The organism is Victivallis sp. Marseille-Q1083, assembly GCF_903645315.1.
GTDB lineage: Bacteria > Verrucomicrobiota > Lentisphaeria > Victivallales > Victivallaceae > UMGS1518.
Genome location: NZ_CAHJXL010000002.1, coordinates 749,729 through 807,399 on the forward strand (window position 1 = coordinate 749,729; position 57,671 = coordinate 807,399).

Below are 57,671 nucleotides of genomic sequence, written 5' to 3' on the forward strand. Positions count from 1 at the left end.
GTTGCACCGGGAGCGCAGTTATAACGAGTTGCCGCTGCCGGTCCGTTATGCGTTGGATCTGGCGGCGGAGGAGATGATTTCAAATATCATCAAATATGGCTACGACGATCGAAACCGGCATGAAATTGCCGTAGAGACCGTCTATGGCGGCGGGGAGGTCACGTTGACCTTGCGGGATGACGGGCACCCGTTCGATCCGCTGCACGATGCGGCGGAAGCGGATTTGACGCAGGACATCGCCGCGCGGCCGGTCGGCGGGGTTGGGATCCTCCTGACCCGGCAACTGACCCGGCAGATGCGTTACCGTCGCGAAGGCCGGTACAATGTGTTGACGATGGTCATCGGTGGGAAATAAAAGGAAATTCTTAATATTGACGGACAAAAAGTTATGGATATTTCACTGAAACAGGCGGACGGATATGACCTGTTGTGCATCACAGGTCGGTTGGATGCGGCGACGGCCGGGGAGGGCGAGCGGCAGATTACCGAATTGACGGCGAATACCTCCCGGTTGCTGGTGGACATGGCCGGGCTGGAATATATCAGCAGTGCCGGATTGCGGGTGTTGCTGATCGTCGCCAAGAAGATGGGCCAGCGCGGCGGACGGCTGGCTTTGTGTGCTTTGACTCCCGGAGTGAAAGAAGTTTTCGACATCAGCGGATTTTCTTCGATTTTCAAAATTTTTCCGACCCGGCCGGAAGGCGGCGCTTTTCTGAAGTAATCGTCCTCCGGCAGCTTTTCGCTGGAGGACTTGGGAGATCGTATGTGCGGTATTGCCGGTATCTTCAATGAACCGTCTCCGGCTGCCGCTGCGGCGGCGATCGGGCAAATGAACGAGGCGCAGCGTCACCGCGGCCCGGATGAACAGGGTGTCTGGCAGGAGGCGCGCGGCGTGCTGGGGCATTGCCGGCTGGCGGTGGTCGATTTGATCGGCGGACATCAGCCGATGAGCAACGCCGATGAGTCGGTGGTTCTGGTTTTCAATGGTGAAATCTATAATTTCCCGGCGCTGCGCCGGGAACTGGCGGCCGATGGCGTAATCTTCCGCAACGCCGGCGATACCGAAGTGATTCTTCATCTGTATGAGAAATACGGTCGGGAGGCGATCGGCAGACTGCATGGCATGTTCGCCCTGGCGATTTACGACCGCCGCCGGGAAAAAGTATTGCTGGCGCGTGACCGGCTGGGACAGAAACCGCTGCTTTATCGGCTGGATGGCAAAAGGCTCTGTTTCGCCAGTGAATTTGCCGCTTTGAAAAAAATTTCCGGTTGCCGCTGGCGGCTCAATTACCCGGCGGTTGACCAGTTCCTGGCTTTGCAATATATCCCCGCCCCGGCAACCGTCTATCTGGAAGTTCATAAACTGTTGCCGGGCTGCTGGCTGGAGTTCGATCTGAACAGCGGACGAACCGTTTTGAACCGCTACTGGCAGCCGGATTACCGGCATAAACTGGACATTTCGTTCGAAGATGCGGCAGTCGAAGTGCGGCGGCGGCTGACCGAAGCGGTGCGCAAGCGATTGATGGCGGACGTGCCGTTCGGCGCTTTTTTGTCCGGCGGCCTGGATTCCGCTATTGTCTGCAGCCTGATGGCCGAACTTTGCGACCGGCCGGTCTCGGTGTTCACCGTCGGCTTTGAAAATACGCGCTATGACGAAAGGATGCTGGCCGCCCGGACGGCGCGGGCGCTGGAAGCGAAAACCAACCGCCGGCTGAGCTGCCGAACCCGGGTGGTTCAGCCGGAAGATTTTGAATTGCTGCGCCGTCTGGTCCGGCATTATGGCGAACCGTTTGCCGATGCGTCGATGCTGCCGACCGGTTTGTTGTGCCGGTTTGCCGCCGAAGAACTGACGGTGGCGCTGTCCGGTGACGGTGCCGATGAGATTTTCGCCGGTTACGAACGTTATCTGGCGATGAAGTATCTGGCGGCGGCGGACCGTTGGCCGGGCGGCCGGGCGCTTTGCCGTTTGGCCGCCGGATGGACGCCGGGCGAGGTGCGATCATTCCGGGAGCGGCTGCGGCGTCTGCTTGCCGCCGGCGCTTTGCCGGAATTGCGGCGTTATCCGGCGTTGTTGATTCACGGCGGAGAAGCGGTCCGCCGGGCGCTGTACCAAGGGCGGTTGGCGGCGGTGGAAGCGGGCGGCGCGGAGGAGTATCTTGCCGGCCTGCTGCGGCAGGCGACCGCCGTTGATCCGGTGGAACAATGTCTGGAGTGCGATTTACACGGTTACTTGCCGAATGATATCCTGGTCAAGGTGGACATTGCCTCAATGGCCGCTTCTCTGGAAGTACGCAGCCCGTTTCTCGACCATGAACTGGTGGAATTCGCGGCGGCGTTGCCGTTGCGCTTCAAGCAGTGCGGCCGTTCGCGCAAGCATATTTTAAAAGCGGCTTTTGCCGACCTGCTGCCGGCCGATTTGCGCAACCGGCGAAAACGCGGCTTCGGAGTGCCGGTCGGTGAATGGTTTCGCGGAAACTGGCGGATGAAATTACAGGAAGCGTTGCTGGAAGGCCGTTTGGTTTCCGGCGGCATGATGTGTCGGGAAGGCATTGCGGCGTTGCTGGAAACGCATTGCAGCGGCCGTGGCGATTGGAGTTATCTGCTGTGGAGCTTGCTTTGTCTGGAACTGTTTCTCGAAGAGGAGGTTTGAGCTTGAGCAAGGAGTTTCCCTGGGGATTGCTGATCGCGGCGGCGGCGCTGTATTGGAGTTGTTTCGGCGCTTTGCTGGCGGCGCTGGCGCTGCTGAAAATCCGCTCGGTGGTGTGGTGGCAGGCGGCGTTGATGGTCGCCGGCGGCTTTTTGCTGCTGTTGATTCCGGTCATCGGAATGCCGCTGGTGGTGCCGGTGACCGCCGGGTTGTTGAGCTGGCGGGGCGGAATTTCGCTGGGACGGGCGTTGGCGGCGGTTCTGGTTCAGTTTGGCATTTTATTGTTTTGTCTGCTGGCGGTCGTGATGCCGTGGTATTGGCTGTTTGATTGATGCCGCGCGCTTTCAGGCAAAAGCGGCGGCCAGCGTCCGGGCGAACGGCGGGCGGAGAATGCCGCGTTCAGTGATAAAACCGGCGATCAGTTCGTGCGGCGTGACATCGAACGCCGGATTGTAGAACCGAACTTGCTCCGGTGCAGTGATTTTACCGAAGCCGCGGCTGATCTCCGTCGCCGGCCGCTGCTCGATGACGATGCCGTCGCCGTCCGGCGTGGCCGGATCGAAGGTGGAGTAGGGGGCGGCGACATAAAAGGGAATCCGGTGGTGGTGCGCCAGTACCGCTGCCATATAAGTGCCGATTTTATTGGCGGTATCGCCGTTGGCGCTGATCCGGTCGGCCCCGACGATCACCAGATCGATCCGTTTTTCTTTCATCACCTGGGCGGCCATATTGTCGCAGATGACGGTGACGTCGATGCCGGCCTGATGCAATTCCCAAGCGGTCAGCCGGGACCCCTGCAGCAGCGGGCGGGTTTCATCGGAAAATACCCGGAGTTTCAAACCGCGTTCGGCGGCGACATAGAGCGGAGCCAGGGCCGTCCCGTAATCGCCGGTCGCCAGGGCGCCGGCGTTGCAATGGGTCAATATGCCCATGCCGTCTTGCAGCAGAGTCGCGCCGTGATTGCCGATGGCGCGGCAGAGTTCGATGTCCTCCTGCAGAATATCCAACGCCGTCTGCAGCAGGATATCCTGCAATTGCTCCACCGGGGCGGCAGTTTTCGCTTCCAGGCTGTCGAGGCAACGGCGCAGCGCCCAGCTTAAGTTGACCGCCGTCGGTCTGGCGCCGGCCAGATAGTCGGCGGTCCGGCGGACCTGCGCCAGGAATGCTGCCGGCGTCGCGACGCTTTGATTCCTACAGACGGCGGCCAGGCCGAGGGCGGCGGCACAGCCGATCGCCGGCGCGCCGCGCACGACCAACCGGACAATCGCATCGTGAATTGCCGCGGCGTCAGCCAGTTCGACATAACATAATTGCTCCGGCAGCAACGTCTGGTCGATCAAGCGCAATTTGCCGGGCAGGCCGGCAAGATCCGGCTGGAACGCCCGGACGATTCGACCGTCGGCGCACTTCCAACTGACGCTGTTCAGCATGATCAACGACCCGATTTGGCGTCTTCGACCAATTCGCCGCCGAGCACTTGAACCGATCCGTTCTCCGGATTGCGGAATAAGCTCGGCACGCTGTTGCTCGAGCGGTAAACCGCCGTCGCCGTCAGGCGGCCGTCGATGTTGTAGATGAAATAACGGAAGATCTTCGGCGTCAACGGCAGCAGGATGTGCAGGTTGCTGAACATGTCGACATTGGCCTGGAATCGCTCTTCGGCCAGCGCCTGCCCCAGACAGTGGATGGCGTAAATCATTTTGGCGTCTTCCACAATCAGATAGTAATATTTGTCGCTCGATTCCATCAGCGAAACGATGCGGAATGTCCTGTTCTTGACTTTGGAGCGTTCGGCGGCCGGCTTGTTTTCCTCATCCAGATCCGGCACCCCGACGGTGATTTCCCAGACCGGTACTCCGGGAGTGACTTCAAAGATAACGTCCTTCGATTGAAATGCCGCCGTCAGCGAGGGGTGCGTGATATAGACATGGCCGCGATAGATGCCCGACTTGTCCAGCTTGTAATATTTGTCGAGCTGCAGTTTGATTTCCTTGGTTTCACCGGCCCGAAGAATCAAGCCGGCCAGCGAGTAATCGGTCAGAGTCGAAGCGATCGGCTGGCGTTCCCGGTCGAGAATCTCGAATTTCAATTCCCCTTTCAGCCGGGGATCATCGCCGAAAACCAGCGGCTGCGCACTGTCGTTGCGCATCAGAACGGTGGCGATAATCGGCTCATAGCGCAGAAAATTCCGGCGGTTGAGTTTCAATTCCAGAGCGACCTGAGCCTGTGACAGCATCGGCATCAGCAGTGCGGCCAGACAGAACAGTGAAAGAATCAGACGTTTCATTAGAGCGACTCCCAAGCTGGTTTTATATTGAATCGTGTGGCGGAATTTCGGCCAGCACGGTGAGCATGTCGGCAGCGATCCGGGGGGCGTCCAACTGATGACAGGCCGGTAACATTTGATGCGGACAGCGGCGGCGCATGCACTTGACGCAATCCAGCGGCGCCTGATAGACGTGGTGAATGTCGCCGTAGGGACCGGTTTTCACCGGGTCGGTCGAACCGAACAGGGCGAACACCGGTATTTCCATCGCGGCGGCCAAATGAATCGGCCCGGTATCGCCGCTGAGCAGCAGATCGCAGCAGCGAACCGCTTCGATCATTTCGCCGATGTGAGTGCATCCGACGAGGGAACACAGCAACGGGTCGTCGCAGTGCTCCCGAATCGCCTGGACTGCCGGCATATCGTCGTTGGAACCGAGCATCAGGAATTTGACTTCACCGTCTTTGGCCCGGATTGCCTTGAGGATTTGGGCAAACAACTCGGCCGGAAACTGTTTGCTCGACCAGCGGGCTCCCGGCACCACGCCGATCAGGCGATCGGCCGGTTCGATCTGGAGGCGTTTCAGCTTTTCGAGCATTTTGCGCCGGTGATCCGGCTGCACCGGCACCGGGCAGGCGGCTGCCGCTCCGGGATCCAGCTGACAGAAGGTTCGAACCAAATCAAGATTTTTTTCCAGCGCGTGACCGGCATGACTTGCGGCGATGCGATGACGGTAAAAGCGGCTGGCAGCCGGTTCCCGCGGAGCGGCCCAGCCGACAGTCTGCCGGCCGCGGGCGGCAAAACCGCAGAGCGCACTGCGTAGAAGCCCCTGGAAGTCGAAGATTAAATCATACTTGTAACGGCGCAGCTCGCCCAGCAGACGCCAGGCGGTCGGCACGAAAGAGGACAGGCGGCCCAGATGCCGGCGATGGAAGAAAATCTTGCGGTCGACGCCGCCCGGACAATAATCCAGCGCATCGGCAAACGACGGATGCACCAGCCAGTCGATGATGGCGTCCGGATACTGCCGGCGCAACAACGCAATCGCCGGAAAAACATGAAAAATATCGCCGAGACTGCTCGGCTTGATGATCAGTATGCGCATATGAAACCTTCGCCGAAAGGCTCAGCTGCCGATTTCCAGCCGGGTGGCCAGCCGTTCAGGCAACCCGGCATCCAGCACTTTGCGCTGGGCTCCGGCGATGTCATAAGGCAGCCGATAACGCGAAACGGTCTTTTCCTGGTCATCGAAAATGGCAAAGGAGGCGCGCGGATCGTGATTGCGCGGCTGGCCGACGCTGCCGATGTTGAACAGGTACTTGTGGCCCGGTTCGATCGGCACGGTCAGCACATCCGCCTCATAAGGGCGGATGCTTGCCGCGGTTTCGCCGAGTTTTCTGGCCCAGTTGTCCATTTCGATGACGCTCTTTTCCATATCCTCGGTCATCGGCTTTTTGTCGAAAGCCACCGGGACGTGGGAGTGACCGCAGAAGCACAACTGAGTGAATTGGTAAGAAAAATTATCTTTGGCATGGTGGGTATCGAAGACATAACCCCATTGTTCCGGCGAATCAAGCGTCGCGTGAACCAGCGTAATCGGCGTGCCGGGAACGGTCATCCGCATCGGCGGCGTAGCCAGCCAGGCGCGTTCTTCCGGCGAAATTTGAGTGCGGGTCCACAGCACCGCGGCGCGGGCATTGGGATTGAAGCCGGTCATCTCCTCGTCGCCGGATGCGACATATTCGTCATGGTTGCCGCGGACGATGGCCATCAGATTCAAGTCCCACACTTTATACAGGCATTCGCGCGGATTGGCATTGTAACCGACGATGTCGCCAAGACAGAGATATTGGTCGACGCCGGCCTCCCGGCAACATGCCAAAACCGTATCCAATGCTTCCAGGTTGCTGTGAATATCACTTAAAATCGCATATTTTGCCATGGTGAATTCCTGCTGATATATTGAATAATTGTCAAGAAATGCGGATTAAGGAATTGACCGGAACAGGCTGCAATTGTTCCCGGCCGTTGAGAAAACCCAGCTCCATCAGGAATTCGGTGCCGACGATTTCGGCATCCAGCTTTTTCAACAGCCGGATCGCCGCCGCGGCCGTACCGCCGGTGGCCAGGATGTCGTCGAAAACCACCACCGTCTCCCGCGGTTTCAGCGCATCAATGTGAATCTGCATCGAAGCGCTGCCGTATTCCAGTTCATAGGATTCCGTATGGGTATGGAAGGGAAGTTTGCCGCTCTTGCGGATCGGGATAAAGCCGCAGTGCAACCGGTAGGCCAGCGCACCGCCGAATATGAATCCGCGGGCGTCGATTGCGGCGATGTAATCCGGCGGGCAGGATTGGTAGCGGTCGGCCAGAAGGTCGACGACGGCCGCGAACAGCACCGGATCCTGCAACAACGGGGTTATATCCTTGTAAATGACTCCGGGCTGCGGAAAATCGATGATATCGCGAATGCCCGCTTCCAATTTTTCAATATTCAAGCCGCTCAATTGCACCAGCTTCCTTTCTTCTGTATGTTGCGTTAAAAAATGTAACGACAGCATAAGCCGAATTCTGTTTCCCCGCCGGCCGGCGGAGACGGCAATCATCTGTCTAAGCGACCAGAACCCGGGATTGCTGGCGCTGCGAGCAGCAGCATCATCCCCTATTTGGTCTTGCTACGGGAGGGGTTTACCTTGCAGCGGCGCTCTCGCAACCGCCCGGTGGGCTCTTACCCCGCCATTTCACCCTTACCGCGACTTGCGCCGCGGCGGTATTTTTTCTGTGGCACTGGCCTTCCTGCGGCATATGGTCCGCAGTATCCTTCTTTTCAAAAGGACTCCCCGCTCTGTGTAGTCCGGACTTTCCTCTCCGTCCCGGTTTGCACCGTGCCGGAGCGACTGCCTGCTGTCGTTACAAAGTCGTTACTATAAGCTGTCGTACCGAATTAATCAAGACAACGAAGAAAATTTTTGCGCTATTTTGGTCCGGTCGATCGAACCTGAAAGCGTTTCCCCTCAATTGCCATTGGACGGCGACACGCGACAGCGACATTTTTCCGGCGCAGCGAAGGCGAAACAATGCGATCCCCCCGCTCGAAAATGGCGGCAGACGGGGGATCTGACTGCCCCGGCGCGACAAGACGGCGCATCAGGGAATCAGCTTGAACGCCTCGACGATTTCAGCGACCTGGGCGGTATTGATCGGACGCACCGAGCCGACGAAGCGGGCGGCCAGCACGGCACGGGCGCTGTAGTCGGCGACTTCCAGCCGGTCAAACGCCTCCAGCGGCGTCTTGCCGGTGGTGATGAGGCAGTCGTTCTCAATCAGGATGACCGGATCGCGCGGCGAAAGGGTCCGGCAGACCGTTTCGGCGTCCTGGTAACGGGCGTCGAATTTGAGCATCGGCATGTCGCGCAACAGGATATAGCTTTCCGGAATGGTCTTGGCATCGAATGGGATGCCGGTGACGCCGTAAGCCATGATGCTGGGCGGCTGGGCAAAGATGACGGCGTTGAGTTCCGGCTGGAGGCGGAAGAGTTCCCGGCAGAACCAGGCATTGCGGCTCAGCAATTTGCCGGCTTCGTAACAGTCGCCGTCGACCAGTACGAAGTCTTCCGGTTCGACGGCAGCCCGGTCGCAGTGGTGCGGCGTGATCAGAAAACGTTTGTCATCCAGCCGGGCCGCAAAGGTGCCGGTCGTGCTGTTGAACAGTGTCTGATCGTAGGCGCGGCGGACCAGCATGGCCAACTGGCGGCGCAGTTCGAGTTCCCGGCTGCAGTGAGAAACCGGCGTAAATTCCCGGAAATTACAGTTGCGGTCGAGCATCGCTACCTCGACCTGTGCTTTGCTCAATTGCCGCGGCGTGCCGATCTGGCTGCCGTTGTTGAGGATTCTGGCGCCGAAGTCCAGTGTTTCAAAACGCTGGAAGGCCTCCAGCAGCGTCAGGCCGGCGGTGCAGGCACCATGATTTTCCAGCAGAATGGTATCGCAGCCGCGCTGAAATTCCGCCGCGAGCTTTTTACCGAGTTCTTCGCTGCCCGGCACCGCATAGCCGGCGAAACCGACCTCGCCGCAGGTTGTCCGGAGGTTCGGCAGGATTGCCGTGTCCGGAATGACGCCGGCCAGGCTGTAGGCGACCAGCATCGGCGGATGAGCGTGCAGAATCGCTTTGACATCCGGACGGATGCGGTAGATGGCCCGGTGAAACGGATATTCGACGGAAGGGCGGTGCATGCCTTCGATGCTGCCGTCCGCTTTGACGCACATGATGTCTTCGCGCCGCAGCGCCCCCTTGTCGACACTGCTCGGGCTGATCCACATATCGCCGTTGTCATCGAGAATGGAAAGATTGCCGCCGGAGGTCGTCGTCAAGCCGTAATCGTAAAGCCTTTGCATAAATGTGACAATCTGGTCGCGCGGATGGGAGAATTTTGAGAGTTTCATTGCTGCCTTTCCCGAGAGTTGAACTCCGTTTCGCTTATATTGGTCACCAGTTTTTTGATTCTGGAATGAAATCTTGTCACTTTTAATAAGTATAGGATGAAAAATGGAAAAGTCAACTCGGGATGGAAGAATGTCGCAGGAGGGTGGGAGATTTGCAATTTGTAATCCATCGATAAGTGAGTTATCGTAAATCAATCAAAAAATGACATGGTTCTTGAATGAACGTCGCCGGGCGGTTGCCGGAAGTTGCGCCTTCGAGATGGGAATGGCCGGCGGCGGGCCAAACCGGAAAGGACGGAAGTAGTATGAAATGGCGTCGGATGTTTTGGATGGTGTGGTGCTGTGGATGGATGCCGGCGGCGGTTGCCGGAACTGACGGCGACCCGGTGGCGGCGGCGCAGACGCTGATGGACAAGCCGGTGGCGGCGGTGGTCGAAAAAATGGACCGGGCCATGTTCCCGGAGGGGAAAAAAGAAACTTATTTCTCCACCGAAGTCAAGATGAAAGTGACGGTCCCGCTGCAGCAGATGGCGATGGAGGTGACGACGTTGTACAAAGCGCCGGACAAGATGCTTTCCACTCTCCGGGTCGCCAACCTGATGGATATCAAGCAGGGGTACGACGGCCGGATCGGCTGGATGTCGACGGCCGGCCTGGGCGTTCAGCAGTTGAGCGGGAAAATGCTCGATGAAATGAAGTTTCAGGTGAAATTCGGCAATCCGGCTCTGTCGTTGAACGATATTTTCACCCGGATTGCAATGGCGCCGGACAAGGAGAAAATCAACGGTCACAACTGTTACAGGCTGATTTGCGAAATGCCGCCGGACAGCGGCATCGCGCCTTATACGCTGTGGGTGGATGACCAGAGCTATCGGGTGGTGCGGATGAAACTGACGGCGCAGTCTCCCAACGGCCCGGTGGAGGCGGTGAACGACATGGAGGAATACGGCACGTTCGACGGTGTGGTCATGCCGGTGAAGTTTACTTCCCGGATGCTGAATATCGAAACGCAGACGACGGTGGTCAGTTGCAAATTCAATGTGCCGATGGACGATGCGCTGTTCGCCATGCCGTCGGAAGATGAAACCCTGGAGTTCGATTTCTCAAGTGAAGATTAAAGGTATTTTCCGCGTCGCCTGGCTGGTTTGCTGGCTGGCTCTGCCGGGGATGGCGGCCGGGGCTGCCAGCGTGCGGCAGGAGCGGGCGCAGCGGGTGCTCGACGAAGTGTGGTCGCAGCTTGCCGCCCAAAATTTCGAGCCGGATTTCAACGAAAAATTCCGGGAGCCGGTTTACGAAAAATTTCAGCCGGAAGTATTGAGTGCCGCCGATGACGCCGAATTGGCCGGGGTGCTCGACCGGATGGTTCACCAACTGGGCGTCAGCCATCTCAAGGTGCTGCCGCCGTTGGGGATTCAGGCGTTTTCGGCCCTGGAGGCGGCGCGTCGGCCGCCGCGGAACGACGGAACGGAAAATTGGGACTTGTCGGTGCCCGGCGATCCCGGATTGAAATTGATCGAGGCGGAAAACGCGGTGGCGGTCTGGCGGGTGTGGCCGGAATCGGCGGCGGCGGAAGCGAAGATCGAAACCGGCGAACTGGTGTTGGCGATCGACGGGATTCCGCTGCTGGCCGACAAGGATACGCCGCTGGGCTGGGCGATGATCGGACAAGCGCTGTTGACCGGGCCGCCGGGCAGTTCGGTCGCCGTCAGGCTGCGCAACGCGGCCGGAGCTGAGCGTGAAGTGACGCTGACGCGGCAGCGGATGGGGACGAAATTTCTGGAGTTCGGCATCATGCCGCGGGCGTTTCTCGACTATTGGAGCGAATGGTTGCCGGGAGATATCCTTTATATTCATTTTTCCGCCTTTTATCCGGAAGCGGTCAAACGGCTGCGCTACGATGTCAGCAAGCGTTATCCCGGCGCCAGGGGACTGATTGTCGACGTGCGCAACAATGCCGGCGGTATTCTGACGATGGGGCAGTGGGTGGTTTCCTGGTGTGCGCCGAAGGTGCTTCCCTTGGGCGAAATGACGATCGCCCAGACTTCGTTGAAACTGGAATCCTGGCCGCAGCAGCAGACGTTCCGGGGACCGGTGGCGGTGCTGCTGAATCGGGATTCTTACAGTACGGCGGAAATTTTTGCCGGTTGCCTGCAGGATGCCGCCGGCGCCGTGCTGTTCGGGGAAACCAGTGCCGGCATGTGCCTGCCGTCCAACTTCGTCCTGTTGGAAAGCGGCTTCCGGCTGCAGACGGTGGTCGGCAGTTATGTGCGGCCGGCCGGCGGGGAAATCGAGGGGCTGGGCGTGGAGCCCGACCGCGTGGTGCCGGTTCGGCTGGATTCGCTGCGCAGCGGGAAAGACGACGTGGTGGACGCGGCGGCGGAATACCTGCGGTCCGAGCTGGGGACGCAGCCCTGAAGTAAACCGCTGTTTTTGTGGGAAGCCGCCGCTCCGACGCAGAACAAGTTGAGCGGTATGGCTGTCTATTTACGGAGTAAAAAAGTGTAGTGTTCGATTGGGCTTTGATTCGAAAGATAAAAAAGAGGTGATTATGCTCAAGGTGATTTTAGCTGGTTTATGGGTGGGGTTTGGAATCGGCAGCGTGACGGCGGCGACCCCGGGAAGCGGCAGTTCTCTGAATTCTTTTGAAAAAGCGCGCGTCAATACCGATGCTTACGGGCGGATTTCGGACAAAGCCTACCGGGCGCCGGACAGCATTGAGCGGATGCGCGACAATATGCAGAAAAAGGTCGACCAGTTGGACGATGCAAAATCGCCCCCGACGAGCCGTTACCGGGATTTGTCGGACGGTCCGGCCTACAGCAGCGACGATGCGGCCCAGCGGGTGACGGCCATCCAGGATTCGATCGACCGGCTGGATCGGGAAGTGAAGGCGGCGGAACCGTCGCCGGGCGCGACGCCGGTGACCTTGAATTCCCGGCCGGAAACGCCGGTTGTTCAGCCGGCCGAAGCAACGGCTAAAACGGCTGCCGAGACGGTGAAGGCGACGGCTCCCGATTCGGCGGTGGACTCGGTTACGGCGCTGCAGACGGAGAGCGCGGATAACAAAACGGTGAAACTGCAGGTGCCGCAGGTGAATGCCGCGGCCGTCGACGATGTGGCAAGCCCGTTGAACATGCAGGTGCAGAACAAGAAAAATGGCGATTTCCAGATCGTCTTCAAGCGGACGACCTACTACTACGATTATCTGGGCAACTATCAGGGCAAAGCCTGCCTCCGGGACAATAAAACCGTTTATTTCGATGCCAGCGGACGGGAAATCGATCATGAACCGGACGCCGCGGTGAAATAATTTCAGCTATGTTGTCGTTTTCATGGTAAATGGGACTTTCAAAAAGAGTGATGACGGCTATATTAGACCTGATATAGCGAATGAAATGTACGGCTGGCCGGCCGTATGACAACATGGAGCGGTGAATGTCCGGAAAGTGTCTGGCGATAATCTGGGATAATCGACAGCGCGTTTACGGTGTCCGATTGGAAAAATCGGCAGCGGGCGCGCTGGTGCTGACTCAGTTTGCCGAAGCGCCGGAGAGCCGGAAAAGTTTCGCCGAACGGCTGCGCAGCGTCTATGACGCGTTGACCGAATCCGGCGATGAACTGACCGTGCTGGGTGGCGCCATTGCCGACTTGGTTTGCGTGGAATTGCGGCTGCCCGATTTGAAACCGCAGGAATTGCACGAAGCGTTGAACTATCAATTGCGCTGCCTGCTGCCGGTTGAAATCGGCGATATCGCTTACGCGTTCCGCCGGTTGCCTCCGGATGAGCCTTCCCGCTGCCGCCTCAGGGTGGAAGTGGTGCCGAAGGCGCGGCTGGAAACATTGTTCGAGGATATCCGGCAATCCGGGGTGCGGGCCGATCTGTTGACGCACCCGTTCATGGCGGTCGATCCGCTGCTGGCGGACCGGGAGGTTTTTTTCCCGGACATCGACCCCGACTTTTCGTTATCGCGGAGCGGCGACGACGGTCTGCGTCATATCAACGTGCTGGAATTGCTGGGAGAACGCCCCGAGGAAATCCATCTGCCGGAATTGGTGAAGCGCAACCGCCGGAAAGCGCCGGACCGGCCGGTCTATGCGGCGGCGGCGCTGTTGGGCGCCTATCTGCTGAGTGGCGACTTGCGCCGGAACCGCCAGACGCTTCACCTGCTGCCGGATACGTTGCGGATTCGGCGCTATGTCGGTTTGCAGCGGGCGATTATTGTTTTTCTGGTCTGTAATTTCCTGCTGCTGGGGGGGATGTTCTGGAAGGAATTCGAACAGAGCAAAGAGCAGTTGGCCGCGCTTGACCAGGAGATCATGACCACCGAAGCGCTGATTCGGAAGCTGGAAAAAGATGAGGCGATGCTGAAGAGCCGCCACCGGATTCTCGACCGCTTCTGCAGCGGGGTGGTCGGCGAAAAACAATTGTTGACCTTTCTGGCCAAATTGACCGAATGCCTGCCCAATTCGATGTGGATGAGTTCCTTCAGCAACGCGGGCGGACAATACACGTTGACGATCAATCTGGGCAAAGGAGCGCCGGATATCATGAAAATCATCCAGGAAAGTTTGCCGGAATATGTCGTGAAGAGCTTTCTTTATACGCCGGGAGCCGAAGGGACTGCGGTGGTCAATTTGACGTTGGCGCCGCAGGAGGTGACGAAAAACGGTCAGGCGGAAGCTGTTCCGGAGGAGAATGCCAACGTGGAGGCGCAGCCATGAGTTCCGGACGAAAATGGTTCAATTCGGAGCGCCGGTTGCCGCTTTTGATCGGGATCATCGTCATTCTGGCGGCGGTGGTTGTCGTGGTCAATTTCGATATTCCGCTGCCGTGGGGAGAAAATGCCGGCACTCTTTCCGGCAAGAGCGCTCAGTTGGAAGAAGCGCTGCGCCGGCTCCGGAATTTGCAGCGGACGCTGGAGACGCCGGACCGCGATTTCCTCAAACGGGAGGATGTGCTGGTCTCGGAAACCGGGGAATCCCGGTTGATTCTCTGGCAGCAGGTGCAGGAGAAGGCGGCGCAGCACGGCGTCAGCATGAAGACGCTGGGGCGCATGCAGGATACCAAAATTACCGACGGCGTCATGGGATACGAATTGATGGTCGACGCGGAAGCGTCGGTCGGCAACATCTGTAATTTTCTCATCGAGTTGTCGCAGAGCAAACCGCATTTCATGTGGGATTCGCTGTCGTTGAAGCCGAGCGGCGGCAATGTCCTGCTGTCCGGGACCTTGAAGGTGGTGGTGGTCACTTCTCCGGCGGTAGTCAAACGTTTGTGGGGGGATGACGGTGCGTAATTTTTTGCTCTTTGTCAATATCGTATTGATTGCCTGCATGGCGGGATTGGGAATACAGATCCTGTTCGGTTCCGGGGTTGAAACGCTGGAACTGCCTTCGGAAGTGCCGGCGGCGGAGACCGGTCCGGTGATGCTGCCGGATGTCAAGGCGGAGCTGGACGCCGCGGCCGCGAAGATTGCCGAGCGCACTTTGTTTTTGAGTTCGCGCGGCGTGGCGGCGGCGCCGCAGGTTTATTCGACCCAGAAGCCGGGCATCCAGTTGATCGGCATCCTGACGTTCGGCGAAGAACGGCAGGCGATCATCATCCCGAACGGTTTCAACGTCAAGGAGCAGAAAGCCAGGCAGCTTTACAGCGTCGGCAATCAGGTGCCCGTTCCCGGTTGGGGGGACAATAATAAAGTATTTTTGAAGGAAATCAAGGACAATTCCATTGTCCTGCAGCTCACGGATGGTCTGTTGGAAATGTCGATCGTGCGCGATCAGATCACCAAGGATCGGGGGATCAATGTCAATCTGGTGCAATAATTACGGAATGGAGAGTCGCTGATGTCGAGACGGAAGCTGTCTAATATCCTGTTGTCCGGCGGTTTGGTGCTGATGCTGGCCGGGTGCAGTTATCTGAACAAAGATGAAGATGAGCGGGTGGAGCGGCTGACCAATCCGACGCCGTCCCCGCATGGCATGCTCAGTGATATTCAAATGAAGCCGGCGGCGCCTTATTCGATGGATTCCGGATCGGCGGGAACCCCCGGCATGGAAACGTCTTCCGGCATCAAAGACGATTTTGTGCTGGAGCCGAATTTATATGAAAAGGTCAGTCAATGGGGCAGCCTGGGCAGCAAGGATCTGGGCACCGATGCGATCAAAACGCCGGAAAAGCGGTTCAATGCTCTGGCCTTTGAAGCGGTGTTCAAGGACAAGGATCCCAGCCAGAAGGTTAAAATCGATATCAAATTCGACAATACCAATCTGGTGGATGTGCTGCCGGCCTTCAGCAAGGTGCTCGGCTTCGATTATGTGATGGACCCGGCGTTGCAGAGCACGGTGACGATGACGATGAACACCGAGTTGACGCTGGCGGATACCTGGTCGCTGGTCCAGCAGCTGGTGTGGATGGGCAGCGGTTTCTGCGATTACCGGGATGGGATGATGTACATCCGGCCGTTGAACAAAATCAGCAATGAATACGACCGCCCCGATTCCAATATTCAGGTGCAGGTCGTCACGATCCTGAATCAGGATGCCGGCCAGTTGAACGAACAACTCAAGCCGTTTTTGTCCGATCAGGCCAATTCGATGGTGATGGCGGCGCGCAACGCCTTGCTGCTGGTGGATACGCCGACGAATATGGAGCGGTTGGTCGGCATCATCAGTGAACTGGACAAGCGTTACAAAGAAGGCTGGTATACGATCGTCATCCAGTGCGACAAGGTTTCCGCCTCCAAGATCAAAACGGAGTTGATGCAGATTTTTCCGGTCCTGGGCTTCAATGTGACCGAAGGCGGCGCGGCGAACAGCACGCCGGGGGCGATTCACCTGACCAGTGTCGACCGGCTGCAGATTTTGGTGGCCAGTGCGGCGTCGCCGGAGCCGTTGACGGAAATGCGCAGTTGGGTGTCGCAGCTCAACACCGCCGACCAGGACGAACAGGAGCGGTTGTATATTTACAAAGTAATCAACAGCAAGGCGGACCGCCTGCTGCGCACCATTGCGGTAATGTTCAACATCGATGGGCGGGTGTTGAAAACCAACGATACGATGGAAACCGTGGCCGGTTCCGCCCTGGCGGAAAACCAGAAACCGAACAATGTTTTCGAACAGCCGGTGAAAGTGTTCGCCGATGTGGTCGACAACCGGCTGCTGTTCCGGACGACTGAGCGGACGTACGGCATTATCCGGGCGCTGCTGAACCGGCTGGATACGATTCCGCCGCAGGTGTTGCTGCAGGTGATGGTCGTCGAGATCGAACTGACCGATACCACCGAGTTCGGGATGGAATTTTCGATGGAGCCCCGGGTCGGCGGGCAGGATGTCAACATGGGGACCAATTATCCGGAATTGACGCCCGGACCGGTGCAGGACGTCGGATCCTATGGCGGCAAGCTGTTTATTACTGATCCGAACAACGAAAACCAGTTTCTGTTTTTGAAAGCTCTGGCCGGCCGGTCGAAGATGAAGGTGCTTTCCAGTCCGCAGATTCTGGTGGTCAGCAATACCGAGGCGATGGTGGATGTCGGTTCGCGCGTGCCGATCATCACCGGTGAAATTACCGACACGCAGTCGTCGGGCGGCGACAATACCGCCGTCAAGCGTTCGATCGACTACACCAATACCGGGGTGATTCTGAAAGCGACTCCTTCGATTACCGGCGGCGGGTTGATTTCATTGAGCTTGAGCCAGGAAATTTCCGAAGCGATGACGAATACCACTTCCGGTATCGCTTCGCCGATCATCAAACAGGACCAACTGAAAACGACGCTGATGATCCGCAGCGGCCGGACGATCATCATGGGCGGGCTGATCAAGGAAAAGCATGATGAAAATGTCAATTCCATTCCGGGAATCGCCGACATTCCGTGGCTGAACTGGTTGACCGGCAATTCGACGAGCGAATTGACCAGGACGGAAATTCTGGTGCTGGTGACCGCTTCGCTGATCAATGAATATTCGACGCTGGAAGATATGATCCGGCGTTACAATGAAGCGGTCTGGGAGGTGCATAACTTTGAAAACAATGTCTACAAGGATTTGATGCACCAGCAGGCGCATCCCGACAGCATGTTCGACATTACCCAATCGCCGATTTCACCGGCTTCGCCGGAGGAGAGCGCAACCGGACAGCCCGGCAGCAATGCGGCGGCAGGGGAGGCGGCGGTTTCGTCCGAACCGACCGCGCCGGAAGCGAATGCGGCGGAGACGCCGAAGGATGCCGCGGAAAAAACGCCGGAGGCGAATACCCAGAGTTACTGGGACATCGGTGAGGATCTGGGCAACTGATGGAAGTCAATCTGCATACGATCAACCGGAACCTGAGCAAAATCTATCCGGAATATCTTGCCCGGCTGGAGGCCGGCGGCGAACGGCGCAAGATCGATTGGGAACTGTGCTCCAGCGGTATTTTTTCCGAGCTGGAGTTGTTGCAGGCCTATTCCGAAGCATCCGGATTGCCGATCCTGGAGGAGGGCGACATCAAGCCCTTTCAGGTTTCGGATGCGGTGCCGCAGGAGTATTTCAATACCTGGAACGTGCTGGCCTGCGAGACGGAAGATCACCGGTTGCTGCTTTTGATGAGTGATCCCTATTCGATCGACCAGCATCGTTATATGTTCCGCAAACTGCTGGAAACCAGATTGCAACTGGCATTGATGCGGCACAGTACGCTGGAACGGCTGATCGTCGACTTGAATGCGCCGGAAGGGCGCTCGGAGGAGGACGACGAAAAAATCGTCGAAGACGAAGAGTCGCTGCGTTCGCTGGCCAGCGAAGCCAAAGTGGTGCGGCTGGTCAACGAAATGCTGTTGAGCGCGGTCGAGATCAATGCCAGCGACATCCACGTCGAGCCGGAAGAAGAACGCACCGTCATCCGCTTCCGGGTGGATGGTTTGTTGCGCGAATATGCCAGTCTGCCCCTGTCGCGGCAGCCGGCGATCGCTTCGCGGATCAAGCTGATCGGCGGCTTGAACATTGCCGAAAGCCGCCTGCCGCAGGATGGCCGGACCAACATTCAGCTGGCGCGCAGCAGCATCGACATCCGGATCAGCACGATGCCGACCATCAACGGCGAGAGTATCGTACTGCGGCTGTTGCAGAAAGGCGCGGTTTCCTTTGACCTCGGCGCCATCGGCATGCTGCCGGAAATGCAGCAGCAGTTCGAAAGTTTGATTCAGATTCCTTACGGCATCATTCTGGTGGTGGGGCCGACCGGGTCGGGTAAAACCACGACCCTGTACAGCGTCATTTCCCGGCTGAACAACAGTTCGCGCAAAATCATCACCATCGAAGACCCGGTGGAATACCGGATGGAGCAGTTGTCGCAGATCCAGGTCAATCCGAAAATCGGCTTGACCTTTGCCAACGGTCTGCGCCATATCGTCCGGCAGGACCCCGATATCATTCTGGTCGGCGAAATCCGCGACCGGGAGACGGCCGATATCGCCATCAACGCGGCGCTGACCGGCCATTTGGTGTTGAGTACGCTGCATACCAACGATGCCTCCGGGGCGATCAGCCGCCTGTTGGACATGGGCATGGAAAGCTTTCTGGTTTCCTCGGTGCTTTATGGGGTATTGTCGCAGCGTCTGGTCCGCTGCATCTGCAAAGAGTGCAATGGCCGCGGTACGCTGCCGGACGGCGGCAAATGTCCGCGTTGCGCCGGCTGGGGATATGCCGGCCGGACCGGCATTTTCGAATTGCTGCTGGTCCACAACGAGATTCGTGAGGCGATCAACCGACATGCCAGCAGCAACGAAATTGCCGCGCTGGCGAAACAGGGCGGGATGAAATTTTTGCTGGAAGACGGCATGGAAAAAGTCCGGATGGGCATTACCACCGAATCGGAAGTCAAGCGGTCGGCGATGGATTTTTAACGGAGTGGGAAGATGCCGCAATTCAAATTCAAAGTTTCGGAGGAGGACGGCAGGTTGCACGAGGTGTTGATCGAGGGGGAAAACCTCGACGATGTGCTCGTCAAGTTGCGTCATCGCAACATGGTGCCGCTGAAGTGCTTTGGAGAGGTGACGAAAAAAGCGTCGTCCAGAGTGTTCGGCGGCCGTAAGAACCGGTTTGATGTCTGCGACTTCACTTCCCGGCTGACTCCGCTGTTGAATGCGCATATTCCGCTGGAAAAAGCGCTGCAGATGCTCAGCGAAGGCAACCGGAATGCCGGCGAGCAGGAAATTCTCAACAATTTGCGGCTCGGGCTGCGGGAAGGCAAGAAATTTTCCGCCGTCATCCGGGAGCAGGGGAGTCTGTTTCCGTCGCTGTATGCCAATTTGCTGGAGGCCGGCGAGGAGACCGGCGGCTTGGCCGGGGTGATCCGGGAATTGCGAACCTTCCTGATTTCGCGGCGCGATTTGAAGGATTTTCTGGTGACCAGTGCCATCTATCCGGTGATGGTGTTGTCGGTAACCCTGGTGGTGTTGATTTTGATGTTCGTCTTTTTCATCCCGTATTTCGCCAAAATGCTGTTGGATATGGGAAGGGAATTGCCGTTGCCGATGCAGATTCTGCAGCAGATCAGCAATGTCTTGATCGGCGGCTGGTGGGTCTGGCTGCTGATCGGCACCGGACTGTGGCTGTTGTGGCGGCAGACCAAACGGGATATTCGCTTCGGGTTGTGGCGCGATCGGCTGCTGTTGAAATTACCGCTGGTCGGCGGCCTGTTCGAAGAAGCGGAAATCAGCCGCTTTTTCCGAACGCTGGCGATTTTGATGCAGAACCATGTGCATCTGCTGACGACGGTGCGAATTGCGGTCAATGTGTTGAACAACCGGGTGATCGGGGACAGTTTTGCCAAAGTGCCGACTGATCTGCGCAGCGGTGCGCGGTTGTCGGAGGCGATTGCCAAGAGTCCCTATGTTTCGAATATGGCGATGCAGATGCTGCAGGTGGGCGAGGAGTCCGGTGATGTCGGTCCGATGCTCAACGAAGTGGCGACCCTGCAGGAGGATCGGTTGAAAATCAAAATCAAGCGGTTGCTGTCGCTGTTCGAACCGGCGGTGATCATCTTTCTGGCTTTGACCATTCTGGTGGTGGTGCTGGCGATTTTCATGGCGATCATGGAGATGAATGAGATTTGAGTCGGATGGTAATAACGCGAACCCAAATATTGATGAGGAACGGAAGTATGAACAGAAAAAAATTCACTTTGATGGAAATGGTAATCGTCATTACCATTATCGCCCTGCTGGCAGCGGTAGTCGGTCCGATGTATATGAACCATTTGAAGAAAGCCAGGGTCAGCACCGCCAAAAGTCAGATCAGCATGTTGGAGCAGGCCGTCCTCGATTATCAGTTGGACATGGGCAATCCGCCGACGGAATCGGAAGGGCTGGAAGTGTTGATCCGCAATGTCAATAACTCGAAAAAATGGCGCGGCAAATATCTGCGGGCGACGGTGATTCCGCTGGACCCGTGGGGCAACCCGTATGTATACCGCTGTCCCGGCGAAGAGAATGATTTTGCGATCATCTCCCTGGGGGCCGACGGCAAGGAAGGCGGCGAAGGGGACAATGCCGATATTTCCAGCGAAAATTTGGGCAACGACACCGCCGAAACCGGCAATTGAGCCGATGCGCCGCCGGAAATTTACGTTGATCGAAATTGTGGCGGTGCTGGCGATCATGCTGCTGGTCGGCGTGCTGGTCATCGGCCGGTTCGGCAAGACGCCGGCCCTGGCTGCCGCCGCCAATGCCGCTTCGCGTTTGGAGCGGATTTTCAATTCCGCCGTGCTGTTGTCGACCCGGCACGGCAAAATGGTGGAAATTGCTTTTTACCAGGATGACAACCGTTTTCAGATTCTTCCCTGGGAGGGAACCGATCCGGCCAATGAAAGCGCGGACCAAACCTGGCGCGACGGTTTGATTCTGCGCCGCCAATACGAGTATCGGGCGTCCGGCGGTATTCGTTTTCAACTGGTGCCGGACCCCGGCGAGACAACCGGTGAAGACAACTGGCGGCATGACGGCTGGGTGGTGGCGCAGTTTTATCCGGACGGTTCCGCTTCGGCGTCGGAAATCCGGGTGGTCTCCGGCGGTCATCAGATCAAGTTGACGTTGTCGGCGTTGACCGGCGAATTGCGGCGCGAGGAGGTGCCGGAAGATGAGATGTTGTCGGAAGCGCAATAATTTTACGCTGCTGGAAGTCCTGATTGCCGTCGCAATTCTGGGTATGACGATCATGGCGATTATCGCGATGGTCGGCACGGCGAAGATCCGCAGTTTGACCGCGGCGCGGGATTTGAGGGAAAATCATATGCTGGTACAGGCGGTGGAATATTGGCTGCTCGACGTCGAGAGCAAAGAATTGCCGCCGGAATTTTTTCCATATCCGGAATATACCGCTGAACGCATTCTGGAAAATGTCGATGATTTGCCGAAGGGGATATCGGCGTCGCGCGGCAACTGGCGGCTGGTGAAAATGACGGTTAATCTGTTACGAAACGGTGAAATATGCCAAACAATTTCGGTCGAACGGCTGGCGCGTCAGCTCGATTGAACCGGCATGGTTCGTTTACGCTGCTGGAGATGCTGCTGGCGATCGCGATCTTCGCATTGGTGATGGCGGCGGTTGGTTTTACGATGCGCGGCATCATCGACAGTTGGCGTAAAATCGACAGCCACGGGACCTATATCCGCGAATATCGCCAGTTGGAACAATTGGCGAATTCGGCATTTCGCAATGCGGTTGTTTTTTATTGGAAAAAGCCGAATACCAATACGGAAATGCTGGCGTTCGACGGTTTGCCGGATGAGCTGTGGCTGTGCTATACGCATCGGATCGGCGTGGCCGGCGAGGGCGGTTTGCGTTTCCTGCACCTTTTTCGCGATGAGGAAGGCAATCTGGTTGCCGAATACCGGCCGCAGCCGCTGTTGTCGGATTACGACGATGATTTTGCCTCCTTTGGCCGGGACGCCGAAGTCGAAGACAAAGTGAAGCGTGAAGTTCTGCAGCGCGGCATCAGCGAGTTGAATTTTATTTACGGCGACATCAGCAGCGAAACGCTGAAGTGGGATGATACCTGGCGCGGCAAGAGCAAACGGCGTTTGCCGATGGCGATTCAGATGGAATTGGTCTGGGAGGACGGCCGGCGCGAAGTCTGGTTGCGCCGGATTGCCGGCAACACGGAATATCAGCGGATGGTGAACGAGGAGGAGTGACCGGTCCATGGTGAAAAACGGAGAACAAGGCTCGGCGTTGTTGATTGTATTGTCGACGCTGATGGTGCTGGCGCTATTGACGGCGTCAATCGTCGTGATCTCCCAGTCGAGCCGGCTGATGACGGCGGTCAACATTCAGATGGATCGTTCTTTTTATCATTGTGAAAGCGCCGGCGTGCGGACGATCTGGCTGCTGCTGGACGATATCGAGAATTTCAGCGACCGCACTCAAATCGATACGCCGCCGGATTTCAACGATCGCGAGCGGTTCATGGCCAACGGGCGGACGCATGTGATTACCATCGGCGGACAGGAGTTGGAAGTCCGGATTTTCGATTATTTCTCCGGTTTGCGTTTCGAGCATCCGGAACAGCCGTCGCAGGATCTGGATTTCGTGACGGACCGGCTGGATGACGAGCTTGAGATACGCAAGCGTTTCCGGGCAATGCTGAAAAAACTGGACGATTACGTCGATGCCGACTCCTCTTCCGGCAATGACGGACTGGAAAAATTGGGCTATCGCGATCTCGGCATTCCGGCGTTGCCGCGCAACGGCGAAATCCGCCGCCGGGAGGAACTGTCCTACGTCCCCGATTTGCTCGCCTTTTTTCCGCCCGACGAGGCCGGAAGGCTGCGTTATTTCAATTTGATGGTGCCGACGGTGGAGATTCCGGCGGAGCAGAAGCCGCAGATTCTCAGTGTGCCGGAAAATTTCCTGCTGGATACGCTGGATTTGGAGGAGCGGCAGGAAGAGCGGTTACGGGAGTTGATGGCGGAAATGCAGGACCCGGAAAAAACGTTCGACGAAGTGTTCAGTACCGAAAACGAATTGCTCGAACAGTTGAAAGAAGAATTTTCCTTCGAGGAATCCGGTTACTATTTGATTCAGATCCGACCGGCGCCGGGAACGCGGCAGCCCGGAAAATGGTTGGAATTCGTCATTCACGTTCCCAGGGAAACGGCCTTTGCGATTGACCAGACTTATTATTACTATTGGCAATTGTTGTAACGGCAGGAGGGAACGGGATGAATTTCACAATGTCGCAACGCACAGATTGCCGGCAATTCATTGAAGTAGCGAGACTGATTGGCACGATACTGCGGCAATCACCGGTTTGCTCATAACTGTCCGCAAAAATTCGGCAGAACCATCAACAGACCGAACAATAAACCGAGCAGGAAACCGAGCAGGTGGATGGCTCCTAACTGGTTGGCGGCCAGCGTATCAACCATGCGCTGAAAATCGCGGATATCCTGCCGGGCGACCGCGTATTCGATCTGCTTGCCGAAATTCAACCGCTGGAGCACCACTTCACGTCCTTCCCGGCGCAACCACCGGCGGATATAGCGTTGGGCCAGCGGCAGCACTTCTGCCCGCAGATATTCCCAGAGCTCTTCGGAATTGAGCAGTTGCCGGATCATTTTCGGTAATTCCGCCGTCAGGTAACTGCTCAGAAAGTCGGCGATATGACTTTTCAACTCCTCCAGATAGTAACCGGAACGCTGGTCGAGCAGTTGATTCTTGAATTGTTCGGAGACGGTGTGCAGTTCCGATTTGACCAGCTCCACCGTCGCCGGTTCGCCGAGTTTGGCCCGGATGGAAGTTTCCACCCGGTCCCAATTGACGAAATAGCTGATTTTGGCCGCCAGATTGCCGGTCAGGCCCAGTGAAAGCCGGTTGGCATAATGCCGCAATCCGTCTTCGACCGTTTCACGCACCAGTTCGGTCATCTGCGGCGATTTGCGCTGGATGGCGGCGACGATTTGCCGGGCGATCATTTCCCGGTTGTTTTCATTGCGCAGCCAACGGTCGATGACATCCGCCCAGAATTTACGAATTCCGTCGTCGCTGAGCTGCCGGTTCAACACTTCGGTCAGAGATTCGGCCAATTGCGGCAGTAGCGAGGCGATCAGCCGCTCCCGGCGCTGCGACAGAAAGCGTTCGATGCTGCCGCGGATTTGCGCCAGCAGTTCCGGGTCCGCCAGCACATCGTCCAACGCCTGGCTCAACTGCAGCGACAATTGTTCCGGTTTCAGCAGCCGGCGCGGAATTTCAACGGCCAGCTTGTGACCGATATTGGCACGGTTGGCCGGCAATACGCCCTGCTGCCACAATCCGCCGGTGAGCAGTTTCAACAGATGAAACTCCCGTTGGTAATAGGGCTCGAACAACATTTTGATCGCCAGGTAATTGGTCAGATAACCGATACCGGCCATCGCCGCCACCGGCATCACGCCGTTGATCAGCCCGTCCGGCGGCGTCCAATCGGTCAACAGCCGGAGCAAGGTCGCCACCGGCAGCAACGCCAGCGCCAACAGGCTGAACGGCAGGCAGAAGAACTCACTGCCGGCAAAAAAACGCCGTTTCGGCGGTAGCGCCGGGTTGGCGGCAATCCGATAAAGGTGCCGCCACCGGCTGGCGATTCTGCCGGGGAGGGAGGCCATGCTCAGCGCTCCGGCGCCGGCCGGTTGGCCGGCGTGAAAATCGCCGAACCGCGGGTGAAATCGATTTGCGACAGCGCCAGATAGATATAATCGCCGCAACGGTAACTCTGGCGGCCGTGAATGCGGTTCCACGCGTCGTCGGTGCGGAAATAGTCGCCGGAATCCATCGGGACGAATCCGTAAATGCCGAGTTCGGCAATATCGACCAGCATGCCGCCGGAGAGAATTTTGGCGACGACGCCGTGATAGAAGTTTTCACCGTATTTGTCCAACTGCATTTCCAGATAACGCAATTTCATCCGGTCGCTGGCAGTGTAATAGGCGTTGTCGTTGTTCTCTTCCTTGGCCGAGCAGTCCAGCGCGAGCTTTTCACAGGTGGCTTTGGAACGCAAACGCTGATTGAGGTCGGCATTCCACAACTGCTGATGGACGGCCAGGTCCGGATAACGCCGGATCGGACTGGTGAAGTGGCTGTAGAGCGTCTTGCCCAGGCCGAAATGCAACCCCGGCTGCGCCAGGTAATGCGCCCGGCTCATCGAGCGGAGGAACATGCTTAAAATCACCGGCCGGCGCGGGTCGTCCGGCAGTTTGGCCAGAAACGCGTTGCAGGCGTCCCGGTTGGTCAGATCCCCGGGCCGGACTCCGAAGGTGGCGGCGACCGTATCGCTGAATTCCGCCACTTTTTCCATGTCCGGCTCCGGATGCACCCGGAACAAGCCGGGGATGGATCGGGTGACCAATTCGGCAGCGACGGCGCTGTTGGCGGCCAGCATGAATTCTTCGACCAACTGGTCGGCCTCCTGCTGAACTTTGCGCTGCAATCCGAGGATCCGGTTGTTTTTTTCATCGCACAATATCCGGATTTCCGGCAGTTCCAGCTCCAGGAATTTTTCAGTCGCTTTGCGGTTGTTGCGCAACAACCGTCCGAGTTTCAGCAATTCGCTCAAATTGGCTTTGAAAGCGTCATCCCAGTCCGCCGGGGCCGCGCCGGTGTCGGCGAAGAGCTGGACCGTTGCGTAATCGAGTCGTTTGGCGACTTTGATCCGGCTGTGGCAGCGGCGGCTGCCGAGAATTTTGCCGCTGGAACGCTCCAGCGTGAACAGCACGGTATGGGCCAGACTCTCCTGGTCGGCGCACAAACTGATCCGGGCGGTCAAATCGCGTGGCAACATCGGCAGCGTTCGGCCCGGCAGATACGCAGTGAAAGAACGGCGGGCCGCCTGTTTGTCGAATTTGTCGCGCGGCGCAATCCAGGCGGCGACGTCGGCGATATGCACCGCGACGACAAGCTGGTCCGGCGATTTGCCCGGCAGCAGGCCGAGGGCGTCGTCATAATCTTTCGCGTCGGTCGGATCGATGGTGACCGCAAAGCAGCCGGTCAAATCTTCGCGCGGCATTTCCCGGGGCTCCAGCTTCAGCGCTTCGGCGTTTTCCGCCTCGGTGTAAGGGGGGACCAGGTCGTATTCGGCGCATACCGCGTCAAGGTCGAATTGAATGACGCCGCTTTCACCGAGATTGCGGACGACGGTGGCCTGGCGGGAACCGGATTTGGATTCGGCATTGTGCAATAATTTTATCTCTACCCAATCGCCGCGCTTGGCGCCATGACGGCCGCCGGTCAATTCGATCTCTTCCTGGATATGGCGGCTCATTGGTCGGACCGTATGGCTGCCGATCAATTCGCCGACCAGCGTTTCATGGGCGCGTTTCAACACGGCGACCACTTTGCCGGCCGGACCGTGGCTGGGATCGGTGTCCTTGAATTTTTCCCGTTCCGGCAGAATTTCGATTTTAACCTCATCGCCGTCCATTGCCGTGCCGAGCATTTTCGGCGGAATGAAAATGTCCGGCTGCGCCGTTTCCGATTCCGACTTGACGAATCCGAATCCGGAGCCGGAAATTGCGATGATGCCGTGCAGTTGTTGACCGCTGCGGCGATCTTCGCGTCGATCGGCCGCCCGCCTGGCGAGGCGTTGCAGCCGTTTCTTTTTTTCTTTCTTCATAATTGAACCTTAATCAAATAAACTGGCAGATTGTTCCGTACAGAAAAGATAACGCAATTTCGATTATTTGTAAAATCGGTTTGACTTCTTTTTGTAATAAAGTAGAGTTAATAGAGTAATTTGTGTATAAAAAGCGACCGCGGCCGGCGTGAATGAACATTTCCGGACGGCGGAAAAAATGAAAGATGCTGAAAAATGAAGAAGAAGACTGTCGGCAGTTTTCGCAAGATGAAGGAAAATCGGGAAAAGATCGTCATGATGACAACCTATGACGCGCCGACCGCGGCGTTGGCGGCCGCCAGCGGCGTCGATATCCTGCTGGTCGGCGATTCACTGGCGATGACGGTGTTGGGATTCCAGAACACACTGGCATTGACGCTGGAAGAGTCGCTGCATCACGCCAAGTCGGTGCGGCGGGGCGCGCCGGAGGCGTTCGTCATCGGCGACATGCCGTTTCTGACGTTTCAGACCGGTGAACGCGATTCACTGCTCAATGCCGGCCGTTATCTGCAGGAGGCCGGCTGCAATGCGGTAAAGCTGGAGGGTGGGGCTGAAACCGCCGCCATCGTTGCCCGCATGGTCGATTGCGGGATTCCGGTGGTCGGCCATATCGGCTTGATGCCGCAACGGTTGCTGACTTCCGGTGGTTATCATGTCGTCGGCCGCAACGAAGAGGCGGCCGAACGGGTGATGGCCGACGCGAAAGCGCTGGAGGCGGCCGGCGCTTTCATGGTCGTCCTGGAGTGTGTGCCGGCAGCGCTGGCGACCGAAGTGACTGCCGCGCTGAAGATTCCGACCATTGGAATCGGCGCCGGGGTTGGCACCGACGGACAGGTGCAGGTGGTCCACGATTTGCTGGGATTGTTCGGCGATTTTCTGCCGCGCCATGCCAAGCGTTATGTCAATTTGGGAGAGCAGATGTCGACAGCATTCAAGCAGTACGTACAAGAGGTGAAAAACGGGACGTTTCCCGGACCGGAAAATTCGTTCTGACCGGCTTTGCTCCGCCTGAATGCAAAAACTCCCCGTTTCCGGGGAGTTTTTGCATTTCCTTTGGTCTTTTAGATTCTGTTAACACTATTTGAAAATATCTGATTTCATGCTATACCATCAGCATGGAACAATTCGCCGACCTGCTCAACGCCATCCACACAATCGTCTTGGAGAAAGCCAAAAAACATTCAGGGAAAACTCCGTGCGCTCAAGTTGACAAAAATTGTCGATTTCATTATCGGCAGTATTGAAGAAAACTTAAATTACATGTATTTTTCTCATACCAATACCAAAGGGGCCCATCAATACATGGAATAGATAAATTGGGATGGTCATTTATTGATTAATTCGGAAGGAGTTATTCATGTATTGTTTAAAATTTTTATTTCCATTATTACTATTTATTTCCCTGGAATGTTCGGCAATAAATGGAGATTCGTTATTCATCATAAAAATTTCAGCCATGCGGAATAATAATGAAATGCTGGTTTTTAAGCAAAATGCTCCCATAAGCAATATAATAGGAGAAATATGTGGTTCCCTGGTTGGAGGAACTACAGCAGTAGTCCTATTCCCCTTCGATATAGTAAACTACGCGTTATGTTTTGATTATCAGAAATCTTATTTTCATTTCTTTTCCACACAATTTTCAAGAGCAATATATTCCGGGTCCTATCTGGCAACGGGAAGTCCGATGTATATGCTAGAAGAATTATTCTGGAATATTCCATATAATTATTTAGCCATTGAATAGCGATTTTGAGACAATATCAGATTTACAGTCATAAAATTACATATATTTGAAAAGAGGAATGAAGTGAATAATATGAGATTTTTTCTCTTTATATTTACAATCTGGGTATAGTACGGATAGAAACTGTTTTCGGAACCAGTTACAATGCAGGTAAAGATTAAAAGCAGAAGGCGGGAAATAAAGTGTCTGCGATACGGTTTTCTGAATTTTGACAACGGGTGCCCCTTGGCGTGATTTGCCGCCAAGCTATGGAGACTGGAAAAACCCATAAGCGTTTTTGCCGTTGGCGCGACAAGGGTGTGTGGGAGCGGTTATTGGAACAATTGATTGATAACCCGGAGTTTGAGTTGCTGATGATCGATGCCAGTCACGTCAAGGTTCATTCCCAGGGAAGTGGCGCTCGCGGCGGCAATCAGGATATGGCAAAGACAAAAGGGGACTCAATACCAAGATACGTTTGGCCGTGGATGCGCATGGTGTGCCGGTCAGAATCCTTATTACAAAAGGTACCACAGCGGATGGTAAGCAGGCTGAAGAGTTGATTGACGGTATCAATGCAAAAGTCCTCTTGACTGATCGGGGCTATGATTCGGATGCAATCGTTGAGAAAGTGGAAAAGGCTGGAACGAAAGCCGTAATCCCCCAAGAAGAAACCGTAAGATTCAGCGGTAATATGATAAGAAGCTGTATAAATTGAGGCATTGCATTCTTGAAGTTAAAGTGCTGGCGTGAAATTGTAACTCGATATGCCAAGAACACATCCTCATTTCTGGCTGCTGTGCAAATCAGATGCATTGCCGCTTGGATTTTAAACGATTGACGACACTATCTAGAAATTAAAAATGGATAATTTAATGATGAAAAGAACAATATTAAGCGTCATGGTGTGCATGACATTATGTAGTTGTAGTATATATGATGAAATCAAAAGTTCTAAGCTACAAGGGCAAGATAAAATAGATTATATGACAAATAGGATTAAGGAGCATCCAAACGAATATACTTATTATTTTGATCGTGGTGTAGGATATAGTTTAATGGATAAATATGATCTGGCGATTGATGATTATACTAAAACTATTACATTATTGCCTCGATACTACAAGGCATATTATAATAGAGGAATCATGTATAGTATGTTAAATCAGATTGATTTAGCAATAGCCGATTTTAAAAAAGTTATTGAATTTAGACCTGATTTTTTTCTAGCATATAATGAGTTGGGGCGTGTTTATCTTGAAAATGGAAAATATGAAGAATCTCGTGATATACTTGAAAAAGCATTAAAAGATCCTCAAAAATCAGTGAGAGAAGAAACATTGCTTTTTCTTTCTGCTTGTTATAGTAAATTGAATCAAAATCATAAAACCAATAGTATGTTAAGAGAGTTAGTTACAGATTACCCTGATTTTTATATGGGTTTAAATAATTATGTTAGTTTTTTACTTGAATGTGATGATAAAAAATTCCAGAATCATGAATTAGCTTTGCAAATTGCCAAGAAGAGCGCCCAAAAATTTAATAATGCGAGTTCCTACTATATGCTATCGCAAGCATATTATATGAACCATGATTTAAGTAATGCAATTACTTCCGTCAAAACCGCTCTTGATTTATATAATGATTCTGATATTGGTACTACAATTTTTGATGGAGGAAATCAAAATTTATATCAAGCTATTATTGATGATATTGCAAAATATAAATCGGAAGAAAAACTTCAAAAGTGTGAGTGATAAACTATTCTTAATTGATAAATAAACAAAAAATTAACAATTGAATCATAGAAAAAGCAAATAAAATGAAATATACAGTATCTTTTTTAAGTATATTTCTATTCTATGGGCTGTTATATGCTGAGAAAATTATAACATCCATTCCTGAAAATGTCAAGCTTATCGTCGGGCTGACCGACGATAAGGCTTATCTGCCTCGCGTTCAAGCCATACATGCACTGGGTAAAAAGCTGCCGCAGGACCAGATTGATGCTTTTTATGATTTTCTCTTTCAAAAGCTTGAAGATCAGGAATTGCCGGATCTGGAGTTTAACGGCTTAAAGAATGAATTGACCTGGGCATTGATCTGGCAGGAGAGAGTTCCCAAAGAGTTGGCCAAACATCTCGATACCATGTTCCGGGATAAGTCCTATGATGTGACCTGGCGGGATTACTGCGTGCAGTTTTTCGGCAAGTATTATCGTTACGTCGGAGAAGCCGACCGCAAAATCCTGAAAGCCGGGCTGGAAGAAGCCTTGAACGAATGGCAGAACCGGATCGCCGGAACAGCCGGTTATATGCTCTGGCAGATGTCCGACTATCCCGGATTCGACAAGCAGGCGATCATGGCGAAGTATTGAATCAGCCGGATTGTTCCAATGCTTCCAAATTACCCTTGCTGCAAGCCTGCGGAGAAGCCGGAGACAAACGTGCCTTGCCGCAGGCCCGGGAGCTGATGAAAACCAGCAAAGACATTATGCTCCGAGCGTCAGCCATCGCCGCCGTCGGTTATTTGGGTGACGCCACGGACATTCCCTGTCTCGAAAACCTGAGTAAGCAAACTGATCCCCGCGTGCAAAAGCCGGCCCAAGCCGCTTTGGAGAAACTGCAGCATAAAAAATGAAAAGGATATAAACCCAAAACTTCACTTGGCCCTGCGTTTCATCGTTTTTTTGGAAATGGTAAGAGTTTACTTACAATTATTTACGAATGAACTTGCCGAATCGCAAAACTTAAATAGAGGAATTGAGGAACCTCGGATGAAATCAACCCCGTTTGACGATGACCCTTCTAGCCCAAAAGTAATTTATCCGGAGGATTCAGTATCAGCAGAGTCAGAGCCTATCATTCGTCGGTGGTTTTATTGGCAGATAGAAAATGAAAGGCAGAGAAAAAAATGGAATAATCATTGTCAACCAGACGGATTTTCTTATCAAAATTAGTTGTAAACAATTAAATTATATGATGTGTAACAATATATGAAAATAACGTATATTCAGAAAAAAATATCGTATACTATTTATCGATTTTTAATCATAATTCAATCAACTTTTTTACAAATATTGATCAAATTAATGAACTATCCATATAAGGAGTTAGGACCAATAAAAATAACATATCTTACAAATTCAAAAAAAGAATATTTAGAAAATGACCTAAATAATTACCAGTTAAAACAATTGGAATATTTTTTTGAAAATAAACAATTTGCAATAGAAATCGATAAGATTCACAAGGCGAATATCTTATTACTTCTTGTTGATGATAATTACATGAACGAAAATTTCAAAAAAACCGGTCATCTTTTTTTTTCTAAAGAATAAAATAATTACTAGTTGGATTAGGATTGCAATCCTACTTTATATCGGAGTCGAAAATGATAAAAAAAAGATGGAATCATTTATCAATAAAATATCTATAAATTATAATAAAGATCTAAGTAATTGGCAGAAGTTCATAGATACAAGGAAAAAATATAATTTCTTCAAATAGAATATATAATTATGTATGGCCAAACCGGATCGCCGCAACTGCCAGTTATATGCATTGACAGATGTCCGGTAATTTTGATTCTGAAAAACGGTCGACCATTGACAAGGCTGTCGAAGTCTTAACTTCCGTCACCGGCGATCAAGCAATATATACAACCATAGATCAGTTTGATATACGTCGGAAGCTCTTTTTTCACAAGTATCCGGCGCGGAATAGCCGCTCAGACTTCCGGTGGCGTCATGCAGCTCCTCTTCGGCTGGAAACTTTGCGCTTGTCTGAAATGCCGTCGGTCATTAGTCTCTTAACGCTTTCCGGGGTAATCCGCACCAGGCGCGGACTGATTTTTACCAATCGGCAAAAAGGTCAAGTTGTTGCTCCTAGATCCGGTTTTCCATCTCTCCGCGGGCGCAATAGACTTTTTCATAAAGATATTGTCCATCATCGTCAAGATTGGTGACGATGAATCGATTATTGGGGGCGAATCTGTTGAATTCCGCTTTGGCAATGACCCGGCGAGGATATTTCCAGGTTCCTGCTGCGTACCTGAATTCAGTAAACAGTTTTGCTTTTTCATATGTTTCATTATAAGCTGCTTCTGCTTTGATTTAAAGTTCCTCTGAAAGCTTCAAAAGACGTGAATTTTTTGCCAGTCCGACAATGTATTTGACATTATTTCTATCACACCAGTTCAACATCTCCCGGCGGCAGAATCCGCTGTCGTCCCGAAAAATAATTCTGACTACAGGCCACTCCTGACGGAAGCGTTCTACCAATAGCGAGAGAATTGCCCGGGAATGTTTTGCTCCATCTATTTTTGACGGGCGCAAGTAAGCCGTAAGCAATTGATCCCGGCAGAAAACATACAGCGGAAGAAAACAATAGTGATCATAATAACCGTGAAAAAAGCGATTTTCCTGCATCCCGCAGGTGAGATCATCGGTGGCATCGAAATCAAGAATCAATTCACGAGGCGGCGCTGAAAAGCTCTCTATGAAGAATTCGACAAATAACCGACTCAAGTCGATGCAGGCCTGACGTCCCACCCCGTTTTCGAATCGACATAAAGTGCTCGGGGGTGGCGAGTGACCGGTCACGACCGACAACGGTCTGAATCAGCGGATCGTTTCGCAATTCATGGTGGTCATTGAGGTCTTCATTGCCCGCAACCAGCGCAAACACTCTTTGCCGAAGCATGTCCGGAAAAGAGTGTTTCACTTTGCCGGACTGTCGAATATCAAAAGAATCCAGCAGTTTACCGACGCGCCGGGTCAAACTGAGTTTGCGGTCGAATTCTTTAACAAAAAGCTACCCGCCGTCACTGCTGATATCTCCACCGGCGAAATTGAATTCAATTTTTCTGCTTTTCGGACCTTGAAAGACCGGAATCGAAACATTACATTTTGTCATTGGCAGACCTCGGCATTTTATTGTGACGTAAGATATTACAATATAATACGTTAGTCGAGAATCTGCCTCTTTGTTTTTGAAAATTTACGCAATATTCAGGTTAGCAGCGTGACAATGCCTGAATCTGGTCTGCAGGGTATTAAAAGTTCAGAACAATCAATTAATTTACCATGACTTTTTATTTTCGCAGAACTTTCCTTACATTATTCATCATACAGGCATAAAGCTTGCAAAGTGATGACGACGAGCGGCAATTCCGAACTGGCAATATTTTACCGGGGATCTACAGGGATTGCCGTATCTTACCTCGTACAGTCGAATACGGTTGTCAGGCGTTCGGCGGCGAGAACTTCGCCGGGTGTACCGGCGGCAATGAGCCGCCCCTGATGCAGAAGCAATGCGGCGTCGAGATAGCGCGGTGCGATGAACAGATCGTGGGAGACCATGAGGACGCATTTGCCTTCGCGGGCAAACTGGCGCAGCAACCGGTAAAAAGCACGCTGAAAACCGATGTCCAGCGAGCTGGCCGGTTCGTCCAGCAGCAGGAACGGCGTTGCCTGGGCGACGGCCCGGGCCAGCATTACCCGTTGCCGTTCTCCGCCGCTCAGGTTACTGTACGGCTGGGAGGACAATTCCGTCAGCTGGAGCCGGCGGATAGCATCTTCCACAACGGCCGTGTTGCCGGTACTTTTCCGCCACGGATAACGGCCCAACGCCACCACTTCCCGGACGGAGAGCGGTATGCGGGCCGGAATCTCCTGTTCGACAACTGCCAGGGTTCTGGCCCGCTCTGAAGCTGTCACGTAGGTCGGCGCGAGCCGGCCGGAATTGGGCGTCAACTCACCGGTAATGAGTTTCAGCAGCGTACTTTTGCCGCTGCCGTTCGGGCCGAAGATCCCGTAAAAACGTCCCGGTTCGAAACGGGTGGACAATTTGTTCAGCACCGGTCGGCCGGCATAGCCAAAGGTGACGTTTTCCAATTCAATCATGAGGCATTCTCCCGTGGCGGAGCAAGAGGTAAAAGAAGAACGGGCCGCCGCCGAGCGCGGTCAGTATCCCGACCGGAATTTCATGCGGTGCGGCGACGGTGCGGGCTGCCAGATCGGCGAGCAGCAGCAAGAGACCGCCGGTTAGAATCACGCCGGGCAGCAGTGTTCTGAATCCGGCTCCACTGAAAATCCGGACGATGTGCGGGACGGCCAATCCGACGAAACCGATGACGCCGCAACAGCCGACGGCAACGGCGGTCAGTACGGCGATGGTCAACATAAGCAGCGGTTTGACGGTTTTCAACGGCACGCCGGCCAGTTCCGCCGCCCGATCGCCGAGCAACAGCATGTCCAGCTCCGGAGCCAATCGCAGGAGAACAGTCCAGCCGGCCGCGGCGATCGGCGCCAGCAGCAGAATATCCCGCCAGCCGATTCGCCAGAAGCCGCCGAGCAGCCAGAATACCAGCGACGACAACCGTTCGTCGGCCAGATAGAGTGCACCGGAAGTCAATGCGGCGCAGAAGGCATTGACCGCGATACCGGCCAGGATCAGCGTCGCTCCGTCCCAGTGACGATATTTGCCGGGAAGAAACAGCAGCAGCAAAGAGAGAATACCGAACAGGATTCCCAGCGGCGTCATCAGCCACGGAGAAAGGAACAAACCGAGCACTGCGCCGAGTGCCGCCGCATTGACCACGCCGAGTACATGCGGAGAAGCGAGGTCATTGCGAAAAAGATTCTGCGCCGCCGCTCCGGCGGCAGCCAACATACCGCCGGCCAGAAGGGCGGCGAGCAGGCGCGGCAACCGGATATTCAGCAGAATAGTCCTGGCGGTTCCGGCTGGTTCGCCGCCGGTCAGGAGCAGCCAGAGATCGCACCAATCACAATTGCCGGCTCCCATTCCCCAGGAAAACAACAACAGAACCGGAAGCGCCGCCAGCAGATATTTCATATCAGACTCCGGCGACGATCCGGACGTCGAACCGGTCATCGCGTGTGGTCAGGTCCAGCGCTTCGGCGCCGGTCAGATGGGAACTGGCGACCTGCGACAGATAACTGCCGGCCAGTTGCCTGGCTTCAACCATTTCCACTTCGGAAGGGCGCCGCCACGGCTGGCCCGGCACCGGAATATAGCCCATGATATGAAACGGGATGGACGGATCGAGTTTCGCCAGGTAGCGGGCCAGGCCTTCCAATTCCCCCAGGCCGACCAGTTCGGGAATAAAAACCAGGTTGGCGCTCATCTGCAGTCCGGCGTCAAAAGCGCGGGAAAAATTGTCGTAAATCAAGGTCTTCGGCCGTCCGGTGAGCCGCCGGTGAAGCGTTGCGCTCCAGGCTTTGAAGCCGACATTGGCGCCGTCGAGCCAGGGAATCGGTAGGCGGCTTCCGTTGGTGTGGCCGAGCCTGGTCGTTGCGCCGAGTTCCTGTTTGGCGAACCGGAGCATCGCGTCGATTTCCGGGGCGATGGTCGGTTCGCCGCCCATGAAATAAACTTTGGCGGGCCGGAGGGTACGCAACGTTTCCCGCTGGGCGGCGATGGTCAGAAATTGTGCCGGTTTCGGTTCGGCAAAACCGGGCCGTCCGGCGGCGCCGCTGCGGAGCTTATAGCTGCAGAACGGGCAGTGAAAGGTACAGCCCCAGTTGTGCAGGGTGGCGAAATCGTATTTTTCGTTCCAGGTGATCCGATAAAAAGACATGTATTTACCTCATTTGGGCTTGCAGATATTCGACGGCTTCCAGCGGCGCGATTCCTTCGGTGATCAGCCGGCGCGGCACCGGGTAAATCCGGCGGTGCCGTACCGCCGGAATCGACGCGAAACCGGGCCGGGCGGCGATCTCTGCCGGATTGCCGAACCCTTCCGGATAAAAGATGATTTCCGGGGCGTTTTCAATGATTTTTTCGGCGCTGGCCAGGCCGGTCCGGGCGAAGATGCTGCGGCCGCCGGCAGCACGGAGCAGGTCGCCGATATAACTCTCTTCGCCGGCCGCTTTGCCGGGTGAATAGAGTTCGAAATAGACCGGAATGCCGGCGTTTCCCGCTTCGGCGGCGATTTGCGACAGCTCCCGGCGGAAGGTGCTGGCAAGAGCCTGGGCCTGGGCCGTTTGGCCGGTCAATTCCCCCAATTGCCGCAGGAAATCCGGGTATTGATTCAGGCGCAGAATTGGCAGCACCTCCACCCGAAGTCCGGCGGAACGGAAACGGGCGGCAGCCTCTTCCTGATAATACCAGAGAATGACACAGTCGATTTCAAGTTCGGTAATTTTTTCCAGCGAGATGGCGGCACCCTTGCCGATTACCGGCGGCGGAGGCGCATCGGCGGCGATGAGTCCGTATTCATCAATGGCGGCCGGCGGAAGATCAAGCCGGGTCAGGACGGCGGTGGCGGCGGCCGAGAGCGAAAGGATGCGGTTGGGGGGCCGCTTGGATTGTTCCGGCGCACAGCCGAACAGCAGGACCAGCAACAGCAGAACCGGCCAGCGCTTATGCCGTTTCGTCAGGAAGTGTTTCCCGCAGTCAGGAGGACAACATTTCCGCTTCGGTGCAATCGGAGCGGCCAGTGAAACCGCTTCGCCGGCCGTTGTCGGGCTGCCGCCTTTTGATGCGGGCGCTGGAGAAGGGATCGCTTTAATCATCAAATGTACCGTCCCAGGCATTCCGACAATCCCAGTATCGATATGGCGCCGATTCGAATTTCAAGGTTGAAACGTGACCGTCGGCAAAGGCGGCGTTGAAATTGTGTGCGGCGCCGGGGTGGCGGAACGACAAATTTTTGCAGAAGCCGTCGGCCACGCCGGTTTCGCCGCCGACATCGCCGAAGAGCGGGGATGCGATCGTCGTACCGATGTAATAGGCGCCGGCATCGGCGACGGTGACGAATTCCGAAGGGGTGGCGATCAGTCCGGCATTGATGCCGTACCAGAGTTTATAAGCGTTTTGATTTTCATAGCCTTTGGAATAACATTGATTGATTCCATAACTCAATTTATTGACATCGCTGCTGCCGTAGACAACTTTGCGGTCCTCGGGACGGCTGTCGGCGGCACAGACAAAAACATTTCCGGCGCTCTGTTCGCTTTTGGCGGTCAGATAGGGCACCAGCAGATCCACCCAGCGGACCCCGGATTTGCTGACCGGCGGCGTGAAGTTCCAATCGGCGGTATAGCTGAAATAGGCCATTCCCTGCTGCTTCAAATTGCCGAGGCAGTGAATGGTGACGGCTTTGCTTCTGGCCGTCTGCAGCGCCGGCAGCAGTAAACTGGCGAGGATGGCGATGACTGCGATGACGACGAGCAGTTCCACCAGGGTAAAAGTAGGTTTCATCGTTTTTTTTATCTTTCCGGATTTTTATTGCTCCTTATTTCTTACCATAATGGTTAGAGTAGCTGTCAGTCAAGATCGTTTTTTTAAATATTGCGATTTTTTTCTTATGCAAGACTTGAATTGACGGCGCCGGATGGTCAGCGTGACGCCGTCATCCGAAAGACAGTCTGCCGCTGCCTGCAGGGGGCAAAATAGAGAATGCGAAGGGAGGCCCGGCCGGGGCCCCCCTTTGCATTCGTATTGGTCCGGCAACTGAAAACGGATTAGTTCTTTCCAGTATAGTGAAAGACGAGAATGCTCCCCGGATTTTTCATTTCTCCGGTAGGAATGAGCGCTTCGTCCAACCCGTTGCCGGCATTGTCCGTGATGACAAAGAGCCGCTCCCCGCTCGGGTCGATTGCGGCGCCCCGGTAACGGTTCCGGCTATGGAATTCTTTATCCACATCACCCTGGACTTGGCGGCCGCTGTCGCTCAATCTCACGATATAGACGGCGCCGTTTTTGAGGGCGGTGACGATCAGCGAATTGCGCCAGGCCGGCACCGCTGCATCCTTCGGATAATACAGAATGCTGGACGGCGCAATGGTCGGCCAGTCGATATAATCGAGCCCGGCGTCGGCACAGCGCAGATCGCTGTAATCATAGTTCCCGGGGACGGTGTAGAAGGTTTTGAGCGGTTCTTTGAAATTGGGCGCATTCCAGTCGGTCTCCTGCTGTTTCGGCACATCGTCGGGAATGAGGTTGGCATCCCATTTCAAGTCCTTGCAATTGGGTGCGGCGGAATAATTGGCATAGACATAACCGTGGTTATCGCGGAAACCGGCCACCTGCGGCCAGCCGTAATTGCCGCCGGCTTCCAGCAGGTTGATTTCGTCGTCCGAGGATGGCCCATGCTCACAGGAATACAGAATACCGTCCGGACCGAATGTCAGGCCTTGCGGATTGCGGTGCCCGTAGGTGAAAACGTGACTGCGGACCCCGTTCAGGACCGGATTGTCCTCGGGGATGCTGCCGTCGGGGTTGAATCGCAGAACTTTGCCGACATAAGCGGTCCAGTCCTGGTTCTTCACCTCTTCGGCCGTGGGCAGCCGCTGGGCTTCGATCGGCAGACAGGCATTGCCGAACTGGTTGTGCCCCATTTCTCCTTTGGACAAATACAATTTGCCGTCCGGCCCGAAAATCAGACGGCCGCCGTTATGATCGTTGCCGGCCGGCATTCCGTCGATCAGGATGACCGGATCGCCCATCGTCTGCCGCTTGGCATCATATAACGGGCGATGCGTCCCTGGCGTTGGCCGTCGACGCGGTGAATGTAGTAGACATACAAAGAATCATTGCCGCCGCCTTTGAGCAGCTCCGGCGATAACGCAAAGCCGAGGACGCCTTCGTGCGGCGTATCGGGATAAGCTTCGTCGATGGTGCCGACAACTTTCTTTTCGCCGGTATCCGGGTTGACGCGGGTGATTCGTTTTCCGGCCCGTTCCGAGACCCAGAGCCAATTGTCCGGTCCCCACACCAGATTCCATGGCGAATCAAGCCCTTCGGTCAAGACATATCCTTCGAATTGCGTCAGAGGCAGTTTTTTGAATTCTCCCGCATTCGTGCCGGTCGGAACCGTCGTCCCGCAACCCGCCGCCGCCAAGCACAGCGCGGCCAGAATGCCGCCCATTCCCGTTCTGCGAATCCACATGATCAACTCCTCCTTCAGTCTCAATCTTGTTATTCGGTTTTGCCAACCAAAAAGTAAAAACCACGTTATCCATCACGCAGTTTCTTAAACTATAATACGGAAAATATTCAATTCAAGATTTTTGTCGAATGATCTCGGTTGAATGATTCATCTTTTCATGGAGAAATATAGCAATATGGAAAAAAGTCTTGAATAAAAAGTGACAATTCCGGGAATGGCTTTTCCGGATCTTGTGATAGTCAAACCAGTCTGCTGGCCGGTGACGATATCATGTGTATCGCCTCGTCGACCGGGTGAGAACGGATTTTACCAGACTTCCGGTCATTTGATTAATGGATTGCCGGGAAGGCGTTTTTTTTTGAAAATGACGATTCTGCCGATCCAGAAAGGGTGGCAGATGAAAGGTATTGTGACAAAATAATGTCCATTGCATTGAGCTTATTTGTCCATTGTAAGTTCAGTGTTGTTGTTTACGCCTCTTGACAGATTGCCAAAAATTTGCTAAAATATGAAAAAGAAAGCAATAAGGGGGCCAAAAGGCAATGTTGGAGCAGCTCGAAAAAAGGCGTTATACCTGCCGTGATATTGCTCGGGAACTGGAAACTTATATTGTCGGCAATCAACTGGCCGAAGGCGTGGCTTTGTCCAGTACGGTCGATATCGCCCGGCGCTATGACGTTTCGGAAAAAACCGTTCACCGGGCCATCGGGCATCTGGTGGACAAGGGGATGGTTTACCGGGTGCGCGGCAATGGGACTTATGTCCGCAATGCCTTGAGTACCAGCAATAGTTTGCGGATCGGTATTTTTGACTTCACTTGTGCGACGATGGAAATTCCGGCGTTGGACCGCTTGGCGTTCGACAATGAAATGCAGGAATTTTATCATGCGCTGGAAAGCGGCGGTCATTCGGTGGAGTTATTTTTCGACTCTTCGCCGGCGAATGTCCGGGCGTTGTTGCGCGTCAACCTTGAGGCATTTGATGTGATCGTGGTCAAAGCCGGTTATCTGGATAATCTGGATGCCAGAAGGAAATTGCTTGAAACCAAAACCAAAATCATTTTGTATGGCGACGACGCTTTCAATTACGGTCCCTGGCATCAAGTCTTTTACGATTACCGGAATGGCTTTAAAAATGCTTTGCTTTATCTATGCGATCGGAAATTCAAGGAGATTTTTGTTGCCGGCTGCATGGGGTTGATCACTTGGGAACGGCGTTTCGGTGCCTTGGCTGGGATCGCAGACGAAATCGGTTTTGGCGCAGAACATCTGCATTTGATGCCAGGACCGGTCAATTTCGATTTGCCGGTGTTGTTCGGCAGGGAATGCGGTAAATATTTCCTCCGTCACTTTAAATGCAATACCGCCATTGTTTCTTTGAGCGATTATCTAACCGTCGGCATCATGGATGCGTTGAAAGATCATGGTTTGCAATTGGGCCGTGATGTCATTCTGGTCAGTTATGACAATTTGCTCCGACAATTGCCGTCCTTTACCAGCAAATGTCATTTCAGTTCGATCGTTCACCCGTTACCGGCGGCTTATCGGCAGATGTTGAAATTGGTGACGGAAGTGGCGTCGGACCGACACAATGAATATTTCCGGGCCTACGCCATCGCCGCCCATGATTTTATTTATGAAGATTAGAAAGTGATTGGCAAACGGTAACTCTATTTGTGCAAAAAACAAACAACCGGTAGATTAAAAAAATCCAACATTCAGGAAAGGAAAACAAAATGACGAAGAAAAATTTTACATTGATTGAATTGCTCGTCGTGATTGCGATCATTGCAATTCTTGCCAGTATGTTGCTGCCAGCTCTGGGCAAGGCGAAAGCTACGGCGCAGATGATCAAATGCCGCAGCAATTTGCGGCAATGTGCTCTATTTGCCAATATGTATCAATTGGATTATGACGATTACCTGATCGGCTACTGGACTTACCCGGCGGAAGCCTTCGGCGGCCAACCGGCATCCGCCTGGATCAGTTGGCAGGTGACGCTCCAGCACTTTTACGGCGCGCCGAAAGAGTTGTTTCTCTGTCCATCTTCTTCGTCGGCGAGCTGGGATGAGGCCGACAATCCGATTGCCCCCAAGCAGCCGAACACCACGATCGGCCTTAATTTCGGTACTTTCGGCTACAGCTTTTCACATGGTGATGCCCGTCATGTCAAGGCCGCCACGGTATTAAGCAATTGTAAAGACGGCAATATGCCGCTTTATTTTGCCGACACGCCGTCATCAAGTCTGAATGGCAGTGGAACGCATTATGCCGGGGATTACTTCAATGTCACCAGTGTGAATACCAGTCTGGGCAACGATTCATTCTTCACCGGCGGCAACCAGTGCGACCGTTGGTATCCGATGGCGGCCATTCATTCCGGCATGCGGGTAAACGCCGCCTTTATGGACGGCAGTGTGAACGGTTTGACGCCGGCGGAGATTTGCGCTGACTGGCAGAAGTATTGCCGGCCGGTCCAGGTGGGCGGTGCCTGGATGGCCGAATAGCGCGGTCAAACGGGCGATCTATCAAATCCGGGAGGTGACGGCCGATAAAAATATCGGCCGCCAGCCTGGGCCGGTCATGAAAGATTGAGGAGGAAGAAAATGATATTGAGAGTTTTCCTCTGTCTGCTGTTCCTGGGCAGTATGATGCTTGGATGTCCGGGAATGGCCGACGCATGGAGTGACTATACGGTTGGGACAAAGGATAATCCGCTGAAAGAGGTATTGATCAACGGTAATTTTAACCGGGGTACTGAAGGCTGGAACCTCGGGGAAGAATTTCGGGCGACCATGGGAGGGCGCAGTGACACCGGGGCGTTGCAATGCGTTCGGCAAGAAGATGAAAAATATACGTTGGCCACCCAGCCGGTTGAATTGCGCCCGAATACCCGCTATCGCCTGAGCGGTTGGATTCGAACCGAAAATATGACCGGGGAGGGGGCGATCTTCTGTATCGAATGGTATGAAAACGGTCAGTATGTCGGTGGTCGTTACAGGCCGGGAGTGACCTCGAACGACTGGACGCTATTGACGGATGAATTTACGACTGTCGACAATCCGCAGGCCGAATATCGGGTCGCGCTGCTGATCCGGAAGGGGAGTACCGGAACGGCTTATTTCGATGACTTTTCCCTGGTGGAGAATCGCCCGGTCTGGAATTGCTATCTGATCAATCCGCAGCCCAATGCTCTGACGACGGAAGGCGGTCAATTGGAATTGGGCAGTATCGTGGTCGGGAAGTTCGAATATGACCAATCCGCCACGCCGGAACTGGCGTGCCGGTACTGTCTGTCGGCCGGCGATGGCCGGATATGGGCCGAAGGAACGGCAGAACTTGGAGTCGACAATCGATTCGAATTGGTGTTGGACGCCTTGCCGGCCGGGGAATATCGTCTGCGTTGTCAATTGGTTGACCGGACCAACCAATTGATCCTGGCCGAAAAAATTTTGCCGGTGGAAATTGTCACGCCGGCCCAGTTAAGTGGTCGGCGGGTCAGAATCGATCGGCTGGGGCGGACGCTGGTTGACGGCAAGCCCTACCTGCCGCTGGGCCTTTATTTCAGCAATGTCAATCCGCAGAATCTGGCGGAAGTGATCGACAGTCCGTTCAACTGCATCCTGCCTTACAGCAGCGCCAATTTGACGTTGCGCCGGGACGGCAAGGCAGACCGGGACAGCATCCGGGAAGTGCTCGACTATCTGGCGGCACATGAAAAGATGATCATCTTTTCACTCAAGGATGCTTACCCGGACACTCAGTGGCAATTGAGCGAATGGAATGGCGTGAAAGGTTGTGATGAAGTGGTCGCGGCGATCGTCGAGACCTATAGAGACCATCCGGCGCTTCTCGCCTGGTACAGTTGTGATGAAATGGAGTCGGCACGGGCCGGGGAGTTGTTCGCGCGCCGGGAGTTGCTGCATCGATTGGATGACAATCATCCCTCCTGGGCGGTATATTACCAGTATAACGATTTCCCTTTTTATGTCGGCGCCCAGGATATCATGGGCGTGGACCCTTATCCGATTGTGGCAAAAACTTCCCGGGATCAAAAAGTGGTGCTGCGCCATCTGGAACAGGTCCGGCAATTGCAGCGGAGCCGGAACGGAACGGTGGCGCTGTGGGTGGTGCCGCAGGCTCACAACGTCGGCATTTACCGGAAAGATGACAGTTTGTTCCATACCGACTACCGTTATCCGACCCGGCAGGAGATGTTGTCGATTGCGCTGCTGGAAGCGATTTATGGAGCCAGGGGATTCGTGTTTTATTCTTACTTCGATCTGCTGGCCGGACCGGATGAAGACCAATATCGAATCCGCTGGCCGGAACTCAAGGCCGTGGCGGCGGAACTGAAAGCGCTGGAACCGTTCCTCTTGTCGAAGTGGCCGATCCGCACTCCGGCGATCGGAACAGAAAGCGGAGAAATCAATGCCGGAACGTTCCAGAGCGATGACGGCCGGACTGCGGTATTGATCAGTGCGATCGGTCCCGGTCCGGCTGAGGCGACACTGGAGGTCGGGATTGTCGGGCTGCAAAGCCGTTGCGGCAACACGACTGAAATTGCTCCCGGTGTCTACCGGTTTGCCGGAGAGGATATCTGCGGCGATATTTTGCGTTGAAATGAGGAATACCGCCGGCGGCCGTCCTGCTGCTCCGGCCGCCGGCGGTTCTTTTATGGTTGAGTCACTGACAGCAGCACTGCCGGGTATTGGTGATTTTCGACCGTCTTCAGCAGTTCCCGGTAACCGCCCGGCCGGCGCTGCAGCAGATTTTCGGCGCATTCCGGATCGGTCAGCACATAATCGCAGGGAGGCAATTCTTCGTCGGTGGTCACGTAACTGTACGGCCGGTCGATGAAGAAGATCAACTCCGTATTGAAGTCGTCGTAAAAGACCAGTCGCTTGCCCGGTTCCATGTACTGCCTGGCCTCTTTGGCGAAGAACTTGACCGTCTTGAAGCCGTCGGTGCCGGGTTGGATGATCGCATGGTAACAACTGAAAATTCCCAGGATGATGATGGCGACGCCGGTGAACACTTCGAAAAATTTCCGTTTCTCCAACAGTTTTCCGAACCAGAACAATACGCCGAGCGTGACGGCCAGCGCCGGGATTACCCACAGCAGGTGATCGTTCAGGAAATTGCCGATCATGATCATCGTCATGCCGTCGCGCCTGGCCAGGTGCGGAATCCGGTCATCGACCGCCATCTGGCCGATGGTTTCGATAACGCCGAAACCGTTGAGCGCCATCATCAGCAGGCTCAACGCGCCGATGCCGTAAAAGACAATCTGCCAGCGCCGGTGCAGCGCCGGCGGATTGCTGCAGAAACGGTCGATCGCCCGGGCGGTCAGGATGGCCAGCGCCGGGTAGAGCGGCAGCAGATAATCGCCGCGTTTCAAGGCCGACAGCGTGAAAAAGAGAAAACCGGTGATCACCCACATCGCCAGAAAGACGGTGTCCGGCCGGAAACGCAGTTTCCAGAGGTTTTTGCGATAGCCGATCAGCGCCAGCACACTGACCAGCGACCAGGGCAGGGCGCCGGCCAGCAGTTTCGGGAAATAATAAAGCCAGGGCATCCGTTCGCCGTTGCGGTAGGTCGACCCGATGCCGGTGAAGCGCCGGATATTCTGGTCGAGCAGGAATTCGCGGAAAAATGCTCCATCGGTACGGATATTTTCCTGAATGTACCAGGGCGCCGTCACCGCCAGGAAGAGCAGCGCGCCGCGGCACGGCCGCAGTTCCCAGATCATTTTCCAGCGCCGGCTCCACAGCAGCATCCCCAGCACGACCAACCCGGCCAGCAGCAGCGCCAGCGGTCCTTTGAAAAGGACGCTCAAGCCGAGCAGCAGATAAAACAGGTAAATACGCCAATTGGCCTGCCATTGCTGAAAATAGCCGAAATACAGAAATACCATCGACCAGGTAAACGCGCCGGCGAAAGTCATATCGATGTGCGCCAGCCGGGCGAGGTTGGCAAAGGTTGCCATCGAACTGAGGACCACGACGCTGATACAGGCGGTTCGTACTCCGTAGATGCGGCCGGCCAGCAGCGCCGCTCCCAGGACGGTCAGCAGCGCCGCCAGCGCCGAAGGCAGCCGGACCGCCCACTCCACCGCGATGATATCCGGGTTGCCGTCCAGATGGAATAAGGAACCGAACGCGGCGCAAATCCAGTAATAAGCGATCGGCTTCTCGTTGTCGATCCCGCCGGGAAAATGCATGTTCATCCAATCCCCGCTGCGCAGCATCTGCCGGGCGATGATGGCGCTGCGGCCCTCCTGGGCGGCGTAAATGCCGTCGGCGCCGAGATTGATGAAGAAAATCGCCGCGGCGAAAAGCAAGGCGGCATAGAACCATTTCTGACGGAAAAGCTGCTTGAAATTGAAAAGAATCGTCTGCTCCATTGTTCTCCTCTGGATTTGAAAATAGCCGGTGAAATATCGCGGTAATATACCAGCGGAACCTCCAAAAAGCAAGATGGTCTCAATCTTGAAAAAAATGATGAAAAAAATCAGTAAAAATTATTACTCTTTCAGTTGTTTCCAGGCAAAAATCATTGTATAGTATATACGGCTGTGAGCGTACATATGGAAGAGTTTTGATCAATGAGAAGAGAAAAGACTGGTGCTCGACATGCTGAACCGGCCGTACAGATTACGGCGAACCTGAACTTGAAAGCCTGACCCCGGGGAGTTTTCTCCAAGGCGTCAGGCTTTCAAATTTGTTTGGGGACCGTTTTCAAACCAGCAGCACGATGCGGCGCTGGCAGTTGGTGCATTCAATGTTCTGACCGACGTATTCCTTGCCGCCCTGATATTTCTGGCCGCAATAGGGACAGAAGAACGTATAAAGAGTCTCCTTCTTTTGCGAAGGATCCATCGGTTGATAATTGAGCAGTTCGTTGTTCAACGCTCCCATGATTTCCCGCAGATGGTTTCGGCGTTTTTCCGGCGGCCGCACATTGTTCAACAACGCTCCGGTCGGATTCGGCACGGTCAGAATGGTCACCGCGGCAGACTGATTGTCACAGTTGGAAACCGTGATGGTCAGCTCCTCGACCGAAGAAAATAAAGCGCTCTGTGCTTTCAGGTGAATGCTATGCTGTTCGGCGTCAAGGCCGACGGTTTCGAAGCCTTCCAGTTTTTCGATTGCGCTCTGAAGCGCCTGGAAGGTATCTTCCAACGAATAATTGACCTGAAATCTGCTTTCCTGCTCATTGCTGCTCATAGCGACTCCTGCGGCGTGGGTTCATACTTTCCTGATTCTAAACAATGCCATCGAAATCGATGAAATACAACCAAATTCATCATTTTTTCATAAAAATTGGCCTTTTTTTCTTTTTGCGGTTGAAAATGGATTAAAATGGAATATAATGGAATATAATGGAACGAAAAAGAGGAAAACTGCGTCATGTTGCCTTTTTGCGGACAGGACAAATGTTCCGTCGATGCCAACGGGCGAATCAAGTTGAGTCCCCGTCTGATCGAGGATTTCATGGCCCGCTGCAGCGGCGAGGTGGTGATGCACTGCCTGCCGGAAGGCGCGATCGCGCTGTATCCGGAAGAGGTCTTCCTCGAAATGCGGCGGCAGGAGACGCAGCCGATGGAAAAGATCGGTTCGAGCCTGGTCCTGCGGCGTTCGCTGCGCCGGTTCGGCGCGATGAGCCTGCCGGATAAAATCACCCGGCAGGGACGGCTGACCATTCCGGCCAGTTTTCGCGCGCCGACGTTGTTGACGCCCGGCGCGGATGCTTATGTCATCGGCATTGAAATCGGTGCGGAAATCTGGAATGCCGCCCGGTGGAATGAAGAGATGGAATTGATCGCCCGGCATCAAGTTGACCGGGGGGAATTTGAAATGAACCTGGATTTACGAAAGGGAAGTGAAAATGATTGAAAAATTGCGTTGTTCACGGCCCGGTATGACCTTGAAGCAATGTCATAACCGCTCTGTGGTTTTCGGCTTGATTGCCCTGGCGTCGATTCTGTTGCTGGGGTCGGTGGAATCCGGTGTGGCGATGAAGCGGCAGGGGCCGGTGACAGCCGAGGTGGCCGCCCGCCAGTCTCAAACTTTTCTGAATGATTTGCCATCCGGCGACCAGGCTGCCTGGCGGCGGGTGATCGACCGGAATCCCTTGCTGCTGATCAAGCTCAACAGCAACCCGAAGTAAGAGCAGGCGAACCAAGCGGTGTTCAGGTTGATTTGTTTCCGATTCCGGTGTATGGTAAGAGGATGAAATTCGACAACGGACGGGATGGAAACAGTGAGCACTTTGATTCAACAGCGAATTGCCGACCTGGCGCCGGCGCCGGTCTTTGCGGTGCAGCCGGTTGACGTATCGGGCGGCCGGGGAATTTTGTTGCGTTCGCCCAATTGGCTTGGCGACGCGGTGATGACGTTGCCGGCGCTCAAGCAGTTGCGCATGCTGTTGAAAGAGGGACAGCGGCTGATGGTGATCGCCCCGCCGGGGTTGAAGGATTTTTTTCAGGCTTTGCCGCTGGTGGACGACGTTTTGACGCCGGAAGCGGCGCATCGCCGCTGGTCGAGGACTTTTCGTGCCCGATTGGCCGCGCTGCAGCCGTCGCTGACGGTGATGTTCACCAATTCCCTGCGCGACGTCCTCCAGTTGCGGCTGGCCGGAATCAGCCGTATTTACGGCGCCAAAGCGCGCGGCCGCTCCTGGCTGCTGGAACGTTCTTTCGCATTTCCGCCGCGCCGGAGCGGCGAACTCAATGCCTTGCATCATGCCAACAAATATCTGGCGATGGTGGCGGCTCTGGGTGCCCCGGCTTGGGACGGCAGCTTTCCGGAGTTTGTCGTCGAACCTCTGTCGCCGGCGAAGTGGCCGCAGTTAACTGCTTCCAAACCGCTCATGACGTTGGCGGCCGGCGCCGCTTACGGGGCCGCCAAACGATGGCCGTCGGAATATTTCCGCGCCGTGGCCGAAATGTGGATCGGGCGGGGCGGACAAATTGCGGTGCTGGGCAGCGGCAAAGAGGTGAAAATCGGCGGGGAGATCGTCGAGGGGCTGCCGGCCGGCGTCGCCTGGAATCTGGCCGGACGGACGAGCTTCGGCGAGCTGGTCGGCTGGCTGCGGCGATCGAAATGCTGTGTCGCCAACGACAGCGGCGTCATGCATCTGGCGGCGGCGCTGGGCGTTTCCGGCGTGGCGGTGTTCGGCCCGACCGATTATCTGGCGACCGGCCCGGTGTCGGACCACTGGGGACTGCTGTTTGAAGGAATCGACTGCGCACCCTGCTTCAAGCGGGAATGTCCGAACGGTTCGGCCCGGTGCATCCGGGAGATCACGCCGCGGCAGGTGATTGAGGCGGTCGATACGATGATTGGTGACCGGTAACTTTCCGATTTCCCTCACTCCAGCCAGAGACTGGCCATCGCCTCCGACGGCATCCGCCAATCCCCCCGCGGCGACAGCGCGATGCTGCCGACTTTCGGCCCGTCCGGCATGCAGTTGCGTTTGAACTGCTGCCGGAAAAAGCGTTTGAGGAAGGTGCGCAGCGTCGCTTCGATGAATTCGGCCGGATAACGGTCATGCCAGGCTTGCCGGGCCAGATAGGCGATTTTGTCCGGTTCGGCGCCGTACTTCAGGAAATGGTAGAGAAAGAAATCGTGCAGCTCATAGGGGCCGATCAATTTTTCCGTTTCCTGCTGAATAGTTCCTGCCGCCGACGGCGGCAACAATTCCGGACTGACCGGCGTGGCGATGATGTCGTCCAGCACTGCCGCCAGATCCGGCGGCGCTTCCTGCGCAACCGTTTCGATCAGGTAGCGGATCAGCGTTTTGGGAATGGAGCAGTTGACGGCATACATCGACATGTGGTCGCCATTGTAGGTGTTCCAGCCCAAGGCGATTTCCGACAGGTCGCCGGTGCCGACCACCAGGCCGCCGGTTTGATTGGCCAGGTCCATCAGGATCTGGGTGCGTTCGCGCGCCTGGACGTTTTCATAGACCACATTGTGACATTCCGGATCATGGCCGAGGTCGGCAAAATGCTGCCGGCAGGCTGCCCGGATGTCGATTTCCCGGAATGCAGTGCCCAGGTAGCGGCATAACTTCACCGCATTGTCATGGGTGCGGCCGGTCGAACCGAAGCCGGGCAGCGTGACACCGAGCACCGTATCGGCCGGTTTGCCGAGCAGCCGGCAGCTTTCCACCGCGACCAATACGGCCAGCGTGGAATCCAGGCCGCCGGAGACGCCGACCACCAAACCGGCGGCGGCGGTGTGTTCCAGCCGTCCGGCCAGGCCGGCGGCCTGAATCGCCAGAATTTCCCGGCAGCGCTGGTGGCGGTCGGCGGAATCGGCCGGGACGAAAGGCCGCGGCGGATTGTATGCCCGGGTAATGTCCGGCGCGGCCGGAACCGGCCCCAGCGGAATTTGCCGCACTGCAATTGCGGCAAGCGGCACCGCCTCCAGGAAGGAGCTTTCCGAACGGCGCAGGGCGCCGAGCCGCTGGAGATCGACATCGGCGGCGATGAGGTCATTCCGGCGCTGGAATCGCTGATTTTCCGCCAGCAGCCGGCCGTTGTCGGCGATGAGCGCCTGGCCGCCGAAAACGACATCGGAGGTCGATTCGTGAACGCCGGCGGCCGCCAGGACATAAGCGCTCAGGGTCCGGGCGCTTTGCTGCCTGACCAATTCCCGGCGATAAGCCGCCTTGGTGGCCAGTTCCGGACTGGCCGACAGATTGAAGAGCAGCCGGGCGCCCCGCAGCGCCAGCGTGGAACTGGGAGGCAGGACGCTCCACAAATCTTCGCAGATTTCGACCCCGAAACAGAATGGCGTTCCGGCCGCCTCGAACAGCAGGTCAAGGCCGAACGGAACGGTCCGGCCTTCCAGTTGAAATTCCGTTTCCGCCAATTGGAAGCCGGAGGTAAATTGCCGTTTTTCATAGAATTCCCGGTAATTCGGCAGATACGACTTCGGGACCAGGCCGCGGATTTTACCGCCCTGCGCTATGGCGGCGGTATTGAACAGGGCCTCCCGGCAGACGACCGGCAGGCCGAAGATTGCGACAGTGCCGCTGCCGGCGGTCGTTTCGGCCAGCGTCAATGCCGCTTCCAGCGCCCGGCGCTGCAGCCGCTCCTGCTGGAACAGATCGCCGCAGGTGTAGCCGGTGATCGACAATTCCGGAAAGACCACTGCTGCGGCTCCCAGCTCGGCGGCCCGGCGGTAAAGGGTTTGCAACTGGGCGAGGTTGTAGACGACATCGCCGCAACGCAATTGCGGGATGGCGGCCGCCAGGCGATAGAAACCGAACATCTTTCCGCTCCGGATTTATTTGACGTCGTGGTCGGCGTACCACTCCGGCGTGATGCCGAGGCGGCCGATTTTATAATGGATGACCCGCGGCGACAAGCCCAGTTCCCGGGCGGCCGCCGACATATTGCCGTGGTGGCGCTTGAGACTTTCGACGATCAGTTCACGTTCGAAAGAATCCACCATCGTGTTGAAGGAGGCGTTGCCGCCTTCCGGCAGCAGTTCGGAACCGCACTCCTTGCCGGTCTGCAGCGACGGCGGCAGATTGTAACCGTGGATGCAGTCGTCGGTGGCGGTCAGCACGGCCCGTTCGATGCAATTTTCCAGTTCCCGGACGTTGCCGGGCCAGTGATAAGCCATCAACATGTTGATCGCCGGGGTCGACAGCCGGACGACTTTTTTATTGTAACGCAGATTGTGCTTGGCGATGAAGTGTTCCGCCAGCAGGATGATGTCACAGCGGCGTTTGTTCAAATCCGGCATGACGATCGGAAAGATGTTCAGCCGGTAATAGAGGTCTTCGCGGAATTTTTTCTGCGACATCAGTTCCTCCAGGTTGCGGCTGGTGGCCGCCAGGAAACGGACATTCGAGCGCAGTTCCGCACTGCTGCCGACCCGGGAGAAGGTGCGTTCCTGAATGAAGCGCAGCAATTTTACCTGGGTCTGCAGACTCAAGTCGCCGATTTCGTCCAGAAACAGTGTGCCGCCGTCCGCCGCTTCGGCCCGGCCGATCCGCCGGGAAACCGCCCCGGTGAAGGCGCCTTTTTCGTGACCGAACAATTCGCTTTCGACCAGATTTTCCGGCAGCGCGGCACAATTCAATGTGACGAACGGTTTGTCCTTGCGGTTGCTCAGATTGACGATGGCTCGGGCCACCAGCTCTTTGCCGGTGCCGGAGCTGCCGCGGATCAGCACGGTCGCATCGCTCGGCGCCACCTGGCGGATCAGCGCATAAATGGCGCGCATCGTCCGGCAGTTGCCGATCAATTCGCCCGGATTGCCGTTGAGCAGGTCGCGCAACTGGCGGTTTTCTTCCAGCAAAGACTGGCGTTCTTCGTGTTCCTTGAGGCAGACCGCCACCGCTTCGGCCGTGATGTTGGCGATGATTTCCAGCAGCATCAGATCGCGTTCGAGATCGGTTTCCGGCGTCACCAGCCGGTCGATGCTCAACGTGCCGATGACCCGTTCCATATGGATGATCGGCACGCAGATGAAGGCGATTTTGCCGGTTTCCTTGCGCGCCCCGGTCCGGTTGAGGAAGCGGCTGTCTCTGGCGATGTCCGGCACCATCTGCGGTTTGCCGGTTTCCGCAACGTGTCCGGTAATTCCTTCGCCGAGATGATAGCGGCCGCGCTGTTTTTCACTGCTGTCGATGCCGTGGGAGGCTTCGATCGACAGCGTGTCGCCCTGCAGCAGCGTGAAGGTGCCCCGCAACATATTCATGCGGAGATTGAGCACCGCCAGAATTTTGTTCAACAGTTCGTCAACATTGCGTTCGTGGACGACGGCTGAACTGATCTCTTCCAGGACGGTGATTTCAATTCCGAGATTTTTATTCATCTTCAATCCTGTCTTTTTCGATTTGTTACAAAATGTCGCGCGCCTCCGCAATGCGATTCAGCGCCTCCCGGGTTTGGTCCCGGTCGCCGAAAGCGGTCAGACGGAAATAACCTTCTCCTTCTTTGCCGAATCCGACTCCCGGTGTACCGATGATCCGGCAGGTTGACAATAATTTATCAAAAAAGTGCATTGAATCAAATCCATTTGGCAGTTTCCACCAAATATATGGAGCGTTTTTACCGCCATAGACCTCAAACCCGCCTTGTTCCAGGCCCGAACGGATCAAGTCGGCGTTGGTCATATAGTAGTCGATCAGGCCGGCTACTTCCCGGCGTCCGTCCGGCGTGTAAACGGCTGCGGCGGCCCGCTGGACGATGTAAGCTACCCCGTTGAATTTGGTGCATTGCCGGCGGTTCCAGAGGCTGTGCAGTGAAACGCCGCCATATTGCAGTCGCCGGGGAATGACCGTATAGGCGCAGCGCAGCCCGGTGAAGCCGGCGGTTTTGGAAAAGGACTTGAATTCGATGGCCACCTCGTCGGCGCCCGGTATCTCGTAAATCGAACGCACCAGACCCGGTTCCCGGATGTAATCGCTGTAGGCGCTGTCGAACAGCAGCAAAGCCCGGTGGCGGCGCGCATAATCGACGAACTTGATCAACTCTTCCCGGGGCAGGACCGTTCCGGTCGGATTGTTCGGAGAACAGAGATAAATGACATCGACCGGTTCGGACGGCAGGGCCGGGGAGAAACGGTTTTCACAGGTCGACGGCAGGTAGACGATCCGCCGCCCGGCCATCAGGTTGCTGTCCAGATAAACCGGGTAAACCGGATCGCTGATGGCGACGATGCAACCGGCGGAGAAAATTTCCTGAATATTGCCGACATCGCATTTGGAGCCGTCGCTGATGAAAATTTCCGCCGGGGCGATGTCCAGACCGCGGGCCCGGTATTCATGGTCGGCGACGGCCTGGCGCAGGAATTCGTATCCCTGTTCCGGCCCGTAGCCGTGAAACGTCTCCCGGCGGGCCATCTCGTCGGTGGCTTGATGCAGCGCGGCGATGACCGTTGGCGTCAGCGGTAAGGTCACATCGCCGATTCCGAGACGGATTAAATCGGCGTCCGGCTGTTCCGCCAGAAACGCCTTGACCTTCTGCTGAATGGCGCTGAACAGATAATTGCCGGATAAATTCAGATAATTTTGGTTGATTTCAAACATGATAGCTCAATACCTTTCCAGATATTCGCCGGTGAATACTTCCCGGGCCGGGCCGGTCATGTAGACGTGGTTGTCGGCGGCGGAATATTCGATCTGCAGTTCGCCGCCGTCCAGTAAAATGGTGACATTGCGGCCGGTGCGGCCGGTCAGGACGCCGGCAACTGCCGTCGCGCAACTGCCGCTGCCGCAGGCCAGCGTGATGCCGCAGCCGCGTTCCCAGACCCGCATTCGTACCATCTGCGGACTGATGACTTCGACGAATTCGACGTTGGTTTTGTTGGGGAAACAGTCCAGACATTCGATTTTGGCGCCCCAGTCCGCCAGTTTGACCGTATTGATGTTCGGGACGAAAATGACGACATGCGGATTGCCCATCGATACCGCCGTGCCGATGAAACAACGTGAGCCGATCTGCAGCGGCAATTCCAAGGCGTCGCGGTTGGCTTCGCCGGCGACCGGGATTTCGCCGCGTTTCAGCCGGGGAACGCCCATGTCGACCCGGACGGTATTGTTCTCCTGGACGTTCGGCCGGATGATGCCGCCCGGGGTGTGAATGCCGAACACATTGCCGGGCGCCAGCTTGTGCTGTTTGATGTACAGACCGACGCAACGGGTTGCGTTGCCGCACATTTCACTTTCGCTGCCGTCGGCATTGAAGATGCGCATTTCGAATGCCGTGCCGCCGAGCGGCCGGAGAGTCACCACCCCGTCGGCGCCGATGCCGAAATGCCGGTCGCACAACCGTTTCGCCAGCCCCTGGAAATCGGTGCCGGAATTTTTACCCGGCTCGACGATGATGAAATCGTTGCCGAGTCCCTGCCATTTCGAAAATTTCATGATTCCAACGTTCCTCCCAGATAATTGTTCAATTGATCGGCGACCCGTTTGCCGTCGGCAAGGGCGCGGACGACCAGCGACGGGCCGCAGGCGGCGTCGCCGCAGACGAAAACGCCGTCGGCCGGATTGCCATTCAGAATGCCGCGCGGTCCGATTGACAATTGCAATTGTTCCGCCAGCCCTTCGGCCGGCACACCGGTAAAACCCATCGCCAGCAGTACCAGATCGGCTTCGATCCGTTCGGTCGAGCCGGGCAATTCCCGGAATTTCAACGGCTTGCCGGCGGCGGACAGTTCCCATTCCAGATGAACTGTTTCCAGCGCCGTCACCTGGCCGTTGCCGCCGAGAAACGCCTTGGTCAGCAAGTTCCAGCGCCGCTGGCCGCCTTCGCGGTGGCTGGATGAGGTGCGCAATTGATACGGCCAATCCGGCCACGGCGTCGAAGTGGAGCGCTGTTCAGGCGGTTGCGGCAGCAGTTCAATTTGCAGCACGTCGACGGCGCCTTGCCGCCAGGAAGTGCCGACGCAGTCGCTGCCGGTGTCGCCGCCGCCGATTACCACCACCCGTTTGCCGGCGGCGCTGATCGGCGTTTGGGCCAATTCACCGGCATTGACCCGGTTCTGGGCGGTCAGAAATTCCAGCGCGAAATGAATGTTGGCCAATTCCCGTCCCGGCACCGGCAGGTCGCGGGCCGCCGGTGTGCCGCAGGCGATCAGAATGGCATCGAACCGGCGGCGCAGGTAATCGGCGGCCAAATCCTTGCCGACTTCGCAGTCGCATTCGAATTCAATACCGGCCAGGCGCAACAGTTTCAGCCGCCGGTCGATGACCTCTTTGGCCAATTTGAAGTCCGGGATGCCGTAGCGCAGCAGGCCGCCCGGCTGTCGGCTTTTTTCAAAAACGGTAACGATATGGCCGGCCTTGTTCAATGCGACTGCCGCCGCCAGTCCGGCCGGACCGCTGCCGATGACGGCGACATGCCGCCCGCTGCGCAGAGCCGGCGGCTCCGGCTTGACCCAGTTACATTCGAAGGCGTTTTCGATGATGGCCTTTTCAATTTGGCGGATCATTACCGGCTGTTCGTTGAGCCCGCAGGTACAGGCGCCTTCGCACAGCGCCGGACAGACCCGGCTGGTGAATTCCGGAAAGCTGCTGGTCTGATGCAGCAGCTCCCAGGCGCGGCGCCAATCGCCGGCATGAGCAGCGGCATTCATTTCCGGAATGATGTTGCCGAGCGGACAACCCAGGCCGTGGCAGAAGGGAATGCCGCAGGAGAGGCAGCGTTCCGATTGGCCGGTAATTTCTTCCGGCGTCAGCGGTCGTTCCACCTCCGCGTAGTCGTGGCGGCGGACGGAAATCGGGCGGTAGATATCGGTAATTCGTTCCATCGTTTTCATCAGGTTTGCTCCTTATGGCGGTAATTCATTGTTCAGCGATTGTTCCGCTGGGCCAGCGCCAGACGGTATTCGACCGGGAATACTTTGACGAACTGGTTGCGGCGGTTCTCGAAATCTTCGAGGATTTCAGCCGCTTTCCGGCTGCCGGTCGCCTGCTGGTGCAGCCGGAGCAGCCTCAGGAGTTCCTGTTCGTCTTCCGAATGCGGTTCGATGGTTTCCAGGTCGACGGTTTCCGGATTGCAGCGCAAATCGAAATCGTTGGTCTCGTCCAGCACATAGGCCAGCCCGCCGGTCATGCCGGCGGCGAAATTGACGCCGGTCGGTCCGAGTACGACGACCCGGCCGCCGGTCATGTATTCGCAACCGTGGTCGCCGATGCCTTCGACGACCATCGTCATGCCGCTGTTGCGGATGGCGAACCGTTCCCCGGCCTGGCCGGCGAGCAGAATGGTGCCGGAAGTGCCGCCGTAACCGATGACATTGCCGGCAATGACGTTGCCGGCGGCCGGAAAGGCGGCGTCGGCCGGCGGCCGGATAATGATTTTGCCGCCGGACAAACCTTTGCCGACGAAGTCATTGGCTTCTCCGGACAACTCAAAGGTAATGCCGGGGGCCAGAAATGCGCCGAAGCTCTGGCCGGCACAGCCGGAGAAATGTACCTTGATGCTGTCTTCCGGCAGGCCGGCGGCGCCATAACGGCTGTCGACTTCACCGGACAATTCAGTGCCGACCGTCCGGTTGATGTTGTGCAGCGTCCTGGCCAATTCCTGCCGCTGGCCAGCGGTCAGCGCCGGCTGCAGCGCGCCGAGCAATTCCGTCCGGTCGAAATTGACCAGCGGTTCCCGGGTGGTAGGCTGATAGCGTATTTCGCCGCCGGCGGCCGGCGTCAGCAGGCCGCTGAAATCAAGATTTCTGGTCTTGTAAAAATCGATCGCCTGATTGACCAGCAGCAGATCGCTGCGGCCGACCGCTTCCGACAGGGAACGCAAGCCAAGCTGCGCCAGATATTCCCGCACTTCCTGGGCCAGCAGCCGCAGGAAATTCTCGATATATTCCGGTTTGCCTTTGAAACATTTCCGCAAAGCCGGATCCTGGGTGGCGACCCCGACCGGACAGCTGTTTTCGTGGCATTTGCGCATCATGACGCAGCCCAGACAGACCAGAATGGTCGTGGCGAAACCGAACTCTTCGGCGCCGAGCAGTGCGGCGATGACGACGTCGCGGCCGGTTTTCAATTGGCCGTCGACCTGGAGCTTGACCCGGTCGCGCAGCTGGTTCAAAACCAGCGTCTGCTGCGCTTCGGCCAAACCGAGCTCCCACGGCAGGCCGGCGTGTTTGATGCTGGTCAGCGGCGAGGCGCCGGTACCGCCGTCGTGACCGCTGATCAGCACGACGTCGGCATGGGCCTTGGCGACGCCGGCGGCGACGGTGCCGACTCCGACTTCCGAGACCAGCTTCACCGAAACGCGGGCCTGCGGATTGGCGTTGCGCAGATCGTAGATCAGTTGGGCCAGATCCTCGATCGAATAGATGTCATGGTGCGGCGGCGGCGAAATCAGGCTGACCTGCGGCATCGAATGGCGGATGCGGGCGATGAATTCGTCCACCTTGTGGCCGGGCAACTGGCCGCCTTCGCCGGGTTTGGCGCCCTGGGCCATCTTGATCTGCAGCTCTTTGGCGTGGCGCAGATAGTCGATGGTGACGCCGAAACGGCCGCTGGCGATTTGTTTGATCGCGCTGCAGCGGTCTTCGCCGTCC

General features: G+C 55.8%; 54 protein-coding genes, 1 other RNA gene and 2 pseudogenes (2 of these 57 running past the window's edge). 30 read left to right on the top strand and 27 right to left on the bottom strand.

Going from position 1 to position 57,671, the window contains the following annotated elements; translation table 11 throughout:
- The 4 genes in view from HWX74_RS19085 to HWX74_RS19100 are tightly spaced (at most 42 nt apart) and all read left to right on the top strand, a layout consistent with a single transcriptional unit that may run on beyond the window.
- Positions 1–355, top strand: the 3' portion of a protein-coding gene (locus HWX74_RS19085) for an ATP-binding protein (RefSeq protein ID WP_176015140.1). It extends 65 nt beyond the left edge of the window; only the last 355 of its 420 coding nucleotides appear in the window; the start codon falls outside the window, past its left edge; its stop codon occupies positions 353–355.
- Positions 356–388: 33 nt separating this feature from the next.
- Positions 389–721: an STAS domain-containing protein gene (locus tag HWX74_RS19090; protein WP_176015141.1), complete on the top strand. Its 333-nt coding sequence runs from the start codon at positions 389–391 to the stop codon at positions 719–721.
- Positions 722–763: 42 nt separating this feature from the next.
- Positions 764–2,650, top strand: a complete 1,887-nt coding sequence (gene asnB, locus HWX74_RS19095; protein WP_176015142.1) for an asparagine synthase (glutamine-hydrolyzing) — start codon at positions 764–766, stop codon at positions 2,648–2,650.
- A gap of 2 nt (positions 2,651–2,652) precedes the next feature.
- Entirely contained in the window at positions 2,653–2,979 is a 327-nt protein-coding gene (locus HWX74_RS19100; protein ID WP_176015143.1) for a hypothetical protein, read from the top strand.
- Between the two features lie 12 nt (positions 2,980–2,991).
- On the opposite strand, the gene mtnA is transcribed toward HWX74_RS19100, so the two are convergent.
- From mtnA to HWX74_RS19135, 7 genes are all read right to left on the bottom strand, one after another.
- The gene (gene mtnA / locus HWX74_RS19105; protein WP_176015144.1) at positions 2,992–4,077 is read right to left on the bottom strand and encodes an S-methyl-5-thioribose-1-phosphate isomerase; all 1,086 of its coding nucleotides are present in this window, start codon (positions 4,075–4,077) and stop codon (positions 2,992–2,994) included.
- A gap of 2 nt (positions 4,078–4,079) precedes the next feature.
- The gene (locus HWX74_RS19110) at positions 4,080–4,934 is read right to left on the bottom strand and encodes a hypothetical protein (protein ID WP_176015145.1); all 855 of its coding nucleotides are present in this window, start codon (positions 4,932–4,934) and stop codon (positions 4,080–4,082) included.
- Between the two features lie 22 nt (positions 4,935–4,956).
- Positions 4,957–6,018, bottom strand: coding sequence for a glycosyltransferase family 9 protein (locus tag HWX74_RS19115; protein WP_176015146.1), 1,062 nt, complete (start codon positions 6,016–6,018; stop codon positions 4,957–4,959).
- Positions 6,019–6,039: 21 nt separating this feature from the next.
- Positions 6,040–6,855 (bottom strand): metallophosphoesterase, encoded by an 816-nt coding sequence (locus HWX74_RS19120; RefSeq protein ID WP_176015147.1) that lies wholly within the window; start codon positions 6,853–6,855, stop codon positions 6,040–6,042.
- A 31-nt stretch (positions 6,856–6,886) separates the two neighbouring features.
- Complete coding sequence (locus tag HWX74_RS19125; protein WP_368506836.1) at positions 6,887–7,426, bottom strand: adenine phosphoribosyltransferase; 540 nt, start codon at positions 7,424–7,426, stop codon at positions 6,887–6,889.
- A gap of 32 nt (positions 7,427–7,458) precedes the next feature.
- Positions 7,459–7,826, bottom strand: an RNA gene (gene rnpB, locus HWX74_RS19130) — RNase P RNA component class A.
- 234 nt (positions 7,827–8,060) lie between these two features.
- Positions 8,061–9,356 (bottom strand): class II aldolase/adducin family protein, encoded by a 1,296-nt coding sequence (locus tag HWX74_RS19135; RefSeq protein ID WP_176015149.1) that lies wholly within the window; start codon positions 9,354–9,356, stop codon positions 8,061–8,063.
- Positions 9,357–9,685: 329 nt separating this feature from the next.
- On the opposite strand from HWX74_RS19135, the gene HWX74_RS19140 reads away from it, so the two are divergent.
- The 14 genes from HWX74_RS19140 to HWX74_RS19205 all read left to right on the top strand — a co-directional run bounded on the left by HWX74_RS19140 (position 9,686) and on the right by HWX74_RS19205 (position 23,540).
- Positions 9,686–10,474, top strand: coding sequence for a hypothetical protein (locus HWX74_RS19140; protein ID WP_176015150.1), 789 nt, complete (start codon positions 9,686–9,688; stop codon positions 10,472–10,474).
- Positions 10,464–11,771 carry a S41 family peptidase gene (locus HWX74_RS19145; protein WP_176015151.1) on the top strand — a complete coding sequence of 436 codons (1,308 nt, stop codon included), beginning with the start codon at positions 10,464–10,466 and terminating at the stop codon, positions 11,769–11,771. Before HWX74_RS19140 ends, HWX74_RS19145 begins: the two co-directional genes overlap by 11 nt.
- Before the next feature lie 133 nt (positions 11,772–11,904).
- A complete protein-coding gene (locus HWX74_RS19150) occupies positions 11,905–12,666 on the top strand; it encodes a hypothetical protein (protein WP_176015152.1) in 762 nt (253 codons plus the stop codon).
- Positions 12,667–12,791: 125 nt separating this feature from the next.
- Positions 12,792–14,078, top strand: a complete 1,287-nt coding sequence (locus HWX74_RS19155) for a hypothetical protein (protein ID WP_176015153.1) — start codon at positions 12,792–12,794, stop codon at positions 14,076–14,078.
- Entirely contained in the window at positions 14,075–14,653 is a 579-nt protein-coding gene (locus tag HWX74_RS19160) for a hypothetical protein (RefSeq protein WP_176015154.1), read from the top strand. Before HWX74_RS19155 ends, HWX74_RS19160 begins: the two co-directional genes overlap by 4 nt.
- Complete coding sequence (locus tag HWX74_RS19165) at positions 14,646–15,179, top strand: hypothetical protein (protein ID WP_176015155.1); 534 nt, start codon at positions 14,646–14,648, stop codon at positions 15,177–15,179. The genes HWX74_RS19160 and HWX74_RS19165 overlap by 8 nt, the downstream gene beginning before the upstream one ends.
- Positions 15,180–15,200: 21 nt before the next feature.
- Positions 15,201–17,651, top strand: a complete 2,451-nt coding sequence (locus HWX74_RS19170; protein ID WP_176015156.1) for a hypothetical protein — start codon at positions 15,201–15,203, stop codon at positions 17,649–17,651.
- Entirely contained in the window at positions 17,651–19,240 is a 1,590-nt protein-coding gene (locus tag HWX74_RS19175) for a GspE/PulE family protein (protein WP_176015157.1), read from the top strand. Before HWX74_RS19170 ends, HWX74_RS19175 begins: the two co-directional genes overlap by 1 nt.
- Before the next feature lie 12 nt (positions 19,241–19,252).
- Complete coding sequence (locus tag HWX74_RS19180; protein WP_176015158.1) at positions 19,253–20,452, top strand: type II secretion system F family protein; 1,200 nt, start codon at positions 19,253–19,255, stop codon at positions 20,450–20,452.
- 47 nt (positions 20,453–20,499) lie between these two features.
- Entirely contained in the window at positions 20,500–20,940 is a 441-nt protein-coding gene (gene gspG, locus HWX74_RS19185) for a type II secretion system major pseudopilin GspG (protein ID WP_176015159.1), read from the top strand.
- A 25-nt stretch (positions 20,941–20,965) separates the two neighbouring features.
- Entirely contained in the window at positions 20,966–21,499 is a 534-nt protein-coding gene (locus HWX74_RS19190) for a hypothetical protein (protein WP_176015160.1), read from the top strand.
- Positions 21,474–21,869, top strand: a complete 396-nt coding sequence (locus HWX74_RS19195; protein ID WP_176015161.1) for a type II secretion system protein — start codon at positions 21,474–21,476, stop codon at positions 21,867–21,869. Before HWX74_RS19190 ends, HWX74_RS19195 begins: the two co-directional genes overlap by 26 nt.
- Positions 21,866–22,531, top strand: coding sequence for a type II secretion system protein J (locus HWX74_RS19200; protein ID WP_176015162.1), 666 nt, complete (start codon positions 21,866–21,868; stop codon positions 22,529–22,531). The genes HWX74_RS19195 and HWX74_RS19200 overlap by 4 nt, the downstream gene beginning before the upstream one ends.
- A 7-nt stretch (positions 22,532–22,538) precedes the next feature.
- A complete protein-coding gene (locus HWX74_RS19205) occupies positions 22,539–23,540 on the top strand; it encodes a hypothetical protein (protein ID WP_176015163.1) in 1,002 nt (333 codons plus the stop codon).
- A gap of 110 nt (positions 23,541–23,650) precedes the next feature.
- Here HWX74_RS19205 and HWX74_RS19210 read toward each other — a convergent pair whose 3' ends face one another.
- Both HWX74_RS19210 and HWX74_RS19215 read right to left on the bottom strand, forming a co-directional pair.
- Positions 23,651–24,976, bottom strand: a complete 1,326-nt coding sequence (locus HWX74_RS19210; protein WP_176015164.1) for a DUF445 family protein — start codon at positions 24,974–24,976, stop codon at positions 23,651–23,653.
- Positions 24,977–24,978: 2 nt separating this feature from the next.
- Complete coding sequence (locus tag HWX74_RS19215) at positions 24,979–26,979, bottom strand: ribonuclease R family protein (RefSeq protein WP_176015165.1); 2,001 nt, start codon at positions 26,977–26,979, stop codon at positions 24,979–24,981.
- 195 nt (positions 26,980–27,174) lie between these two features.
- On the opposite strand from HWX74_RS19215, the gene panB reads away from it, so the two are divergent.
- The 6 genes and pseudogenes from panB (at position 27,175) to HWX74_RS19245 (ending at position 31,345) form a co-directional block, all read left to right on the top strand.
- On the top strand, positions 27,175–27,972 hold the full coding sequence (gene panB / locus HWX74_RS19220) for a 3-methyl-2-oxobutanoate hydroxymethyltransferase (protein ID WP_176015166.1): 798 nt from the start codon (positions 27,175–27,177) through the stop codon (positions 27,970–27,972).
- Positions 27,973–28,336: 364 nt separating this feature from the next.
- On the top strand, positions 28,337–28,726 hold the full coding sequence (locus HWX74_RS19225) for a hypothetical protein (protein ID WP_176015167.1): 390 nt from the start codon (positions 28,337–28,339) through the stop codon (positions 28,724–28,726).
- Positions 28,727–29,132: 406 nt separating this feature from the next.
- A pseudogene (locus HWX74_RS20585) lies at positions 29,133–29,423 on the top strand (transposase); the annotation flags it as partial.
- A 145-nt stretch (positions 29,424–29,568) separates the two neighbouring features.
- The gene (locus tag HWX74_RS19235; RefSeq protein WP_176015168.1) at positions 29,569–30,462 is read left to right on the top strand and encodes a tetratricopeptide repeat protein; all 894 of its coding nucleotides are present in this window, start codon (positions 29,569–29,571) and stop codon (positions 30,460–30,462) included.
- A 65-nt stretch (positions 30,463–30,527) separates the two neighbouring features.
- Positions 30,528–31,082, top strand: coding sequence for a hypothetical protein (locus HWX74_RS19240; RefSeq protein ID WP_176015169.1), 555 nt, complete (start codon positions 30,528–30,530; stop codon positions 31,080–31,082).
- A complete protein-coding gene (locus tag HWX74_RS19245; RefSeq protein WP_176015170.1) occupies positions 31,079–31,345 on the top strand; it encodes a HEAT repeat domain-containing protein in 267 nt (88 codons plus the stop codon). The genes HWX74_RS19240 and HWX74_RS19245 overlap by 4 nt, the downstream gene beginning before the upstream one ends.
- A 1,246-nt stretch (positions 31,346–32,591) precedes the next feature.
- Here HWX74_RS19245 and HWX74_RS20765 read toward each other — a convergent pair.
- The 10 genes and pseudogenes from HWX74_RS20765 to HWX74_RS19295 form a co-directional block, all read right to left on the bottom strand.
- A complete protein-coding gene (locus HWX74_RS20765; protein WP_176015314.1) occupies positions 32,592–32,819 on the bottom strand; it encodes a transposase in 228 nt (75 codons plus the stop codon).
- Entirely contained in the window at positions 32,820–33,308 is a 489-nt protein-coding gene (locus HWX74_RS19255; protein WP_303048133.1) for a transposase, read from the bottom strand.
- Positions 33,292–33,504, bottom strand: a pseudogene (locus HWX74_RS20770) (transposase); the annotation flags it as partial. The pseudogene HWX74_RS20770 and the gene HWX74_RS19255, both read right to left, overlap by 17 nt.
- A gap of 419 nt (positions 33,505–33,923) precedes the next feature.
- Positions 33,924–34,610 carry an ABC transporter ATP-binding protein gene (locus HWX74_RS19265; RefSeq protein WP_176015173.1) on the bottom strand — a complete coding sequence of 229 codons (687 nt, stop codon included), beginning with the start codon at positions 34,608–34,610 and terminating at the stop codon, positions 33,924–33,926.
- Entirely contained in the window at positions 34,603–35,562 is a 960-nt protein-coding gene (locus HWX74_RS19270) for an iron ABC transporter permease (protein ID WP_176015174.1), read from the bottom strand. The genes HWX74_RS19265 and HWX74_RS19270 overlap by 8 nt, the downstream gene beginning before the upstream one ends.
- 1 nt (position 35,563) lies before the next feature.
- The gene (locus tag HWX74_RS19275; protein ID WP_176015175.1) at positions 35,564–36,307 is read right to left on the bottom strand and encodes a radical SAM protein; all 744 of its coding nucleotides are present in this window, start codon (positions 36,305–36,307) and stop codon (positions 35,564–35,566) included.
- A 4-nt stretch (positions 36,308–36,311) separates the two neighbouring features.
- On the bottom strand, positions 36,312–37,244 hold the full coding sequence (locus tag HWX74_RS19280) for an ABC transporter substrate-binding protein (RefSeq protein ID WP_176015176.1): 933 nt from the start codon (positions 37,242–37,244) through the stop codon (positions 36,312–36,314).
- Positions 37,237–37,932, bottom strand: a complete 696-nt coding sequence (locus tag HWX74_RS19285) for a type II secretion system protein (protein ID WP_176015177.1) — start codon at positions 37,930–37,932, stop codon at positions 37,237–37,239. Before HWX74_RS19285 ends, HWX74_RS19280 begins: the two co-directional genes overlap by 8 nt.
- A 263-nt stretch (positions 37,933–38,195) precedes the next feature.
- Complete coding sequence (locus tag HWX74_RS19290) at positions 38,196–39,179, bottom strand: glucose/sorbosone family PQQ-dependent dehydrogenase (RefSeq protein WP_176015178.1); 984 nt, start codon at positions 39,177–39,179, stop codon at positions 38,196–38,198.
- The gene (locus HWX74_RS19295; RefSeq protein WP_176015179.1) at positions 39,158–39,622 is read right to left on the bottom strand and encodes a PQQ-dependent sugar dehydrogenase; all 465 of its coding nucleotides are present in this window, start codon (positions 39,620–39,622) and stop codon (positions 39,158–39,160) included. Before HWX74_RS19295 ends, HWX74_RS19290 begins: the two co-directional genes overlap by 22 nt.
- Before the next feature lie 542 nt (positions 39,623–40,164).
- On the opposite strand from HWX74_RS19295, the gene HWX74_RS19300 reads away from it, so the two are divergent.
- The 3 genes from HWX74_RS19300 to HWX74_RS19310 all read left to right on the top strand — a co-directional run bounded on the left by HWX74_RS19300 (position 40,165) and on the right by HWX74_RS19310 (position 44,243).
- A complete protein-coding gene (locus HWX74_RS19300) occupies positions 40,165–41,268 on the top strand; it encodes a GntR family transcriptional regulator (protein WP_176015180.1) in 1,104 nt (367 codons plus the stop codon).
- A gap of 89 nt (positions 41,269–41,357) precedes the next feature.
- On the top strand, positions 41,358–42,128 hold the full coding sequence (locus tag HWX74_RS19305; RefSeq protein ID WP_176015181.1) for a type II secretion system protein: 771 nt from the start codon (positions 41,358–41,360) through the stop codon (positions 42,126–42,128).
- Between the two features lie 99 nt (positions 42,129–42,227).
- On the top strand, positions 42,228–44,243 hold the full coding sequence (locus HWX74_RS19310; RefSeq protein ID WP_176015182.1) for a hypothetical protein: 2,016 nt from the start codon (positions 42,228–42,230) through the stop codon (positions 44,241–44,243).
- Between the two features lie 53 nt (positions 44,244–44,296).
- Here HWX74_RS19310 and HWX74_RS19315 read toward each other — a convergent pair whose 3' ends face one another.
- Positions 44,297–46,027 carry a glycosyltransferase family 39 protein gene (locus tag HWX74_RS19315; RefSeq protein ID WP_176015183.1) on the bottom strand — a complete coding sequence of 577 codons (1,731 nt, stop codon included), beginning with the start codon at positions 46,025–46,027 and terminating at the stop codon, positions 44,297–44,299.
- 334 nt (positions 46,028–46,361) lie between these two features.
- Positions 46,362–46,850 (bottom strand): hypothetical protein, encoded by a 489-nt coding sequence (locus HWX74_RS19320; protein ID WP_176015184.1) that lies wholly within the window; start codon positions 46,848–46,850, stop codon positions 46,362–46,364.
- Between the two features lie 183 nt (positions 46,851–47,033).
- Between HWX74_RS19320 and HWX74_RS19325 the strand changes: the two genes are divergently transcribed.
- The 3 genes from HWX74_RS19325 to waaF all read left to right on the top strand — a co-directional run bounded on the left by HWX74_RS19325 (position 47,034) and on the right by waaF (position 48,981).
- Positions 47,034–47,519, top strand: coding sequence for a hypothetical protein (locus HWX74_RS19325; RefSeq protein WP_176015185.1), 486 nt, complete (start codon positions 47,034–47,036; stop codon positions 47,517–47,519).
- Complete coding sequence (locus HWX74_RS19330) at positions 47,512–47,793, top strand: hypothetical protein (RefSeq protein WP_176015186.1); 282 nt, start codon at positions 47,512–47,514, stop codon at positions 47,791–47,793. Before HWX74_RS19325 ends, HWX74_RS19330 begins: the two co-directional genes overlap by 8 nt.
- Positions 47,794–47,886: 93 nt before the next feature.
- Positions 47,887–48,981, top strand: coding sequence for a lipopolysaccharide heptosyltransferase II (gene waaF, locus HWX74_RS19335; RefSeq protein WP_176015187.1), 1,095 nt, complete (start codon positions 47,887–47,889; stop codon positions 48,979–48,981).
- Between the two features lie 14 nt (positions 48,982–48,995).
- Here waaF and HWX74_RS19340 read toward each other — a convergent pair whose 3' ends face one another.
- The 6 genes in view from HWX74_RS19340 to gltB are tightly spaced (at most 32 nt apart) and all read right to left on the bottom strand, a layout consistent with a single transcriptional unit that may run on beyond the window.
- Complete coding sequence (locus HWX74_RS19340; protein WP_176015188.1) at positions 48,996–50,906, bottom strand: NAD(+) synthase; 1,911 nt, start codon at positions 50,904–50,906, stop codon at positions 48,996–48,998.
- A 15-nt stretch (positions 50,907–50,921) separates the two neighbouring features.
- On the bottom strand, positions 50,922–52,463 hold the full coding sequence (locus tag HWX74_RS19345) for a sigma-54-dependent Fis family transcriptional regulator (RefSeq protein ID WP_176015189.1): 1,542 nt from the start codon (positions 52,461–52,463) through the stop codon (positions 50,922–50,924).
- Between the two features lie 25 nt (positions 52,464–52,488).
- The gene (locus HWX74_RS19350) at positions 52,489–53,679 is read right to left on the bottom strand and encodes an LL-diaminopimelate aminotransferase (RefSeq protein ID WP_176015190.1); all 1,191 of its coding nucleotides are present in this window, start codon (positions 53,677–53,679) and stop codon (positions 52,489–52,491) included.
- 6 nt (positions 53,680–53,685) lie between these two features.
- Positions 53,686–54,516, bottom strand: coding sequence for a diaminopimelate epimerase (gene dapF / locus HWX74_RS19355; protein WP_176015191.1), 831 nt, complete (start codon positions 54,514–54,516; stop codon positions 53,686–53,688).
- Positions 54,513–55,913, bottom strand: coding sequence for a glutamate synthase subunit beta (locus tag HWX74_RS19360; RefSeq protein ID WP_176015192.1), 1,401 nt, complete (start codon positions 55,911–55,913; stop codon positions 54,513–54,515). Before HWX74_RS19360 ends, dapF begins: the two co-directional genes overlap by 4 nt.
- Positions 55,914–55,945: 32 nt before the next feature.
- On the bottom strand, positions 55,946–57,671 hold the final stretch of the coding sequence (gene gltB / locus HWX74_RS19365; protein WP_176015193.1) for a glutamate synthase large subunit. The gene runs 2,705 nt beyond the window's last position; only the last 1,726 of its 4,431 coding nucleotides appear in the window; its start codon lies beyond the right edge, outside the window; it ends in the stop codon at positions 55,946–55,948.

What these genes read in the sequence shown, in the direction of transcription:
- HWX74_RS19090 (WP_176015141.1), top strand. Translation starts at nt 389, where the DNA reads ATGGATATTTCACTGAAACAGGCGGACGGATATGACCTGTTGTGCATC.
- asnB (WP_176015142.1), top strand. Translation starts at nt 764, where the DNA reads ATGTGCGGTATTGCCGGTATCTTCAATGAACCGTCTCCGGCTGCCGCT.
- mtnA (WP_176015144.1), bottom strand. Translation starts at nt 4,077, where the DNA reads ATGCTGAACAGCGTCAGTTGGAAGTGCGCCGACGGTCGAATCGTCCGG.
- HWX74_RS19110 (WP_176015145.1), bottom strand. Translation starts at nt 4,934, where the DNA reads ATGAAACGTCTGATTCTTTCACTGTTCTGTCTGGCCGCACTGCTGATG.
- HWX74_RS19115 (WP_176015146.1), bottom strand. Translation starts at nt 6,018, where the DNA reads ATGCGCATACTGATCATCAAGCCGAGCAGTCTCGGCGATATTTTTCAT.
- HWX74_RS19120 (WP_176015147.1), bottom strand. Translation starts at nt 6,855, where the DNA reads ATGGCAAAATATGCGATTTTAAGTGATATTCACAGCAACCTGGAAGCA.
- HWX74_RS19135 (WP_176015149.1), bottom strand. Translation starts at nt 9,356, where the DNA reads ATGAAACTCTCAAAATTCTCCCATCCGCGCGACCAGATTGTCACATTT.
- HWX74_RS19140 (WP_176015150.1), top strand. Translation starts at nt 9,686, where the DNA reads ATGGTGTGGTGCTGTGGATGGATGCCGGCGGCGGTTGCCGGAACTGAC.
- HWX74_RS19150 (WP_176015152.1), top strand. Translation starts at nt 11,905, where the DNA reads ATGCTCAAGGTGATTTTAGCTGGTTTATGGGTGGGGTTTGGAATCGGC.
- HWX74_RS19155 (WP_176015153.1), top strand. Translation starts at nt 12,792, where the DNA reads ATGTCCGGAAAGTGTCTGGCGATAATCTGGGATAATCGACAGCGCGTT.
- HWX74_RS19160 (WP_176015154.1), top strand. Translation starts at nt 14,075, where the DNA reads ATGAGTTCCGGACGAAAATGGTTCAATTCGGAGCGCCGGTTGCCGCTT.
- HWX74_RS19170 (WP_176015156.1), top strand. Translation starts at nt 15,201, where the DNA reads ATGTCGAGACGGAAGCTGTCTAATATCCTGTTGTCCGGCGGTTTGGTG.
- HWX74_RS19175 (WP_176015157.1), top strand. Translation starts at nt 17,651, where the DNA reads ATGGAAGTCAATCTGCATACGATCAACCGGAACCTGAGCAAAATCTAT.
- HWX74_RS19180 (WP_176015158.1), top strand. Translation starts at nt 19,253, where the DNA reads ATGCCGCAATTCAAATTCAAAGTTTCGGAGGAGGACGGCAGGTTGCAC.
- gspG (WP_176015159.1), top strand. Translation starts at nt 20,500, where the DNA reads ATGAACAGAAAAAAATTCACTTTGATGGAAATGGTAATCGTCATTACC.
- HWX74_RS19195 (WP_176015161.1), top strand. Translation starts at nt 21,474, where the DNA reads ATGAGATGTTGTCGGAAGCGCAATAATTTTACGCTGCTGGAAGTCCTG.
- HWX74_RS19205 (WP_176015163.1), top strand. Translation starts at nt 22,539, where the DNA reads ATGGTGAAAAACGGAGAACAAGGCTCGGCGTTGTTGATTGTATTGTCG.
- HWX74_RS19210 (WP_176015164.1), bottom strand. Translation starts at nt 24,976, where the DNA reads ATGGCCTCCCTCCCCGGCAGAATCGCCAGCCGGTGGCGGCACCTTTAT.
- HWX74_RS19215 (WP_176015165.1), bottom strand. Translation starts at nt 26,979, where the DNA reads ATGAAGAAAGAAAAAAAGAAACGGCTGCAACGCCTCGCCAGGCGGGCG.
- panB (WP_176015166.1), top strand. Translation starts at nt 27,175, where the DNA reads ATGAAGAAGAAGACTGTCGGCAGTTTTCGCAAGATGAAGGAAAATCGG.
- HWX74_RS19225 (WP_176015167.1), top strand. Translation starts at nt 28,337, where the DNA reads ATGTATTGTTTAAAATTTTTATTTCCATTATTACTATTTATTTCCCTG.
- HWX74_RS19235 (WP_176015168.1), top strand. Translation starts at nt 29,569, where the DNA reads ATGGATAATTTAATGATGAAAAGAACAATATTAAGCGTCATGGTGTGC.
- HWX74_RS19240 (WP_176015169.1), top strand. Translation starts at nt 30,528, where the DNA reads ATGAAATATACAGTATCTTTTTTAAGTATATTTCTATTCTATGGGCTG.
- HWX74_RS19265 (WP_176015173.1), bottom strand. Translation starts at nt 34,610, where the DNA reads ATGATTGAATTGGAAAACGTCACCTTTGGCTATGCCGGCCGACCGGTG.
- HWX74_RS19270 (WP_176015174.1), bottom strand. Translation starts at nt 35,562, where the DNA reads ATGAAATATCTGCTGGCGGCGCTTCCGGTTCTGTTGTTGTTTTCCTGG.
- HWX74_RS19275 (WP_176015175.1), bottom strand. Translation starts at nt 36,307, where the DNA reads ATGTCTTTTTATCGGATCACCTGGAACGAAAAATACGATTTCGCCACC.
- HWX74_RS19280 (WP_176015176.1), bottom strand. Translation starts at nt 37,244, where the DNA reads ATGATTAAAGCGATCCCTTCTCCAGCGCCCGCATCAAAAGGCGGCAGC.
- HWX74_RS19285 (WP_176015177.1), bottom strand. Translation starts at nt 37,932, where the DNA reads ATGAAACCTACTTTTACCCTGGTGGAACTGCTCGTCGTCATCGCAGTC.
- HWX74_RS19290 (WP_176015178.1), bottom strand. Translation starts at nt 39,179, where the DNA reads ATGGGCGATCCGGTCATCCTGATCGACGGAATGCCGGCCGGCAACGAT.
- HWX74_RS19295 (WP_176015179.1), bottom strand. Translation starts at nt 39,622, where the DNA reads ATGTGGATTCGCAGAACGGGAATGGGCGGCATTCTGGCCGCGCTGTGC.
- HWX74_RS19300 (WP_176015180.1), top strand. Translation starts at nt 40,165, where the DNA reads ATGTTGGAGCAGCTCGAAAAAAGGCGTTATACCTGCCGTGATATTGCT.
- HWX74_RS19305 (WP_176015181.1), top strand. Translation starts at nt 41,358, where the DNA reads ATGACGAAGAAAAATTTTACATTGATTGAATTGCTCGTCGTGATTGCG.
- HWX74_RS19310 (WP_176015182.1), top strand. Translation starts at nt 42,228, where the DNA reads ATGATATTGAGAGTTTTCCTCTGTCTGCTGTTCCTGGGCAGTATGATG.
- HWX74_RS19315 (WP_176015183.1), bottom strand. Translation starts at nt 46,027, where the DNA reads ATGGAGCAGACGATTCTTTTCAATTTCAAGCAGCTTTTCCGTCAGAAA.
- HWX74_RS19320 (WP_176015184.1), bottom strand. Translation starts at nt 46,850, where the DNA reads ATGAGCAGCAATGAGCAGGAAAGCAGATTTCAGGTCAATTATTCGTTG.
- HWX74_RS19325 (WP_176015185.1), top strand. Translation starts at nt 47,034, where the DNA reads ATGTTGCCTTTTTGCGGACAGGACAAATGTTCCGTCGATGCCAACGGG.
- HWX74_RS19330 (WP_176015186.1), top strand. Translation starts at nt 47,512, where the DNA reads ATGATTGAAAAATTGCGTTGTTCACGGCCCGGTATGACCTTGAAGCAA.
- HWX74_RS19340 (WP_176015188.1), bottom strand. Translation starts at nt 50,906, where the DNA reads ATGTTCGGTTTCTATCGCCTGGCGGCCGCCATCCCGCAATTGCGTTGC.
- HWX74_RS19345 (WP_176015189.1), bottom strand. Translation starts at nt 52,463, where the DNA reads ATGAATAAAAATCTCGGAATTGAAATCACCGTCCTGGAAGAGATCAGT.
- HWX74_RS19350 (WP_176015190.1), bottom strand. Translation starts at nt 53,679, where the DNA reads ATGTTTGAAATCAACCAAAATTATCTGAATTTATCCGGCAATTATCTG.
- dapF (WP_176015191.1), bottom strand. Translation starts at nt 54,516, where the DNA reads ATGAAATTTTCGAAATGGCAGGGACTCGGCAACGATTTCATCATCGTC.
- HWX74_RS19360 (WP_176015192.1), bottom strand. Translation starts at nt 55,913, where the DNA reads ATGAAAACGATGGAACGAATTACCGATATCTACCGCCCGATTTCCGTC.